Below are 54,879 nucleotides of genomic sequence, written 5' to 3' on the forward strand. Positions count from 1 at the left end.
GGGTCGTTCGTCCTTGGTGTCCTTCGCCGAAAACATCTACCTCGCCGCTTACCTGACCGGCGCGCCCGCCGGCACCGGCTGCTGCGGCCCCTGCGGACCCTGCGGCCGGGCCGAGACCTGCGGCAGCGGCACGGTCTGCAGCACCCGGGTGATGATGTGGTCGAGCGGGACCCCGTCGGCCAGCGCGTCGTAGGACAGCACCAGCCGGTGGCGCAGCACGTCCGGCACCACGTCGACCACGTCCTGCGGCAGCACGTAGTCACGGCCGCGGACCAGCGCGAGCGCCCGCGAAGCGGCGATGATGCCGAGGCTGGCGCGCGGGGAGGCGCCGTAGGACACCCAGCCCGCCACGTCGGTGAGGCCGTGCTCGGCCGGGGTGCGGGTGGTCAGCACCAGCCGCACCACGTAGTCGACCAGCGCGTGGTGCACGAAGACCTGCGAGGCCACGCCCTGCAGGCGGACCAGCTCGGCCGGGCTGAGCACCTCGTGCGGCTCCGGCGGGGTCACGCCCATCCGGTAGACGATCTCGCGCTCCTCCTCGGCCGTGGGGTACTCCACCACGATCTTGAACAGGAACCGGTCGCGCTGGGCCTCGGGCAGCGGGTAGACGCCCTCGTTCTCGATCGGGTTCTGGGTGGCCAGCACCAGGAACGGGTCGGGCATCGGGAAGGTCTTGCCGCCGATGGACACGTGCCGCTCGGCCATCACCTCGAGCATCGCCGACTGCACCTTGGCCGGCGCGCGGTTGATCTCGTCGGCGAGCACGAAGTTCGCCACCACCGGGCCGAGTTCGACGTCGAACCGCTCGGCGCCCTGGCGGTAGATGCGGGTGCCGAGGATGTCGGCGGGCACCAGGTCGGGGGTGAACTGCACGCGGGAGAAGGACCCGCCGACCACCCGCGCGAAGGTCTCCACGGCGAGCGTCTTCGCCACGCCCGGCACGCCTTCGAGCAGCAGGTGCCCCTTCGCCAGCAGGCCCACCAGCACGCGCTCGACCAGCCGGTCCTGCCCGACGATGATCCGCTTCACCTCGAACACGGTGCGCTCCAGCAACTGGGCGTCCCGCGCGGGGGTGCCGGGTTGCTGACCGGGCACGCCTTCGGCGTAGCCGGGATCGGTCACGGGTGCCTCCTCGACAAGGGTTCTTCTGCAGATGGTGCCGCCACCGTAGTCAACCGGCGTCCCGGTATGACGGCTGTGAAGACGCGATCACCGCGAGCGGCGCAGCCGGTCCAGGTCCTCGGGGGTGTCCACGTCGGCCGCCTCCCCCGCCACCGCGGGTACCTCCACAATGGACAAACCGGTCAGGGTCCGGCGCAGGGCGGCACCGGCGGGTTCGGGCGGGATCGCCGCCCGCAGCGCACCGGCGCGCCACACCCCGGTCAGCCATTGGCGGTGGCCGTCCGCGACCAGCAGGGCACCGTCCGCGTCACCACGGGCGCGGCGCAGGCGGTCCACTGTGGACGAGGTGAGCCCGGTCAGGTCCGCCGCCAGCAGGGCGATCTCGGTCGCCTCGGGCAGCAGGGCGAGCCCGGCGGCGAGCGCCGCCACGGGACCACCGCCCGGCGGTTGCTCCCTGGTCCAGCGCACGGCGGGCAGGCCGGGTCGAGGCGGGCCGACGACGACCGCGGCGGCCCCGCCGAGCGCGTCGAGCACACCCGCGAGCAGCGGCCTGCCACCCACCTCGAGCATGGGTTTGTCCACGCCCCCCAACCGCCGGGCTTCGCCACCGGCGAGCACTATTCCGGCGAACACCGGCTCAGGATGCCACGTACCGCTTCGGCGCGCGCCAGGCCCAGGCCCGCCCGGTCAGTTCCCGGAACCGTTCCGGGTCGACCCTGGCCAGGTCGACCTCGAGCAGCAGCCGCTGCTGCCGGACGAGTCCGCTGAACACCGACGGCTCCTCCTCGACCGCCGCGCGGACGTCGGCTTCCTTGAGGTGGAGCAGGGCGCGGGTGCCGTCGGCGACCACCGCGGCGAAGGTGCGGCGCCGGATCTGGAAGCTCAGTGCCGCCCCTTCGGCCACCTCGGTGACCTCGGGCAGCGCCAGGGCGATCCGGCGCACGTCTGCTGGTTCGAGCATGGTCCTCTCCGTCCGGACTCGGGGTTCTCACCCGAACGTCGAACGGGAAGGCGCCGAATCGACCTCAGCCGATGAGGCGGGTCGCGTAGGGCATGATGCCGCCGTAGCGCACCGGCGAGACCTTGACCACCGAGCCGGAGTGCGGTGCCTCGATCATCTGGCCGTTGCCCAGGTAGAGCGCCACGTGGTGGATCCGGCCGCCGCCGCGGCCCCAGAACAGCATGTCGCCGCGGCGCATCTGCGACAGCGGCACCTTCCGCCCGGCGTTGTACTGGTACCCGCTGTAGTGCGGCAGCCCCTTCACCCCGGCGAAGGCGTAGATCATCAGCCCCGAGCAGTCGAAACCGATCTTGCGGTAGTCGCCGTGCGCGTCGGCCACGCCGCCGTCGCGGATGCCGCGGGTGGGCCCGCTCTGGTTCCCGCCGCCCCAGGCGTAGACCACGCCCAGCTGCGACATCGCCCGCGCGATCACCGCCTCGACCGTGCGCCCGGCCGGTCCGGACGGCGCCGACGGCTTGCCCGCCGAGCCGTTGTCCTTGGTCCCGCCAGGGCTCGGCCGGGCCATCGCCGCCTGGCGTGCCTGCTCCTCTTCTTCGGCGCGCTTCTGCGCCTGCCAGTCCTCGTACCGCTGGCGCTGCCCCTCCAGCCCGCTGACCCGGGACTGCGCGTCGTAGAGCCGCCGCTCGACGTCCGCCTTCTCCGATTCGAGCCGTCCGTTGGCCGCCGCCTGGTCCTGCTGGGCCCGGACCGCTTCGTTCTGCGCGGCGTCGGCGGTGCCCTTCGCCCGCTCGGCAGCCTCCTGCTTCTCCCTGGCGACCTCGAGCTTCTTGCGCGCCTCGGCGTCCTTGTTGGATTTGCCGGTCTGCGCGCGCTGCATGCCCTCGAGCGCGTCGACCTGGCTGCCGCCGACCGCGTCGAGCAGCTGGGCGCGGGCGAGCAGGTCCTGGGGGCTGTCCGAACCGATGTACGCCGAGACCGAGCCGATCCGGCTGCCCTGCTGGTAGCTGGCGCCGACGAACCGGTCGAGGTCGGCACGTGCCCTCTCCACCTCGGACGCGGCGGCGTCGGCCTCGGCGCCCGCCGAGTCGGCGTCGCGCTGGGCCACGCTCGCCTCGTCCTGCGCTGTCTCCATGTCGACGCGAGCCTTGTTCGCGTCCTCCATCTTGAGCTCGACCTCGGCCTGCAGCTCGCCCAGCTCGGCCTCGGCCTCGGCGAGCTGGTTGGTCAGCCTGCCCACCTCGCCCGCCTTCGCGTCGGCGTCCTGACGGCTGCTGCCGATCTCGGAGTCGCTGGGGTTCGGCGGCGGTGGCGGCACGGCCACCGCGGTGCCGGTTCCGCCCAGCAGAAGGATCACGATGAGTGAGCCCACGGTGGCCCAGCCCGTCCGCACACGCTCGCCACGCCGCACCCGCCACCTCCGTCTGTCCTCAACCGACACCGGTTGACCTGCGACAACACCGGTCCTGGCCAGCACTGTGCCACCTGCACCCCATGATGACCACCAGTCACACGCCCAACACCGGCCTCGTTGACCACATTTCCCCCGATCCGGGGACGCGCGGCGGGCGAACCGAGCACCCCCGCCGCGCGTCCAAGCGGCACCGACCGCGAACCGAGGAGACGAAACCGTGCCGAACCGCCCGACGGCCACCCGCTCGATGGCCACCAAGGTGCTGGCCGCCTCCGCCGCCACGGGCCTCGTGCTCGCCGTGGTGGGCAGCTTCCTCAGCTGGTTCCGGTCGGGGTCGGTGAACCGCAGCAGCTACCAGCTGGTCGGCCTGATCGACCGCTTCGACCTCACCGGCAACCCGTTCGTCTTGCTCGCGCTGCGGGTGTGGATCGTGGTGCCGCTGCTGGCCGCCACCGCGATCGCCATGCTGGTGCTCGGGCTCACCCGCACCGGTGCCGCGCTGACCGTGGTGCTCGCGATATTCGTGGGAACCGCGGCGGGGTTCGCCGCCGTCCAAGGCGGTGATGAAGGCGGGCCCATCGGCGTAACACCATTGGGGCCCGTCACGACTACCATCGGCACGCTGGTCGCCGTTATCGGGGCGCTCGGCGCGGTCGCCGTGTCACTGCGATCGCGCGGGCACGACGGCCAGGCACAACGGAATCGAGGGGTCTCGTGACCAGTCCAGGACAGGGTGGCCAGTGGCCGCAGCAGGGTGGCGAAGGGCAGCAGGGCGGTCAGGAGTACCCGCAGCAGTACCCGCCGACGGCGCAGCAGTACTACCCGCACACCGGTGAGCAACAACAGCAGCAGTACGGCCAGCAGTACGCCCCGCAGACCGGGCCGCAGTACGCACAGCAGGGCCAGTACCAGCAGCAGTACTCCCAGGAGCAGCAGTACTACGCCCAGCAGCAGGGCACCGGCGGCTACCCGGTCCAGCCCGTCGGACCTGCCGGACCTGCCGGACCCGGCGCACCCAAGAGCCGCAAGGGCCTGATCCTCGGCCTGGTGATCGCGCTCGTGGTGGCCGTCGGCGGCGGGGTCACCTGGTTCGCGCTCTCGCAGAGCTCCTCCGGTGGCGCGGAGACGCCGACGCTGGCGGCGCAGAACCTGGCGAACACCATCGGCTCCGGTGACGTGGTCGGCCTGCTCAGCACGCTCGCCCCGGCCGAGGCCTCGTTGTTCACCGACCCGATCGAAGAGGTGGCCGCCGAGCTCAAGCGGCTGGAGATCGTCCGCCAGGAGGCCGACCCCCAGGCGCTGTCCGGCATGGAGATCAAGACCGAGGGCCTGGTCTTCGACGAGAGCCAGTCCCAGCAGGTCAACGACCACCTGACGATCACCAAGCTGACCGCGGGCAAGATCACCGTCACCGCGGACTTCTCCAAGATCCCGCTGACCAAGGAGTTCCTCGACGCCGCGCTGAGCTCGGACGACGTGCCCACCGGCCCGGAGACCGAGACCATCGACATCGCCGAAGAGGTCCGCAAGAACAAGGGCGAGCCGGTGCGGATCGCCACGGTCAAGGTCGACGACGCCTGGTACCCCAGCCTGCTCTACACGATCGCCGACTACGCGCTGCTGGAGGAGAAGACCGCGTGGCCCGCGCAGGGCATCGCGGCCAACGGCGCCGCCAGCTCGAACGACGCGGTCAAGGAACTGCTGCAGGCCGCGCTCGACGCCGACATCAAGCGGGTCATCGAACTGCTGCCGCCGGACGAGATGGGCGCGCTGCAGGACGCCGGCCCGGCGATCCTCGACGCGGCGGGCCGCGAAAAGCCCAGCGGGGCGAAGGTGCTCAAGCTGGAGACCGAGAGCAGCAGCGTCGGCGGGGGCACCCGCGCCACGCTCACCGCGCTCGAGATGCAGGGCCCCGACGGCGAGGACTTCAAGCTGAGCAAGGACGCCGACTGCTACTCGATGACCATGGAGGGCCGCACCGAGCGCATGTGCGCCTCGGAACTGGCCGACCTGGTCGAAAGCGAGTCGGACAGCTCCATGCCGCCCGCGGTCAGGCAGGCGCTGACCAGCCTCGGCACCGGCATCCTCAAGCAGGGCGTCGGCGTGATCACCACCGAGGTCTCCGGCAAGCACTACGTCAGCCCGATCCGCACGCTGAGCGAGCAGGGCATGACGGTCCTGCGCAGCCTGCAGCCGGGTGACATCAAGGCGCTGCTCGAACTGGCGAACTGAGACCTCCCGCGCGTCCGCGCCGAGAAGGCCCCCGCGAACTTTCGCGGGGGCCTTTTTCGCGCGCCACCGGCGTGGCGGCTTGAATCGAAAACAGGACAAGCGTACTGTTTGTCACGGGCACCGATGCCAGCCTGCTGCTGCGGACGCGGCGTCGGTGCGCAAGACTCGGCGGTGGTCCACCCGAACGACCGCACCGAACACACCGAACTGACCCGGGACGACTTTCCACAGGTCCGTCCATGCCCATGGAGTTAGACGTGACTGCACCAGCCAGCAAGGACAGCTTCGGCGCGCGTGACACGCTGAAGGTCGGCGACGCCTCGTACGAGATCTTCCGACTGGACAAGGTCGACGGCTCGAAGCGCCTGCCCTACAGCCTGAAGATCCTCCTGGAGAACCTGCTCCGCACCGAGGACGGCGCGAACATCACCGCCGACCACATCCGGGCGCTCGGCGGCTGGGACGCGAAGGCGGATCCGTCGACCGAGATCCAGTTCACCCCCGCCCGCGTGATCATGCAGGACTTCACCGGCGTGCCCTGCGTGGTCGACCTGGCCACCATGCGCGAGGCGGTCACCGACCTCGGCGGCGACCCGGACAAGGTCAACCCGCTCGCCCCCGCCGAGCTGGTGATCGACCACTCGGTGATCATCGACGTGTTCGGCACCGCCGACTCCTTCGAGCGCAACGTCGAGTTCGAGTACCAGCGCAACCGCGAGCGCTACCAGTTCCTGCGCTGGGGCCAGGGCGCCTTCGACGAGTTCAAGGTGGTGCCCCCGGGCACCGGCATCGTGCACCAGGTCAACATCGAGCACCTGGCGCGCACGGTGATGGCCCGCAACGGCCAGGCCTACCCCGACTCCTGCGTCGGCACCGACTCGCACACCACCATGGTCAACGGCCTCGGCGTGCTGGGCTGGGGCGTCGGCGGCATCGAGGCCGAGGCGGCCATGCTGGGCCAGTCGGTCTCCATGCTCATCCCGCGCGTGGTCGGCTTCAAGCTCACCGGTGAGATCCCGGCCGGGGTGACCGCCACCGACGTGGTGCTCACCATCACCGAGATGCTGCGCCGCCACGGCGTGGTCGGCAAGTTCGTCGAGTTCTACGGCCAGAGCGTGGCCGAGGTGCCGCTGGCCAACCGCGCCACCATCGGCAACATGAGCCCGGAGTTCGGCTCCACCGCGGCGATCTTCCCGATCGACGAAGAGACCGTGCGCTACCTCAAGCTGACCGGCCGCTCGGCCGAGCAGGTCGCGCTGGTCGAGGCCTACGCCAAGGAGCAGGGCCTCTGGCACGACCCGTCGCGCGAGGCGGAGTACTCCGAGTACATCGAGCTGGACCTGTCCACCGTGGTGCCCTCGATCGCCGGCCCGAAGCGCCCGCAGGACCGCATCGAGCTGACCGACGCGAAGTCCGCCTTCCGCAAGTCGGTGCACGACTACGTCAACGGCGAGATGGAGACCCCGCACACCAACGTCGACGAGGCGGTCGAAGAGTCCTTCCCGGCCAGCGACCCGGGCGCGCTGTCCTTCGCCGACGAGGACGCGGTGGACCTGCAGTCCGCGGCGGACGGCGCCACCGGGCGGCCGAGCAACCCGGTGCGGGTCAAGTCCGACGACCGCGGTGAGTTCGTGCTCGACCACGGCGCCGTGGTGATCGCCTCGATCACCTCCTGCACCAACACCTCCAACCCGTCGGTGATGCTGGGCGCGGCCCTGCTCGCCCGCAACGCGGTGGAGAAGGGCCTGACCGTCAAGCCGTGGGTCAAGACCTCGATGGCGCCCGGTTCCCAGGTCGTCACCGACTACTACGAGAAGGCCGGGCTCTGGCCGTACCTGGAGAAGCTCGGGTACCACCTGGTCGGCTACGGCTGCACCACCTGCATCGGCAACTCGGGCCCGCTGCCGGAGGACGTCTCCGCGGCGGTCAACGAGAACGACCTGACCGTGGTGTCGGTGCTCTCGGGCAACCGGAACTTCGAGGGCCGGATCAACCCGGACGTCAAGATGAACTACCTGGCCTCGCCGCCGCTGGTGATCGCCTACGCGCTGGCCGGCACGATGGACTTCGACTTCGAGTCGCAGCCGCTGGGCCAGGACGGCGACGGCAACGACGTGTTCCTCAAGGACATCTGGCCCTCCACGCAGGAGATCCAGCAGACCATCGACTCGGCGATCACCCAGGAGATGTTCACCAAGGACTACGCCGACGTGTTCGACGGCGGTGACCGGTGGAAGTCGCTGCCCACCCCGGAGGGCAAGACCTTCGACTGGGACGCGGAGTCCACCTACGTGCGGAAGCCGCCGTACTTCGACGGCATGACCGCCGAGCCCGCGCCGGTCACCGACATCTCCGGTGCGCGCGTGCTGGCGAAGCTGGGCGACTCGGTCACCACCGACCACATCTCCCCCGCCGGCGCGATCAAGCCGGGCACCCCGGCCGCGGAGTACCTCACCGAGCACGGCGTGGAGAAGAAGGACTTCAACTCCTACGGTTCCCGGCGCGGGAACCACGAGGTGATGATCCGCGGCACCTTCGCCAACATCCGGCTGCGCAACCAGCTGCTGGACGACGTGCAGGGCGGCTACACCCGCGACTTCACCCAGGAGGGCGCGCCGCAGGCGTTCATCTACGACGCGGCGCAGAACTACGCGGCGGCGGGCACCCCGCTGGTCGTGCTGGGCGGCAAGGAGTACGGCTCCGGCTCGTCGCGTGACTGGGCGGCCAAGGGCACCTCGCTGCTGGGCGTGCGCGCGGTGATCACCGAGTCGTTCGAGCGCATCCACCGGTCGAACCTGATCGGCATGGGCGTGATCCCGCTGCAGTTCCCCGAAGGCGAGTCGGCCTCCTCGCTCGGCCTCGACGGCACGGAGACCTTCGACATCGCGGGCATCACCAAGCTGAACGACGGTGAGACCCCGCGTACGGTCAAGGTCACCGCCACCAAGCAGGACGGCACGAAGGTGGAGTTCGACGCGGTCGTCCGCATCGACACCCCGGGTGAAGCCGACTACTACCGCAACGGCGGCATCCTGCAGTACGTGCTGCGCAAAATGACCGCCTGAGCCACTTCCTGACAAATGCCATGAGTGGGGCATTACTTGCATTCAACGCGAGTAATGCCCCACTCATGGCATTCAGGGGTGCTGCCCCGAGCCCGCAAATGTGGAACTTGCTGCGGGCACGTGGAACTCGGCTACCCGAGTGCGGAACTCGGCCGCTGGAAATGTGGGACTCGGCCGCCCGAACGTAGAACTCGGCCGCTGGAACGTGGATCTCAGCTGCCTGAATGCGGGGTTCGGCTATCTGGATGCGGGCTCAGCTACCTGAGCGTGGGACTCGCCTGCCCGAATGTGGAACTCGGCTGCGGGAACGTGGAACTCGGCTGCCTGAATGCGGAACTCGGCTGCCCGAATGCGGGGTTCGGCTACCTGAGTGTGGAACTCGGCTGTGTGAGTGTGGGGGTCGAGGGCACGAATGTGGCGGTGGGGTGGAGGGGGTCCCGAGGGCCACATTCGTGCCGGTGGGGGGGTCAGTCCGGGCGGCGGTCCATGGTGTGGCCCAGGGCTCGCAGGCCGACGTTGACCAGCACCACCACGGCGGCACCGGCGGCCGCGACCCCGTAGAGCCCGGCTCCGGCGAGCGCGCCCACCGCGGCCGAGCACCAGAGGGTGGCCGCGGTGTTGAGGCCGTGGACGTTCGCGCCGTCGCGCAGGATCACCCCGGCACCGAGGAACCCGATGCCGGAGACGATCTGCGCGGCGACCCTGGTCGGGTCGGCGTTGCCGAGCCCGTCGAACCCGTGTGCCGAGAGCAGCACGAACAACGTCGAGCCGACCGCGACCAGCGTGTTGGTCCGCAGCCCGGCCATCCTGGCGCGGAACTGGCGCTCGAACCCGATGGCCGCGCCGAGGCCGACCCCGGTGCCGATGCGCAGCAGTACTTCGAAGTAGGTCATCACGACCCGCCTTTCCGGCGTGCGCACACAAACCGGACAGGACGGGAAGGGCTACCGCCGTGTCGCGCAGCGGGTGGCGGCGGTGCCGATCCCGCCAGGACTGTCCTCGGGCATGTGCCGCTCACCTCGCTTCCGTTTCGTGGCCCCGGCCGCCGGACGCGGCCCTTTGATCAGGGCTGATCGACTCTACACCCGGCCATGGGGCTGTCCGAGGCGGTGAGCCGGACGACACACCTTCGCGCGTCGCCCGGCTCGACCGCGGTTAGCTCGCCGCCAGCACCGGATCGAACGGGGCCACGTCCGGCTGGAAGACCAGTCCGGGCGGCGGCGCCTTTAGGTCGATCAGGTAGTCGGCGGCGACGTCGTCCACGCCCTGCGAGTCACCGAGGATGCAGTGCCCGTGCGCGTCGACCGAGACCAGCCGCGCGTTGCCGAGCTGGCCGGCCATCCGCCGGGAGAACTCGTACTGGGTGGCCGGGTCGTAGTAGTTGCCGACCACCAGCACCGGTGTCTCGGTCTTGGCGTTCCACGGCCCGGTGTAGGGCTCTTCCTCGCCGGGCCACACCGGGCAGGCCGCCGCGTCGGCGAACGCCTGCGACCGGCCGAAGGTGCGCGACTCCTTCTCCCACCGCGCGGCGATCTCGGGCAGCTTGCCCTGCTTGTGCTTGAACGCCTTGTCCGAGCAGTTCACCGCGAAGTACGAATCGTCCGCGGTGTACGGGGTGTCCGGCCGCACGTCGTACCGGTGCCGCGTGCTCGGCGCGGTCAGCGTGGGCAGGTCGGCCGCCGCCACGGCCTTCGTGGCCGGCGGGTGCAGCACCTCATACACCGACTGCAGGTTCTCGCCGAGCTCCGAGAACTCGGAGAAGTTGTACAGCGCGCTGCCGACCCCACCGGTGAACTCGTGGATGGTCAGCAAGCCACCGGCGGGCAGCGGGATCGGCTGCTTGCGGAGGTGTTCGCGGATCTCGTCGAACTTCTGCCGCGGATCGCCGGGGCTGAACGCGCACTTCGGCCCGGCTTCCTTGCACTCGGTGAGGAAGGCGCTCAGTGAGATTTCGAAGCCGCGCGCGCGTTCCCGGTCGTACTGCAGGCCGTCGCTCGTGCGCAGTTCCGGATCCACGTTGCCGTCCAGCACCAGCGCACGGGTGGTTTCCGGGAACATGTTCGCGTAGGTGGCGCCGATCAGCGTGCCGTAGGAGAAGCCGATGTAGGTCAGCTTCCGGTCTCCGGCCGCGGCGCGCAGCAGGTCGAGGTCACGGACCACGTCCCGAGTGGACATGTGGTCAAGCAGGCTGCTCGCGTTGCGGTCGCAGAAGCCGGCGTAGTCGCGGTAGGCGGCGAGCGAGTCCGACATCTCGGTCCGGGTGATCGGCACGGACACCTGCTTGGCGAACACCTCGGCCTCGTCCTCGGCGGTGGTGAAGCAGCGCAGCGGGTTGCTGCCGCCGACCCCGCGCGGGTCGAAGCCGACGAGGTCGAACCGGTCCAGCAGCTCCGGTTCGAGGAAGCGGTCCGCGCTGATCGGCATGCGCAGGCCCGAGCCGCCGGGTCCGCCGGGGTTGAGGAAGAGCGAACCGATCTTCGCCGCGGGCTGGCGGGCGTGCCGTCGCAGCAGCGAGATGTCGATGGTGCCGAGTGCGGCGTTGTCGTGGTCGATCGGCACCCGGTAGTAGGCGCAGCTGAAGTTCTGGTGCTGGGCGGGCGGCACGCCGACCAGCGTCGAGGCCGGGCACGCCGTCCAGTTGACCGGCGCGGTGGCCCCCACCGTCGCCGGTTCCGGTGCCCGCACCGGCGCGGCCCCGGCTGTCGCGGGCAGCCCGGCCACCGCGAACGCCGCCACCACCGCACCGGCGAGCACCTGTCTGCGCACCGGCCCTCCCGTGGAGTGGAACACGAGTCCTCCCTTCGCCGTCACCAGCGAGCGGAGGATGCCACGGGAGGGACCGGCGTGGCGCCGTCCGAATCGGTTAACTCATTTCCTGTCGGCCGCGGCCAGCGTCAGGCTGAAGAGGCCTTCGGCGTCGGTCCACCGCTCCGCCACGTCGAACCCGGCGGCGGCCAGTTCGGCGGCCAGGCCTTCCGGCCGGAACTTCGCCGAGATCTCGGTGCGCACGTGCTCACCCGCGGCGAAGCGGACCTCCACGTCGGCCCCCGGGATCCGGACGACCTGCTCTTCGGTGGCACGCAACCACATTTCGATCCATTCGTCCTCGGCGTTCCAGTGCGACACGTGCTCGAAGGCGTCGACGTCGAAATCGGCGCCGAGCCGCTCGTTGATCACGCGCAGCACGTTGCGGTTGAACTCGGCGGTCACGCCCGCGGCGTCGTCGTAGGCGCGTTCCAGCCGCTCGGGCTCCTTCACCAGGTCGGCCCCGAGCAGCAGCCACTCCCCCGGCTCCAGCACGTCGCGCACCGAGCGCAGGAACTTCGCGCGTTCGGCGGGCAGGAAGTTGCCGATGGTGCCACCGAGGAAGGCCACCACCCGCGGGGACCCGCCCGGCAGCAGGTCCAGGTGCTCGGTGAAGTCGCCGACCACGCCGCGCACGGCGAGCTTCGGGTACTCGGCGGCGATCGCCTCGGTGGCTTCGGCCAGCGCCGCGCCGGAAACGTCCAGTGGCACGAACGTTTCCAGCGTGCCGTGCGCGGTCAGCGCGTCGAGCAGCAAGCGGGTCTTCTCACTCGACCCCGACCCCAGCTCCACCAGGGTGCGCGCGCCGGTGGCCCGCGCGATCGCCGGGGCCTGGCCGGCGAGGATCTCCCGCTCGGCCCTGGTCGGGTAGTACTCGGGCAGTGCGGTGATCCTCTCGAACAGCTCACTGCCCGCCGCGTCGTAGAACCACTTGGGCGGCAGCCACTTGCGGGGTGCGCTCAGCCCGGCGCGCACGTCGGCGCGCAGGGCTTCGGTGACGTCGACCGGGCTGTGGTGCTCGGTGAGATCGGGTTCGCTCATGGCGGGTTTTCGCTCCTCAGCAGGGAATCGGGATGATCTCGACCTGACGGCCGCGGACGGTGATCGCGTGCCGTTCGGGCACCGGGGTCCAGCCCGGCCGGTCGTCGCAGGGTTCGGAGGCGACCACCACCCCGGTCTCGGTCACCACATAGGACAGTGCGTGGGTCCACGCGGTACCGACCAGCAGTTCGCCGTCGGTCAGCAGCAGGTTCAGCCGGGACCCGGGCGCGGCCGCCTCGACCTCGCCGACCAGTCCGGTCACCGCGCCCACCGGCTCGGCCCCGTCGCGCAGGCGGGCGGAGAGCACCGCCCACAGCAGCACCGAGTCGGTCGGCGCGGGAAGCCGCAGCAGGTCGGCCACCGGCAGCTTCTCCGCCAGCGACACCACCGACTCCGGCCAGTTCCGGACCAGGCCGTTGTGGCTGAACAGCCACCGTCCGTCGCCGAACGGCGCACAGGCCGCCTCGCTCACCGGCATGCCGGCGGTGCCGTTGCGCACCGCCGCGAGGAACGCCGTGGTGCGCAGGGAAGCGGCCAGCGGGCGCAGCCCCTCATCTGTCCACAATGGAGTATGACGCCGGTGCCGGAGCGGCTCGGCGGCCGCCCCGTACCAGCCAAGGCCGAAGCCGTCCGCGTTCACCGTGCCGCCGCCCCGCATGTCCGCCGGGGCGTACGACTGGTGCAGCAGTGAATGCGGCGCCTCGAACAGCAGCTCCGCCGGCGAGCAGGGCTCGCCGACATAACCCACGTGTCGGCACATCGCGCTCAGGCCCGCTCGCCGGTGGTCAGGTCCCTGGCACACCGGAACCCGGAGAAGATCTGCCGCCGGATCGGGTAGTCCCAGTTGCGGAAGGTGCCGCGGATCGCCGCGGCGTCCGTGCCGAACGACCCACCCCGCAGCACCTTGTGCCCCGGCCCGAAGAACACCTCCGAGTACTCGCGGTACGGGAACGCGCGGAAGCCCGGATAGCCGTGGAAGTCGCTGCTCGTCCACTCCCAGACGTCCCCGATCAGCTGGTGCACGCCCAGTGGCGAGGCACCGGCCGGGTACGCGCCCACCGGGGCCGGGCGCAGGTGCCGCTGCCCGAGGTTCGCGTGCTCGGCCGTCGGCTCCTCGTCACCCCACGGGAACCGGCGCGACCGGCCCGACACCGGGTCGAACCGGGCGGCCTTCTCCCACTCGGCCTCGGTCGGCAGCCGCTTGCCCGCCCAGGCCGCGTACGCGGCGGCCTCGTGGAAGGAAACGTGCACCACCGGCTCGTCCTCCGGGATGCGTTCGTGCACCCCGAACCGGACGCGCCACCACTGTCCGCCTTCGCGGCGCCAGAAACGCGGGGCGGCGATGTCGTGCTCGTTGCGGTACGCCCAGCCCTCCTCGCTCCACCAGCGCGGGTCGGCGTACCCGCCGCCGTCGAGGAATTCCAGGTAGGCGCCGTTGGTGACCGGCGTGGTGTCGATGGCGAAAGCGTCCACCGGGGTCTCGTGCGCGGGACGTTCGTTGTCCAGCGCCCACGGCTCGGCCGTGGTGCCCATGACGAACGCACCGGCCGGAACCACCACTTCGGACGGCAGCGCACCGGCGCGGCGGGGTGGCGGCGGCGGGGCGTGCAGCACCGGCTCACCGCGGCGCAACTGGTGCGTGGCCAGCATGGTCTCGTCGTGCTGCTGCTCGTGCTGGGTGATCATGCCGAAGGCGAACGCGTTGCGCTGCAACGCGTTCCCGTCGTCGAGCGGCGCCCTCTCCAGCACGTCGAAGGATTTGTCGCGGACTTCGCGGACGTAGGCGCGGGTTTCGGCGGGGCCGAGCAGCGGCAGGCCGGGGCGGTCCGCTCGCGCGTGCATGAAGGCGTCGTAGATTTCGTCGAGGGCCGGGCGCAGCGGCTCGCGGCCGCCCACGTCACGGACGAGCCAGAGTTCCTCCTGGCTGCCGATGTGCGCGAGATCCCAGACCAGGGGCGACATCAGCTTGGAGTGCTGGCGCACCAGGTCCTCGTCGTCGACGGCATCGGTCAGTGCGGTGCTGCGGGCTCGTGCCCTGGTGAGGGCTTCGGCGGTGTGCGCGCGCAGGTCCTGCGGGCTCAGGTTCAGCAGCGGGTTGTTCTCCGCGGTCGAGGTAGCCACGGGGGTTCACGCCCTTTCCTCTGGGGTAGGCGAAGCTGAGGGGGATGCGGCTCGGTGTTGCACGGCGTCGGCGATCCGGTCGATCACCGGCGGTGCCAGCCCGGTTTCGCCGAGTGCGGCGCAACCGAGGTCGGCCACGGCCTTGGCGGCCGCGGCGATGGCCGGGTCGGCGAGGCCGCGGCCGGCCGCGGCCTCCCAGGCACCGGCGACGGGTTCGCAGAGTTCGCGGGCCTTGTCCACTGTGGAGGGCCGGGCGAGCAGGGCGGCGAGCAGCGCGGTGGCGTCGAGCCAGCCCTGCGCCGGCTGGGCGTCCAGGTACCGGATCTCCAGGTACCCCTGCGGGCGCACCGGGGTGAACAGGGTGGTGAGGTGGTAGTCCAGATCGGCCACCGTGGGCGGGCCGAACACCCCGGCCTCACCCCGGCCTTCGATCCAGTCGGCGAAGGTGAACCGCACCGGCGCGTCCCACGGACCGTCCCGCCGCGGCACCACCATCACCGGCGTGTCCAGCATCCGCCGCCCCCAGTCCGCCGCGGGGTCCGGCGAGGCGGTGGCCGTGAAGGTGCGGGCCCGTTCGGTGGCCATCACCGCGAGCCAGCGAGCCGAGGCGGAGCCGGTGTCCTTTCCCGCGTGCACGCGGGAATTGGCGAACAGGGCCAGCAGCACCGGGCCCAGTTCGTGGACCGCGGCCCAGCGCGCGGGCAGGTGCTCGGCCTCGCCGGTGTCCACGCAGACCTGCAGCCCGGCCGTGCTGCACATCATCGTGGCACCACCGGGACCGTCCGGCGCGAAACGGCGTTCCATGGCGGCGTAGCGGGGGGTCTGCAGGATCCGGCGGGGGGCGCGATGGGCGTCGATGCCCGTGGCGCCCAGTTCCAGCCCGGACCGGGCGAGCAGTTCGGTGAAATAGGCGAGATCGGCGTCGACGACGCCGGCGAGATCGGCGAGGGATTCACTGGGGAGGGCCGAAAGCTCCACTTGGCCGCCGGGTTCGAGACTGACCGGCGAACCGCCCGGCAGCGGCGTGGCCGGGCTGCCGGGATCGAGCGTCACCGGGGTGTGCGGGCCGAGTGCCGCGGCCAGTTCCCCGGGGTCGAGCGGGCGGGACGGGTCGTCCCGGTGGTGCAGGGTGTACTCGAGCTCCACCCCGAGCAGTCTCGGCGGACCGTGCTTGAAGCACACCGACGCGACGTAGGCCTCACCCTCCGCGCGGTCGGAAACCACCCGCGCGGCGAGGTTACCCGTTGCGGGAGAAGGAAAATCTCTGACCGTCGTCATGCCACCTCCGAACTCGATGTCTAGTGGGATCACCAAGATTCGGACGCTACACGCGGGGTCCGACAATCGCAGCCGCCCACGGTGGCGGCGAGGTGAACGCGGGGCGCCGCAGCCGGGCGAAACGGGCGCGGGATCCGCACCAAAACCCCGATTCCGGGCGTGATCGCTACGCCATTCGAGCGAATCTGGCCGGGGTGGCGGCCGGTCAGGGAAGCGTGGTCTCCGTGGCCAGTCCGAGTTCGGCGGCGGCGGCGCGCACGGCGTGGATCACCAGCTGCAACGAGGGCCGCCGCAGCGCGGTGGTGCGGTAGGCGATGGACACCGTCCGCATCAGCGGGCTGGCCAGCGCGACCGTGTCCACACCGGGCGGTCGCAGCATCAGGCCGAGATCGGAGACCAGGGTGACGCCGAGTCCTTTCGCCACCATCGCCATCGCGGTGGCCTGCTCCTCCACCTCGTGGTCGATCTTCGGCTCGAACCCGTGGCGCCGGCAGGCGATCCGGATGGCCCGGCCGAAGTGGCTCTTCGGACTGGCCAGGATCCACGGCTGGTCCGCCAGTTCGAGCAGCGAGATGCTGGCGGCGGGGACGGTACCGGCCGGCACCGCGGCGTGCAGCCGTTCCACCGCCACCACCGCGCGTTCCAGCCCGGGGTCCCACGGCATCGGCGCGTCCGAGTAGTCGATGACGAAGGAGAAGTCGAGCGAACCGTCGCGGACCGCGTCCGCGGTCTCCTCCGGTGCCAGCTCACGCGTGCGCACCTTGATGCCGGGGTGCTCGGCGGCCAGCGCGGTCAGCGCGTGCGGGAGCAGCCCGGAAGCCACCGACGCCCACACCCCCGCGGTGAGCCGGACCGTCACCGACTCCTGGGCCTCCTCGAGCGCCAGTGCCGCGCGCTCGACCGCGCCGAGGATCTCCTCGGCGTGGGAGGTGAGCAGCTTGCCCAGCTCGGTCAGCTGGACGCGCCTGCCGAGCCGTTCGAACAGCTTGGCGCCGACGTCCCGTTCGAGCTGGGCCAGCTGCTGCGAAACGGCCGACGCCGTGTAGTGCAGTGCTCCGGCGGCGGCGGTGACGGTTCCCCGCCGATCCAGCTCCCGGAGCATCCGCAGTCTCTGCAACGAAAACTCCATACACAAACCCTAAACAAAACCGTGCACGATCCTTAACTGGACGCCCGGGCGCCCGGGGCTCACTCTGGACCCGGTAACCCGGAATGCGGCAACGCCCCAGCGCCTTCCTCGTCGCACGACCTTCCAGAACCGAAGCCACACCGGTGGAGTACCGCACCCGAGGGTGGGTCCAAACCGGTGTGTTCGCCGTGCACGCCGGAACCACCTGGGCCCGCCCGCTCGAGAAACAGCTTGGAGGTGGGTCGAGTGAGCACCCAGAACAGCACCGAACCGTTGCTGAGGTTGACCTGGACGGACCCGGTGACCGGTACTCGAGGATTTCTCGTGGTGCACACGCTCGTCTCCGGGCTGGCCACCGGTGGCACGCGGATGCGCCCCGGCTGCACGATGACCGAGGTCGAGGACCTGGCCAGGGGCATGGCGAACAAGACGGCCACGTTCAACCTGCCGGTCGGCGGCGCCAAGGGCGGCATCGACTTCGACCCGAAGGACCCGCGTGCCTTCGACGTGCTCAGCCGGTTCTGCTCGGCGATGCGCCCGTGGCTCGACGCGCACTGGGTGACCGCTGAAGACCTCGGCGTGCCGCAGCACCTGATCGACGAGGTGTTCGCGAGCCTCGGCCTCGAGCAGTCCTACCACGCGGCCATCTCGCGGGCCGCGGATCCGGCGCGCACCCTGCGCCGCGTGCAGACCGGGCTGAACGCACCGGTGCCGGGCGGCCTGCTGCTCGGCGACGTGGTCGGCGGGTACGGCGTCGCGCAGTCCTGCCTCGGCGTCGCGTCGGCATGGGGCTGGGACGCGGCCGAGACCACGGTGGCCATCCAGGGCGTCGGCACCATGGGCGGGGGCGCGGCCTGGTACCTGCACGAAGCGGGCATGCGGGTGACCGCCGTCGCCGACGCGGCAGGCACCCTGTACCACCCCGCGGGCCTGGACGTCCCCGCGTTGCTGGAGTCGCGCGACGCCTACGGGGAGATCGACCGCAGCCAGGTGGCGCCGGACGTGCAGCGGCTGCCGCGCGACGCGGTGCTCGGCATCGAGGCCGACATCTTCGTGCCTGCGGCGATCTCGTACGCAATCACCGAGGACAATGTGGAGCAGGTCGCGGCGAAGGTGGTCGTGGAAGCCGCGAACGCCGCCACCACCGAGGCCGCCGAAGCCACCCTGGTGCTGGCGGGCATCCCGGTGATCCCCGACTTCGTCGCCAACGCCGGTGCCGCCGCCTGGGCGTGGTGGCTGCTGCTGGGCGAGGTCGGCGCGGACCCGGCGGACTCGTTCCTGCGGCTGCGCACCGAGATGCAGTCGAAGGTGGCGCTGCTGCTGGCGCAGTGGAACACCGACCGCCGCCCGCCGCGCGAGACCGGCTGGGAACTCGCGGCGGCGAACCGGGTGGAACGGGCCGCCACCGAGCACCTGACCCCCGTGCTCACCATCCCGTAGTTCTCGTCGGGTCGGGGTTCAGCTACCCGAGCGTGGAGTTCAGCTGCCTGAACGTGGGGTTCGGGTGCCTGAACGTGGGACTCGCCTGAACGCACCTTTCGGGCGAGTCCCACACTCAGGCAGCTGAGTTCCACACTCCTGCAGTTGAACTCCGCACTCCTGCAGTTGAACTCCACACTCGCCGCACGCGGCCCCACTCAGAGCGTCTGCCGGAGGGCGGGGGTGAGGGTGGAGGACAGGGAGCGGAGGGCGGTGGCCAGGGCGGCGGGGGTTGCCGGGGCCACGTGGATTTCGGCTTCCGGGCCGTCCCCGACGGTGTAGTTGAGGTACCGGCCCCAGTCCGTGTCGGCGTAGTGCAGCGGATGCTCGACCCGGGCGTAGCGGCCGACCTCGTCGCGTTTGCCCGCGTACAGCTCACCGGTGCCGTGCACCGGCCGCTGCACGACCTTCACCACGTCGGAGATCGCCTGCGGCGGCGTCCGGCCCTGCTCCTTGCCGCGCGCGGCGTCCTCGAAGTCACGCACCCGCACCGTCTGCGACCGCCCGCCGCCCGCGTACAGCTCGGGCAGTTCGGCGACCAGCGCTTCGGGCAGTTCGTGCTGGCCGACCTCACGGAGGGTGACCCAGGCACCCGAGCGCACGGCGAGCACCCCGAGCATGCCGCGCGAAGCCGCGAGCAGGCCGATGGTCTCGTCGCCGCGCGTCGCCCAGCCGTAGAACTCGATCGACGCCGAGGTCAGCAACGGCAGCAGGTCCAGGAACTCGACCTTGGTCCGGCCGGTGTGGTCGAGCAGCCCGGCCTCGGCGAGCGCCTCGTCGATCTGCCGGGACAGCTCGTCGCGATCGCGGTCGGGGTACCACATCGGCTGCGGTTGCAGGGTGATGTGCAGTTGCCCGGCCCGTTCCCGGCCGACCAGCGCGGCCAGCGCGGCGACCGGGACCACCGTCGGAGCGGTCACTCCCCGATCACCGGGGGCATGGTCCGCTCGTCCGTGCCGAACAGCGCGTCGGGGTCGGCTTCGACCAGCCAGCTCGGCCGCTGGTGCTCTTCGTCCTCGCCACCCTGACCGCGGGCACCGGGCGCGCCGCCCATCGGGCCGCCCGCGCTGCCACCACGGCCCGCGGCCGCCGCGCCACCGCGACCGCCGGCTTCGCCGCCGAGCAGGCCACCCGCACCGGCGCCGCGACCGGCGCCGAGCGAATTGCCCGCACCACGAGCCGCCGCCTCGCCCGCGCCCATGGCACCGCCGGGGCCACCGCCGAGCAGCCGGCCCGCGGCGCTGCCGCCCTGCCGTCCGCCATTGGTCGTGGCCGGATTGCCCGGCCCGGTCGGATTGCTGGTGGGATTGCCCGTCGGGTTGCTCGTGTTCGGGTTGTTGATTAGGCCGACCACCGGGTCACCGGAGCCGGGCTTGCCGGTCGGGACCTTCGGCGGCAGCTTGGTCGTGGTCCCGCCGCCGTCCTTGCCACCCTTGTCACCGCTGGTCGTGGTGCCGCCACCGGTCCCGCCGGTGTCCCCGCCGCCACCAGTGCCACCGGTCCCACCAGTGCCACCGGTTCCGCCAGTGCCCCCGGTCCCGCCGGTGCCACCCGTACCGCCGTTCCCGCCAGTGCCCCCGGTGCCCCCGGTGCCACTGCTGCCGGTCGAGTCGTCGATCTTGCCGGAGCCGGAGCCACCACCACCGCCGGAGCCGCCGCCGGTGTCGTCGCCGTTCTCCCCGTTGCCCTGCCACGGTTCCCGCCAGTTCGGCGGGGTGACCGGGCCGGGGCCGTCGGTCTTCAGCTTCACCGCGGCGCCGTCGGAGGTCAGCAGCTGGTAGTCGGTCGGCAGCGCCTGCTGGGTGCTCTTGCTGATGTCGCTGTACTGGTCCATCGCGCGAACGTTGTTCTCGTTCGCCTCGTTGTGGGCCTGCATGCCCTTCTGGTAGTCGTTGACCTCGTCGGCGGCCATGAAGGGCCCCGCGATCGGGATCGCCGACTTCAGCCCGAGGCTCCAGCCGCTCGGCTTCTCCGGCGCGGGCGGCACCGGCACCACCGCGTTGCTGGTGTGGTCGAACCCGGAAGCCTGCGCCTGCACCGACACCGCGGTGACGTCCAGCGGCACCGCGGTCTCGGCGAACGCGCGCTCCATCGGCCCCGCGCCGGCGTTGGCCGCGTTCGCCCCGTCCCCGGTCCAGGAGGCTTTCATCCGCTCCTGCAGCGACTTGATGCTCTGCGCCCGCTCCTCGAACGAGGAGGACAGCTTCTGCACGTTCTCCGCGGTCAACCGGAGGCGATCGCTGTCGCCGCCCTTGAAGTTGTCGTAGATCGCCTGACCGTCCATGCCGCTCACCTCAGGCGCCCCCTTTCAGCGTGTCGATCACGATCGCGGCGACCCCGGTCGAGTTGTCGCAGGAGTCCTGCGCGCCCTCGTACCCCAGGCTGGTCACCGTGAAGGTCAGGTCGTCGGCGATACCGACGGCGAGCGCGCAGGTGCCGGTGGCCCGGCGATCCGACTGGCCCGCGAAGAAGGCGGGATATCCGCCGATGCCCTCGGTCTGCTCGAGGAAACCCAGCTGGCGGCTCTCTTTGGCCTTCTCCAGCCCGGCGACCCCGCCGATCCCGGCGTCCCGGTTCCCGGTCTGCACCTGGACCGTCATGCCCACGCCCGGCTCGGTGCCACGCCAGTGGCAGCTCGGGCCCGCCAGCACCTTGGCGACGTCGTCCTCGGTCTTCGGCTCGCCCGGCTCGGTGTACCCGAGGCCGGAGAGCTTCGCCTGTGGCGTCAGTTCGCACGGGTTGCCGAGGAACGCGCTCGCGTCGAGCGGGTCCGGGATCGACGGCCCGTCCGGCGGCTGCCCGGTCGAAGAACCCTGGGGCGCGGCGGTTTCCACCGGCCGCGGCTTGCCCCCGGTCTCCCCGGAGCACGCGGCGAGCGAGGCCGCGGTGACCACCAGCAGGACCACAGCTTTCAGCTTGTTCACGCTTGCCCTATTCAGCCGTCTTGAGTGCCTGGGCCTTCGCTTCGTCGGCGGCCACCGTGGCTTCCTTGGCCGCCTTCAGCTTCTTCACGTACTCCTGGGCGTACTTGAGCATCGAGTCGTTCTGCGAGCGCAGCGCCTCGATCGAGTCGACGCCCGCGTTGACGTAGCCGACGCTCGCGTCGTCCGTGGCGGGCGGGGTGAAGCTCCAGGAGATGTCTTCGATGACCTGCGCGTCCTCGACCAGCTTGTCGAGCTCGGCTTCCCAGAGGCCGATGACCGCGTCGAGTTCCTCGGCGTCCATCTCGAAGGAACCGCCCGCTCCACCGGGTGCGGCGGCCGGGGCGCCGGCGGTGGGCAAAGTTCCCCAGACCTTCTGCACCGCGGCGCTGGCCGCACCACCCACGTCGAACATGCCCGCTCTCCCCAGTCCACGAAAATCCAGTCACGAAACCCGGCACGGTGATCATGCCTGTGACGCAGCAGACTAGTGCAGGGTTCCGCCGGGACGGGGGAAATTCGCCGATCCACCAGTCACCCGACAACACAGTACGTACGTACGGATTGCGAAGGCACTACCCCGGGTGACAGGATCGGACGATGCCACGTGTCAGTCAGGACCACCTCGACGCTCGCCGGCGGCAGATCCTTGACGGCGCTCGCGTGTGCTTCGCGCGCTACGGCTACGAGGGTGCCACGGTACGCCGCCTGGAGGAAGCCACCGGACTCTCGCGCGGCGCGATCTTCCACCACTTCCGCGACAAGGAGTCGCTGTTCCTGGCGCTGGCCGAGGACGACGCGGTCCGCATGGCGCAGGTGGTCGCCGACCAGGGCCTGGTGCAGGTGATGCGCGACCTGCTCTCCGAGGGCAGCGCGCACCCGGCGGACTGGCTGGGCACGCGGCTCGAACTGTCCCGCCGCCTGCGCACCGACCCGGAGTTCCGCGCGCGCTGGGCCGAGCGCTCCGACCAGCTCACCCGCGCCACCCGCCAGCGCCTGCTGCGCCAGCACGAAGCGGGCAAGCTGCGGGACGACGTGGACGTCGACGTGCTCACCGCCTTCCTCGAGCTGGTGCTCGAAGGGCTCGTCTCGCACCTCGCCATGGGCCTGCCCGCCGACCACCTCACCCCGGTGCTCGACCTGGTGGAGGAAACCGTGCGCGTGCACCACCGGAACCCTGCGGGTGCCGCGCGGCCGTGATGGACTCGGATCATGGATTTCCTCGACGCACACGCTGAAGCCCTGCGCGGGTTCGACGCCCTCGTCCACCGCATCGGCCGCGACCAGTGGGCCGATCCGACGCCGTGTACCGAGTGGACGGTCCGGGACCTGCTCGGGCACCTGGTGTACGAACAGCTCTGGGCCCCGGACCTGCTCGAAGGCGCCACCACCGAGCAGGTCGGCGACCGCTACGACGGCGACCAGCTCGGTGACCACCCGGTCCGGCGCTGGGAAATCGCGTCGAAGGCCGCGCGGCGGGCCTTCGAGCAGAGCCGCCGCCAGACGGTCCACGTCTCGTCCGGCGAGATCCCGCTCGAGGACTACGGCTGGCAGATGACCGGCGACCTCGCCGTGCACGGCTGGGACCTCGCGGTGGCCATCGGCGCGGAGTACCGCATCGACGACGGACTGGCCGAGGACCTGCTCGCCGAACTGGGCCCGCAGGTGTCCGGCTGGGAAGGCAGCGGCATCTTCGAGGCCCCCGTGGAAGCCGGTGCGGACGCCACGCCGTCGGACCGGCTGGTCGCCCTGCTCGGCCGCGATCCGGGACTCACCCGGGCGAAGCTGTGAGCAGGGACATCCGCCGAGCACTCGCACATTCGGCGGAACCGGCCGGTATCATCCACAAGACGTGACAACCCCTCCCGAGGAGAGATTCTTCCGTGCGCGACGCGCCGTCACCTGGTGACAGTACTAAGCCGGGTGGCAAACCCGGCTTCCCCGATCCCCCGCCCACCGGCCATCGATCCGGCCACCACCGGCAGGCCGGAGCCCGGTGATGGAAATCCTGCTGTCGATCCTCGGCGTGTTGTTCGTGGTGGTGCTGACCATCGGCACCGGCCTCGCCGTCGCCGCCGAATTCTCGCTCACCGCGCTCGAGCGCAGCACCGTCGAAGCCAATGTCCGCCAGGTCGGCGACAAGAAGTCGAAGACGCTGCTGGAAGCCCACCGGACGCTGTCCTTCCAGCTCTCCGGCGCGCAGGTGGCCATCACGCTGACCACGCTGATCACCGGGTACGTGGCCGAGCCGCTGATCGGTGACCTGATCGAGCCGCCGCTGATCGGGCTCGGTCTTTCGCCCGCGGTGGCCGCGGGCACCTCCGTGGTGCTGGCGCTGGTGATCGCCACCTCGCTGTCGATGGTGCTCGGCGAGATGATGCCGAAGAACCTGGCGATCGCCCGGCCACTGCAGACCGGCCGCGCGGTGGCCGGCTACCACTCGCGGTTCTCGAAGACCTTCAAGTGGCTCATCACGATGATGAACAACAGCGCGAACTGGGTGGTGCGCAAGTTCGGCGTCGAGCCGCAGGAGGAACTGCGCTCGGCCCGGTCGCCACAGGAATTGGGCTCGATCGTGCGGGCCAGCGCGGAGAGCGGCACGCTCGACACCGCCACCGCCGAACTGCTCGACAAGTCCCTGCGCTTCGGCGACCGCACCGCGGAGGAACTGATGACCCCGCGCGTGCAGGTCGAGTCGCTCACCGTGGACCAGGCGATCAACGACCTGATCGAGCTGTCCCAGCGCACCGGCTTCTCGCGGTTCCCGGTCTACAACGAGGACCTCGACGACGTCCAGGGCGCGGTGCACGTCAAGCAGGCGTTCACCGTCCGCCAGGCCGAGCGCGAGACCGTGCGGATCGGCTCGGTGATGCGCCCGGTGCCGACCGTGCCCGAGTCGCTGCCCGGTGACGCGCTGCTGAACCGCCTGCGCGACTCGCGCTACCAGCTCGCCATCGTGGTCGACGAGTACGGCGGCACGGCCGGGCTGGTGACCCTGGAGGACGTGGTCGAAGAGATCATCGGCGACGTCCTCGACGAGCACGACGACCGCGAGGAACCGTCGTCACGGCAGCTGGGCACCGACAGCTGGGTGGTTTCCGGGCAGCTGCGGGCCGACGAGGTCCGCGAGATCACCGGTTTCCGCATGCCGGAGGGCGACTACGAGACGATCGCGGGCCTGGTGCTCGAACGCCTCGGCCGCATCCCCGAACCCGGTGACTCCGCCGACGTCGACGACTGGAAGCTCACCGTGACCGCGATGGACCGGCTCCGCATCGCCGAGGTCAGCGTCCGGCCGAGCGTCCGCGAAATCGGCTCCGCCACCGCGGAACCGGCTGTCTCGCACCGGGTGGAGGTGTCCAGGTGAACGACTGGGTGGCCATCTCCCTGATCGGCCTGCTGTTGCTGGCCAACGCTTTCTTCGTGGGCGCGGAGTTCGCGCTCATCTCCTCCCGGCGCGACCGCCTGGAGGCGCTCGCCGAGCAGGGCACCGCACGCGCGCGGATCGTGATCAACGCCAGCAAGCACGTCTCGCAGATGCTGGCGGGCGCGCAGCTCGGCATCACCATCTGTTCCCTGCTGCTGCTCCAGTTCGGTGAGCCCGCGGTGGCCCACCAGCTGGAGGCGGCCTTCGGCGCGATCGGGCTGCCGCTGCCCGGGTACGTGATCCACCCGATCGCGTTCGCCTTCGCGCTGATTGTGATGACCGTCCTGCACGTGCTGATCGGCGAGATGGTGCCGAAGAACCTGGCCATCGCCGACCCGGAGCGGCTGGCGCTGTGGCTGGTGCCGGTGCACGTGGCGTGGGTGAAGCTGGCGAACCCGTTCATCTGGCTGCTGAACACCGTGGCCAACGCGGGGTTGCGGCTGCTCAAGGTGGAGCCGAAGGACGAACTGGAGACCGCCTACACCTCCGCCGAACTCGCCGAACTGCTCAGCGAATCACGCCGGGAGGGGCTGCTGGAGCAGTCCGAGCACCAGCGGCTGAGCCAGACGCTGTCCTCGGTCCGCAAGACCGTGGCGGACGTGCTCGTGCCGGTCGGCGACCTGACCACGCTGCCCGCCACGCCCACCGTCGGCGACGTCGAGCAGGCGGTGTCGAGCACCGGCTTCTCCCGTTTTCCGGTGCTGGACGCCGAAGGCAGGCTTTCGGGCTACATCCACGTCAAGGACATCCTGGACCTGGTCGGCGAACCGGCCGAGACGAAGCTGCCACCGTCGAAGACGCGGGCGCTGAGCCAGGTCTCGGCCGAGGCCAAGCTGGACAGCGCGCTGTCGGTGATGCGCCGCGAACGGGGGCACCTCGCCAGGGCGCTGGACGCGGATGGCACCGTGGTCGGCGTGGTGGCGCTGGAGGACCTGGTCGAGGAATACGTGGGCACCGTGCGGGACGGCACGCACGTGACGGCGTGAGCGAGCCCGTGGTCCTCGCCGAGCCCGAATGGCGGGCTCGCGAGGACGCCCACGTCGCGCGGATGCGGAAGTGGACCGTGCCGCACGCCGAACGCCGTTCCCGCGGTGAGAAGCACCCGGTGCTGGACTTCCTGTTCACCTACTACTCGCACCGGCCGTCGCACGTGGAGCGGTGGCAGCCAGGGTTCGGCGTGGTGCTCGCGGGCGAGGCCGCGAAGCGGTTCCTCGAGCGGCGCGGGTACCACGAGACCGAGGACGGCGTCACGGTCGACCCGGCCGCGTTCACCCCGGCGAGGGAGCGGACCGCGCGGTTCGTCTCCTCGCTGCTGGCGGCCACGGCGTCTCGGCCGGCGCGGCTCAACTGCTTCGGGCTGCACGAGTGGGCGATGGTCTACCGGCAACCGCACGACGAGGTCCGGCACGCCCAGCTGCCGCTGCGGCTGGGCGGTGCCGGGACCGACGAGGTGGTGGAATCACTGGAGGTGCGCTGCGGCCACTTCGACGCGTTCCGCTTCTTCACCCCCGAAGCCGTCCCGCACAACACCCTCTCCCCCGCACGCGACACGCAGCTCGAGTTCGAGCAGCCGGGGTGCCTGCACGCGAACATGGACCTGTTCAAATGGGCCTACAAACTGGGCCCCTTCGTCCCGGCCGAACTGCTCGGCGACTGTTTCGAACTGGCGGCCGACATCCGCGAGCTGGACATGCGCGCCAGTCCTTACGATTTGTCCCCGTTCGGTTACCCAGCGGTGCCGATCGAAACGCCGGCCGGACGGGCCGAATACGCCAGGGCGCAAGGGGCTTTCGCCCGGCGGGCGGCCCCCCTGCGCGCTCGCCTGATCGAGTGCAGCGACACACTATTGTCCGGTTGTACCGTTGCTGGCAGGCTGTGCGACAACTGAGCGTCATCGCATTTCCCGTCCAGATTACGTCTGTTAGAGTGATAACGTTTTGGTTGCATACTGAGAGCGTCTAGGCATCAGACCAGAAAGGCACACGATGGGGCGACACAGCTTGGTCGAGGACCCGGCTCCGGAACCCCCTCACGGCAGATCGTCCGGCTATCGTTCCCCCGCGACCCGGACGTCCGCTCCCCGGACCGCACCTCCTCGAAACGCACCACCCCGGCCCGCGGCACCCCGGCCTCCCCGCCGCGCACCGGAACCCCCGCCCTCCTTCACCCCCGCGCCGCCGCCCGAACAGGGCCCGGAGCGTGACGTCTCCACCACCGGCAGCCACAAGGCGATCAGCGCCACCGGCAGCCACCGCGCCATCGGCAAGCGCCGCCGCCGCGTGGCCACCTGGCCGATCGCCTGCCTGGTGCTGGTCGCGCTGCTCGGCCTCGGCTGGCTGGGCTGGGGCTGGGCCAGCGGCGAGCTGAACAGCCGCGCCGAGGCCCAGGCCGCCAGCTGCGCCGAAGGCGACGCGAGCCTGCGGGTGATCGTGACCCCGAGCGCGGAGGCGCCGGTCAAGGCCGCGGCCACCCGCTGGAACGACGCGAAGACCGTGGTGCACGGCCACTGCGTGAACATCACCGTGGACGCCATGGCCTCGCAGCGGGTGCTCGACGCGCTGCTCGGCCAGAGCGAGCTGACCTCCATCCGCGGCATGCCGGCGGCTTGGCTGCCGGAAACCTCCTGGTGGATCAGCGAGCTGACCACGAAGAAGCCCGAGATGATCGGCTCACCGGCGCAGTCGGTGGCCTCCGCGCGCTCGGCGGACTACCCGTACCTCGGGCTGTCCGGCAACGGCGTGGACGACGTGCAGAAGCGGGCGGCCCAGACCTTCCGCGGCTTCCTCACCGAGCCCGCGCAGCAGGCGGACTTCGCGGCCGCCGGGCTCACGGCCGCCTGAACTCAGGTGCCTTCGAGCTCGGCGATCACCGCGAGGTCGTCGTCGGCGAGTTCGAAGTCGAACACGCCGAGCTGCTCGGCGAGCAGGGTCCGCGGGCCGGGGCCGACCACCACGGCGTGACCCAGCTCGAGCTGCCAGCGCAGCACGAGCTGGGCCGGACTCTTGCCGTACTTGGCAGCCAGCCCGCGCAGCACGGCGGGCAGGTCGCCCGGCCCGAGCGGGTCGGCCGCGACGGTGACGATGCCGTGCCGCGAGTGCAGGGCCCGCAGTTCCGCTCGAGGCTCACGCGGGTGCAGCTCGAGCCGGTGCACCGCGGGTAACCCGATGGTGTCGATGAAGTGCCGCAACCCGTCGGCGGCGAGGCCCGCGGCACCGAGCGCACGGACCTGATCCTCGGCTTGGGCTCGCATCAGCTCGCGCCAGGCCTGCGCGGTCGGGCGTTCCAGCAGCACCAGGTCGATCCGCTCGGTGCCGAGCATACGCAGGGCCGAGGCGAGCGCGTCGCCGGTCCCGGTACCCGGCAGGGTCAGCGTGATGAACACGTCCTCGCGCGGCAGGTCGCGGATCGCCTCACCGGCACCGGACTCGCCCGACGGGCGCACCCCGATGGCGCGGTAGCCGGCGTCGAGTGCCTGGCGCACCGAACCGGCGACCGCGTCCGGCGGCAGGGCACCGGCGTCGAAGCTGATCAGCGGGAGCGGGACCTCGTTGTGCAGCGCGATGCTCACCAAGTTCTTCCTCACTGGCTCTCCGCCGGCGGGGCGATCCCGCTGCGAGAATCCTCTCACCTGGACCGCCGCGCGTGCCCGGCGGCGCGCGCGCTGCGACGATGATCGAGTGCCCGTCCCACGCCCGGCGACCACCGGACTGGCGCTGGTCGTCACCGCTTCGCTCGCCGTCCACCTGGTCACCTTCCTGATCCGGCCGGTGGCCTCCTACCGGGTGCTGGCGCTCGGCGGCGACGCCACCGCGGTCGGGCTGGTGGCCGCGGCCGGTGCGCTGCTGCCGGTGTTCCTCGCGCTGCCGATGGGCCGGGCCGCCGATCGCGGCGGCATGACCTGGCTGCTCGCCGGGGGCGGACTGGCGATGACCGCCGGCGCGCTCGGCCTGGCGTTCACCACCACGCTCCCGTTGATGGCCGCGGGCAACGTGGTGATCGGGGTCGGCCAGCTCGCGCTGATGCTCGCCTTCCAAGGGCTGGTGGCCGAGCTTTCCCCGCCGGAGCACCAGGATCGCAACTTCGGCTGGTTCACCGCGGCCGCCTCGATCGGCCAGCTGATCGGGCCGCTGACCGGTGGCTGGGTGATCGGCTCGGCCACGGCGGGCGCGATGGTCGCCGAGACGCGGGAAGCCTTCCTGCTGGCCACCACGGTCGGCGTGGTGATCACCCTGCTCTGCCTCGCGCTCGCCTGGACGCTGAAAGCGCTGGCGCGGAACAAGAAGAACGGCGACCACACCGTCCACAAGGGATCGACCAGGGCCCTGCTCGGCAACCGCAGGCTGCTCGTCGCGATCTTCACCAGCTTCGCCGTGATGTCCAGTGTGGACGTGATCACCGCGTACCTCCCGGTGCTGGGCGAGGATCGCGGCCTCAGTCCCGCCGTGGTCGGCGCGCTGCTGGCCGTGCGCGCCGGCTTCTCCTTCCTGTCCCGACTGCTGATCCCGTTGCTGGTGGGGCGCTTCGGCAGGCTCGCGGTGTTGTCCGTCAGCGGTGGGCTGGCCGGGATCTGCGTGACCGCGCTGGTGTTCACCAGTGGTTTCTGGCCGCTGGCCGCGCTGATGGCGGTGCTGGGCCTGGTGCTCGGGCTCGGTCAGCCGCTGACCATGACCTGGACCGTGCGCGAAGCACCGGACAACCTGCGCTCCACCGCGCTCGGCCTGCGGCTGACCGGCAACCGCGTGGCTCAGGCGGCGGCGCCTGCCGCGGCGGGCGCGGTGTCCGCGCTGGTCGGCGTCGCCGGGCCGTTCCTGCTGATCGCGCTGCTGTTGTTCGCCTCGACGGTGACCGTGCTACCCGGCTGGCGTGCCGAGCGGGGTTGAGCGGATCACCTCGGCGGTGTGCGCGTCCGCCGGGAAGAACGCCTCGATGGACAACTCGGCGAGCGTGACGTCCAGCGGTGTGCCGAAGGTGGCCACCGTGCTGAAGAACGTCAGCTCCGTGCCGCGGTGGCGCAGGCGCAGCGGCACCACGATGTCACCCGGGTTCGGCACCTCGACCTCGGGAACCACGTCGTCGCAGGGGTAGCCACGCAGTTCGGCGAGCAGTTCCGCCAGTTCCAGGTCCGCCGTGGCGGCCACCTCGCGCCGCAACCGGCCGAGCAGGTGCGCCCGCCACTCCCCCAGGTTCACGATCCGCGGCGCCATGCCGTCCGGGTGCAGCGTCGCGCGCAGCACGTTCACCGGCCCGTCCAGCAGTTCCGGTGCGACCCCCTCGACCAGCAGCGCCACGCTGGCGTTCGCGTCGACCATGGTCCAGCGCCGGTCGAGCACCACCGCCGGGTAAGGCTCGTGCGCGGTGAGCAGTTGCCGCACCGCGTCGCGGGCGGCGGTCATCTCCGGCGCGTTGAGCCCGCTTTCCCCGTACACCGGGGCGAATCCGGCGGCGAGCAGCAACTGGTTGCGCTCGCGCAGGGGCACGTCGAGGTGCTCGCCGAGGCGGAGCACCATGTCGCGGCTCGGGGAAGACCGGCCGGTTTCGACGAAGCTCAGGTGCCGCGTAGAGATGTCCGCGGAGATGGCCAGGTCGAGCTGGCTGATGCGGCGGCGGTCGCGCCATTCACGCAGGAGTTCGCCCACGGGACGGGAAGCGGTGGCTGTGGTCACGGACCCGACGTTACGGGCGGCCGGGCACCGCTGCCATTACTTCACGGGTAATCGACGGACCGCGCCGCGGCGGGAAAAGTTGTGCCCAGTCCACCGAACGAAGGAGCAACATTATGAGCGACTTCACCGCACTCGCCGAGCGCTACCTCGCCGCCTGGAACGCCACCGGCACCGACCGGCGCGCGCTGATCGACGAGCTGTTCACCGAGTCCGCCGGGTACACCGACCCGCTCGGCGCGGTGACCGGCCGGGACGACATCGAGAAGTTCTTCGCCACGGCGAGCGAGCAGTTCGCCGACCTGCGGTTCACCCTGCACGGCCCGGTCGACGGCCACCACGACATCGCGCGCTTCACCTGGCACCTCGGTGCCGAGGGAGCCGAGCCGCTGGTGATCGGGTTCGACGTGCTGGTGGTCGAGGACGACCGCGTCGCGCAGGTGCACGGCTTCCTCGACAAGGTTCCCGGCTGAGCCGTGCCCGGCGCTGGGCGGGGATGGATGTGGCCTCCCCCTCTGTCCCTGCCCGTTTCCGGGCGCCTGAGAGGTTCACCCGCGAGTCCACGGGCTTGCACCTTCGGCGGGGTCGTGCGGTGAGTGTCCGGCGACCCGCTTTCCAGAGGCGTCTCCCCCGCGCGGTCCTGGGTGCCTGAGAGGTTCCGGGGAGGAGTTGCTCCTTCGGCGCCGGGCGAGGCGATTGGCCGCCCGGTCTCTCCCGCGCAGGGTTTACGACTACGGGAACCAGGTTAGCAACTCACCCATGGGGGGTGATCACCCGGTCCGGCGGGCGTTGCGGCGCTGGGTCAGCTCGTCGGGGCGCATGGTCTCCACCACACCGCCGTCGGCCCGTTCGGCCGGGAACTCGTGGATGGTGCCGCTGATCTCCTGCATGGCCCCGCTGACCGCGATGCCGAACACGCCCTGGCCGCCCTGCAGCAGGTCGACGATCTCCTCGGGCGAGGTGCACTCGTAGACGGTGGTGCCGTCGGAGAACAGGGTCACCTTGGCCAGGTCGCGGACCCCGCGTTCACGCAGGTGCTCCACGGCGACCCGGATGTTCTGCAGCGAGACCCCGGTGTCCAGCAAGCGCTTGACGATCTTGAGGACCAGGATGTCCTTGAACGAGTACAACCGCTGCGAGCCGGAGCCGTGCGCGGTGCGGATGCTCGGCGCCACCAGCTTCGTCCTGGCCCAGTAGTCCAGCTGCCGGTAGGTGATGCCGGCGATCTGGCAGGCCGCCGGGCCGCGGTAGCCGACCAGTTCGTCGGGCAGGGACGCGTCGGGAAACAGCTCACCTTGCTCGCCGTCGGTCATCTCGAACGACCTTCCCTCGACCACCCATGCCTCCCCTCGCCCGGCCCTGTTCCGGACCGGCAAACACGACTTGGCGGATCTCAAACACTCCGATCGGCGTAATCACCGTCGAGATTCACCTCTTGTTGACGGTAAGCCGGGCCGGGGGGCCGGTCAACGCGACGCGCGGCCCACCGGGCCAAAGGTTCGGCCTTGCCGGATTTACTCGGCCGTGTTAATTTTTACTCATGCAGGTAAACGAAGACTCCCAGCCGGAACTGGGACTGACCGTGACCGAAGCGGCACGGCGCGCACAAATCATCCAGGCCACCATCGAGGTCATCGCCGAACTGGGCTTCGCGAAGGCGTCCTTCGCGCGGATCGTGGAGCACGCCGGGCTGAGCAGCACGCGGATGATCTCCTACCACTTCGCCTCGAAGGAGGAGCTGATGAGCGCGACGATCGGCACGATCTCGCAGCTCAAGGACGAGTTCATGGCCGAGCGGCTGGCCGGTGACACCACCCGGGCGGGCATGCTGCGCGGGTTCATCGAGTCGGAAGCGGCGTTCGCCGGCGCGCACCCGGCCTACCAGCGGGCGATGAACGAAATCCTGGGCCGGCTGTGGGGTGGCCAGGAGAGCGGTGGCCAGATGTTCCACGAGGCCGTCGTGCGGGACATGCAGGTCGGCCGCATCGAACGGCAGCTCACGCAGGGCCAGCGAGAGGGCGCCTTCGGGGAGTTCGACATCGAGGTGATGGCGCTGAGCATCCGGCAGGCACTGGACGGCCTGGCGAACCGCCTGGTCCGCGAGCCCGGCCTGGACGCCGAGCGCTACGGCCGCGAACTGGCCACCCTCTTCGAGAAGGCCACCCGTGCCTGATTGCTATGAGTGGGGCATTACTTGCGTTCAATGCAAGTAATGCCCCACTCATAGCGTTGGCTCTCATAGCCTGGGATCAGGTGTCGGCGCCGCGGAAGTCTTCCGGGGAGACGGAGTCGAGGAACTCGCGGAACTTCTCCACCTCGTCCTCCTGCTCGTCCGGGATGATCAGGCCCGCTTCTTCCAGCACCGAGGCCTCGGCGTGGATCGGCACGCCGACCCGCAGCGCCAGCGCCACCGAGTCGCTCGGCCGGGCCGAGACGCGGATGTCGCCGTCGAAGACCAGTTCGGCGAAGAAGGTGCCTTCGCGCAGATCGGTGATGACCACCTGCTCGAGTTCCCGGCCAAGTGCGCCGATGACCTCCTTGAGCAGGTCGTGGGTCAATGGCCGGGCCGGCCGCACACCCTGTTGCTCCAGGGCGATCGCGGTGGCCTCGACAGAGCCGATCCAGATCGGCAGGTACCGCTCTCCTTCGGTTTCCCGCAGCAACAAGATCGGCTGGTTCGCGGGCAGTTCGACCCGCACGCCGACGACGCGCATCTCGCTCATCGGGTTCGCCTCCCTAACCTGCACACGGGCCGCACGCTGTGCCAAGGATCCCGCATCGCCACCCTCGACGCTACCCGTCTTCCGGACGCTGTGCTCATTCTGTTCTCGCGCCCGCCTGGCGGGCTTCTCCAACCGTACGGCATGAGGGTCCCCGGGTTCAGCAACGGATTCGGCGCCGGGCGGTCCCGACACGTTCACCCGAAGGTGAACGCTTCCCGGATCAAGATCATTCCCGGCGCGCCGGATCAGCCGCCGGTCACCCCGCGGATACCCGCTTTGACCAGCAGCGTGTGCAGCGTGACCGACAACGCCGCCAGCTCGCGGACCACCTCGTCGGCCCTGGCCTTGGCGGCGGCGTCGCGTTGCCGGTAGACCGGCGTAACAATTTGCTCCAGGAGGCCGACTTCACGGTCCGCCGAAGCCCGGAAGGCCCGCAGGTGCCGGGGTTCGATGCCGTACTCGGTCATCGCGCGCACGGTTTTGGCGACCAGCACCGCATCGGGGTCGAAGAAGCCGGCCGCACCGGGCCGGACCAGGCCGTACTGCTGGAGTTCGGCCAGCATCGCGGCGTCGATCCCGGACTGCGCGAGCAGCTCCTCCTGGGTCACCCGGACCGGTCTGCCCTGCTCGAAGTCCTCCGGGGTGGGCAGCCCGTGGTCGCCGGCGGGCGCGCCGAGCGAGACCAGCTTGCGCGGTGGCCGCAGCGAAGGCACCGGGGGCTCGGCGCCGCGATCGGCGGCGTCGAGCTGCTCCTTGATGACCTTCAGCGGCAGGTAGTGGTCGCGCTGCGCGGACAGCACGAAGCGCAGCCGCTCGACGTCCGCCGCGGCGAACTGCCGATACCCGGACGGTGTCCGGCCGGGCTGCACCAGTCCCTCGGACTCGAGGAACCGGATCTTGGAGATGGTCACATCGGGGAAGTCGCCGCGCAGCTGCGCCAGCACCGCCCCGATGCTCAGACCATCACGCGGTTGCCGCCCGGCAGCCGTCACCGCGTCCCCTGGCCCCCGTGCCCCGGGCCGGTCAGGAAGACGAGGCGGAACTTGCCGATCTGGACCTCGTCCCCACCGGCGAGCACGGCCTGGTCGACCGGCTCACGGTTGACGTAGGTGCCGTTGAGGCTGCCCACGTCGATCACCACGAATTCACCGCCCTCGCGGCGGAACTCGGCGTGGCGGCGCGAGACCGTCACGTCGTCGAGGAAGATGTCGCTGTCCGGGTGCCGTCCCGCGCTGGTGGTGTCGCGGTCGAGCAGGAAGCGCGAGCCCGCGTTCGGGCCGCGCTTGACGACCAGCAGGGCCGAGCCGGACGGCAGTGCGTCGATGCCCGCGACCGGGGGCTCCGGCGCCTGGGCCTCCCGGCCCTCCACCTCGGCGAGGAAATCGGCCCGGAAGACGGAGGTCCGCTCCGGAGACTGCTCCGGGGGAACGCCGGGCCCGTCGTTCGTGCTCACCTGAGCTCTCCTTACGCACTGAAAGGGCTTTCGTCGGAACGTGTGCAGCCCAACGTACCGTGCCTGATCGATTCGGCCCCTGGTGGGCTCCCCCAACCGGCCGTGCCCGCGGGCACGGGGCTCAGCCCTTGGTCAGCCGCTGGTAGGCCTCGGCGTCGAGCAAGCTGTCGGTGGTGGCCGAACCGGTGAGTTCCAGCTCGATCAGCCAGCCCTCGCCGTAGGGGTCGCTGTTGATCAGTTCGGGCGAGTCGGCCACCGCGTCGTTGACCGCGACCACCTCGCCGTCCAGCGGCGCGAACAGCTCGGACACGCTCTTGGTGGACTCGACCTCGCCGAAGCTCTCCCCCGCGGTCAGCACCATGCCGACCTCGGGCAGGTCCACGAACACCACGTCACCGAGCTGATCCTGGGCGTACTCGGTGATGCCCACCCGTACGGAGGTCTCGCCACGGACGGCGACCCACTCGTGCTCCTCGGTGTAGTGCAACTCTTCCGGAGTGGTCAACTGGAGTTCCCCTTTCTCACCACTCGTCGAGAAAGCAGTCTTCCACTCAGACCGGCCTGGCGGCACCCCGCCCCGGCGATATCGCCCGCACGGTCTGGAGCACGTACAGCGCGCCGGACCACAGGTACAGCACGCCGCCCCAGGCGGTGAAGGCGTAGGCGATGGGCCGGGCGACCGCGGCCAGGTCGGAGCCGCCCTGGGTGAGCAGGAGGAAGGGGAAGGCGTACATCAGCACGAACGTGGCGCCCTTGCCGATGTAGGTCACCTCGGGCGGGGCGAACCCGCGGCGGCGCAGCACCAGGATGCAGCAGCCGACGACCAGTTCGCGCGCCACCAGCGGGACCACCACCCACCACGGCACGATGTCGCGCAGCAGGAAGGCGATCAGGGTGGCGACGATGTAGAGGCGATCGGCCGCCGGGTCGAGCAGCTGTCCGAGCCTGCTGGCCTGGTCGAGCCAGCGGGCGAGCTTGCCGTCGAGCCAGTCGGTGAAGCCGCCGAAGGCCAGCACCGCCAGCGCCCAGCCGTCCTCCTCGGGCCCGAGGAGCAGCCACAGGAACACCGGCACACCGGCCAGTCGCAGGATGGACAGCAGGTTCGGCACGGTCAGTGCCTGCCGGGCCAACGACGGTTCCGGCTCGGTGGTGCTGGGCAGGGGCTCGCTCACCCGCTCAGCCTAGGCATTGGTGAGCGGGTGGCTTCCTCCGGCTCAGCTGGCGCGGCGGTAGCTCCAGCCGCGGCGCTGCAGGTCCGCCCGGGTGAGCACCTGCGGGCGGCCACGCGGGTCGGCGCCGACCCAGCGCGCGTTGTTCTCGAGCACGTACGGACGTCCCAGGCTCCACACCACGCTGCACGGGGTGGTCGGCGGCGTGGTGACGGGCTGGGACTGGACTGTTCCGGGTTCTGCTGGGTTTTCCATCGCTCTCAGTGCTTTCAGGTTGTTCGGGGTTCGGGGTGATGCCGGACGCACCGCGCGGGGTTCGCGATACCTCCTGACATACCTGTCGGTCGGCAGCGGCGGTTCGTTAACGGCTCGCGCCGAACTTTCACCCGATTTTCCATCTGCCGAGACGGGAATGACGCGCTGTTACCGTCCACTTAGGACAGCCGGTATCGGCGGCGGGCAGAGTTCCCGGCCGCGTGCGGCGGCCTCGGCGAGAACGGGCGGAGCACGTTTCTCGCCGGAGGCGCCGTCTTGATCGCCACTACCACCGTACGCCTCCTCGCCGCCGCCGTCGCGCCGGTGGTGTGCGCGGGTCAGCCCTTCAGCGTCGGGAAGTCCTCTTCGCGGAACTCGCCCGCCGGGCGCTCCTGCGCGGTGTCCTCACGGCCACGCAGTTCGACCCGCCGGATCTTGCCGGAGATCGTCTTGGGCAGCTCGGTGAACTCGAGACGCCGGATTCGCTTGTACGGCGCCAAGTGCTCGCGGCAGTAGGCCAGGATCGCCAGCGCGGTGTCGGCGGTCGGCTCGTGCCCGTTGGCCAGCACCACGTACGCCTTGGGCACCGCCAGCCGGATCGGGTCCGGCGCGGGCACCACCGCGGCCTCGGCCACCGCCGGGTGCTCGATCAGCACGCTTTCCAGTTCGAACGGCGAAATCCGGTAGTCCGAAGCCTTGAACACGTCGTCGGTGCGGCCGACGTAGGTGATGTAGCCGTCTTCGTCGATCGAGCCGACGTCCCCGGTGTGGTAGTAGCCGTTCGCGAAGGCCGCCTCGGTGCGCTCGGCGTCGTCGGCGTACCCGGTCATCAGGCCGACCGGCCGCTTCGCCAGGTCCAGGCAGATCTCGCCCTCGGTGGCGCGCTCGCCGGTCACCGGGTCGACCAGCGCCACGGTGAACCCGGGCAGCGGGCGGCCCATCGAGCCCGGCCGCACTTCCTGGCCCGGCGTGTTCGCGATCTGCACGCTGCTCTCGGTCTGCCCGAAGCCGTCGCGGATGGTCACGCCCCACGACTGGCGGACCTGCTCGATGACCTCCGGGTTCAGCGGCTCGCCGGCGCCGACCACCTTGCGCGGCGGGGTCTTCAGCGCGCTGAGGTCGGCCTGGATGAGCATGCGCCACACCGTCGGCGGCGCGCAGAAACTGGTGACACCGCAGCGATCCATCTGCGCCATCAGCGCGACGGCGTCGAAACGCGTGTAGTTGTACAGGAACACCGTCGCTTCGGCGTTCCACGGCGCGAACAGGTTGCTCCAGGCGTGCTTCGCCCAGCCGGGTGAGGAGATGTTCAGGTGGACGTCCCCCGGCTCCAGGCCGATCCAGTACATCGTGGACAGGTGCCCGACCGGGTAGGAGACCTGGGTGTGCCGCACCAGTTTCGGCTGCGCGGTGGTGCCGGAGGTGAAGTACAGCAGCAGTTCGTCGTCGGCGCGGCTGGTGCCGTCCGGGGTGAACTCGGCGGATTCGGCGTAGGCCGTGCCGAACTCGTGCCAGCCCTCGGCGGGCTCGCCCACCGCGATGCGGGTGTAGTCACCGGGCACGTCCGCGAACTTCGCGATGTCCGCCGAGCGGACGACCACGTGCTTCGCGCCGCCGCGGTCGACCCGATCACGCAGGTCGGCCGGGCCGAGCAGGGTGGACGCCGGGATGATCACCGCGCCCAGCTTGATCGCGGCGAGGATGGTCTCCCACAGCTCGCCCTGGTTGCCCAGCATCAGGATCAGCCGGTCGCCCCGGCGCACGCCGAGCCCGCGCAGCCAGTTGGCCACCTGGTCCGACCGGCGGGCCATCTCCGGGAAGGTCCAGCGGTTCTCCGTGCCGTCCTCTTCCACGATCCAGAGCGCGTACCGCCCGGCGTTCGCCGGATCGCGCGCGATCACGTCGAACCAGTCCAGCGCCCAGTTGAACTCGCCGAACTCCGGCCAGGCGAAGCCCTCGTCCGCGGCCGCGTAGTCCTCCCGGTGCGCGAGCAGGAAGTCGCGCGCCGTCCGGAACCGCTGAGAAGCTTCGTCGCCCACCTTGGTCACTCCCTGCCCGTCCGTGCCGTCATTCGCCGTTGAACTCGGGTGCGCGCCGCTCGAGGAACGCCTGGGCCGCCTCCGCGAGGTCCTTGCTCGGCAGGAACGCGGAGTTCCAGGTGGCCACGTAGCGCAGGCCGTCGGTGACCTGGCGTTCGGTGTTCACCGAGAGCACGTCCTTCGTACCCTGCACCACCAGCGGCGGGTTCGCAGCGATTTCCCCGGCGAGTTCGCGCGCCGCGGCCAGCACCGCCTCCTGGTCCGGGTAGACGTCGTTGACCAGGCCGATGCGCTCGGCCCTGGCGGCGTCGATGTCCTTGCCGGTCAGCGCCAGTTCCCGCAGGTGACCCTCGCCGATGATCGAGGCGAGGCGCTGCAGGCTGCCCAGGTCGGCGACGATGGCCACCTTGACCTCGCGCACGCTGAACTTGGCCTCCGCGCTGGCCAGCCGGACGTCGGCGGCGCTGATCACGTCCACCCCGCCGCCGATGCACCAGCCGGACACCGCGGCGATCACCGGCTTGCGGCAGCGGGCCACCGCGGTCACGCTCTCCTGGAGGGTGCGGATCTCGTCGAGGAAGGCGGTGCGTGGCTTGGCCAGCGCGTCCCCGGCCAGCAGCGGGGCCCAGCTCGGCATCATCGCGGGCAGGTCGAGGCCGTAGGAGAAGTGCTTGCCGCTGCCGGTCAGCACCACGGCCCTGACCTCGGGGTCGGCGTCGAGGGCGCGGAAGACCCGCGGCAGCTCGCGCCAGAAGTCCGGGCCCATCGCGTTGCCCTTGCCGGGGCCGAGCAGGGTCACCTCGGCGACGTGGCCGGATCGGTCCACCTTGAGCGAAACGAAATCGGCGTAGGCAGCTTCGGGGGCGACAGCGTCAGTCATGGCGGTCATCATTACTCATGAGTACGGGCGCGGGCCAGCGACCGGCCGGTGACTGGTTGGCGGGGTGCCAACCAGACCGGGTAGATGGTTTCCTAGTGGGTGCGGGCGTTACGGGAGAGACGGTGACGGGATGAGTGCGAACAGCGCGGCGGTGGTACTGGACGAGCCCGGCGAACCGAGGCGGGCGAGCAGGCCGATCGAGCTGGCAGGCTCGTTCGTGCACGACGGACACCGGCTGGCCTACACCGAATACGGGGCCGGGGACCGGGTGGTGGTGCTCACCCACGGCATCATGTTCACCCGCCGGATGCACGCGCCGCTGGCCAGGCGGCTGGCGAGCGAGGGCTACCGGGTGGTCACGCTCGACCTGCTGGGGCACGGCGAGTCCGCGCGCCCGGCCGACTCCTGGCTGTATTCGATGCCCGCCTTCGCCGAGCAGACCGTGGCGCTGCTCGACCACCTCGAGGTGGAGCGCGCGGTGATCGGCGGCACCTCGCTCGGCGCGAACGTCTCGCTCGAGGTCGCGGTCTCCGCGCCCGAACGGATGCACTCGCTGATCGCCGAGATGCCGGTGCTGGACAACGCGATCGTGGCCGGGTTGCTGACCTTCGCCCCGCTGCTGTTCGCGGCGCGGTTCGTGCCGGTGACCGTGCGCGGGGTGGCCGCGGTGGCCGGGCTGGTGCCGCACGGCAACCAGTGGGTCGACGTGGTCACCGACACGCTGGACCAGCAGCCGGCCGGGATGGCCGCGCTGCTGCACGGCGTGCTGTTCGGCCGGATCGCACCGCCGAAGTCGGTGCGGCGGCAGATCAAGGTGCCCACGCTGGTCATCGGCCACCAGCGCGACCCGATCCACCCCTTCGGCGACGCGGACACCCTGGCCATGGACCTGCCCGACGCGGAGTTCATCCAGGCACGCAGCCCGATCGAGTTCCGGCTCGACCCGAGCAGGCTCACCGACGCGGTGCTGGACTTCCTGGACCGCTCCTTCGTCCGCTAGGCAGCTGAGCCACACGCCGCTGCGAGCGCTGTGGGGCCCCAGCTTGCGCCCCTGAATGTGGAACTCGGCGTCCTGAATGCGGGGTTCGGCTACCCGAACGTGGGGTTCGGTTGCAGGAACGTGGGGTTCGCTAGGAAGCTGAGCTGAACGCTATGAATGGGGCATTACTTGCAATGAATGCAAGTAATGCCCCACTCATAGCACTCAGGCGGGGGTGGTGGGGTTGCTGAGGGCTGCGACCGGGCCGATGACGATGATGGCGGGTGGGCGTACGCCGGCGGCCGCGGCTTCCTCGGCCACGTTGGCCAGGGTGGAGCGCAGGACCCGCTGGGTGCGCATGGTCCCGTCTTCGATGATCGCCACCGGGGTGTCACCGGGGCGGCCGCCATCGAGCAGGGCTCCGGCGAACCGCGGCAGCCGTTCCACGCCCATCATCAGCACGATCGTGCCGCGCAGCCGGGCCAGTGCGGACCAGTCGGTCAGCGACTGCGGATGCCCCGGCGGCACGTGCCCGGAGACCACCACGACCTCGTGGGTGACCCCGCGGTGGGTCACCGGCACGTCGGCCATCGCGGGCACGGCGAAGGCGCTGGTGATCCCGGGGACCACGGTGACGGGGATGCCCGCGTCGGCGCAGGCGAGGACCTCTTCGAAGCCGCGGCCGAAGACGTAGGGGTCGCCGCCCTTGAGGCGGACCACGAACTTGCCCGCCTTCGCCTGCTCGATCAGCGTGGAGTTGATCACGTCCTGGCTGGCGGCGCGGCCGTACGGGATCTTCGCCGCGTCGATCACCTCGACCTCGGGGGGCAGCTCGTCGAGCAGCTCACGCGGGCCGAGCCGGTCGACCACCACCACGTCGGCGCGGGCGAGCAGCCGCCTGCCGCGCACGGTGATCAGTTCCGGATCGCCGGGACCGCCCCCGACCAGCGCCACGCCGGGCAGTTCGCCGCCAGGGGTGCGGTACTCGGCGGCCACCGTGCCCGCCCGCAGGCCGTCCAGGATGGAGTCGCGCACGGCGGCCGAGCGCAACGGCTCCCCACCGGAGAGCACACCGACCAGCACTCCCCCGTGCCGCCCGCTCGCCGGGGTGACCGCGCTGCCCTCGGTACCGGCGTCGGCGCGGACGCAGAACACCCGCGCGCGCTCGGCCTCGGCGCAGACCGCGGCGTTGACCTCGGGCCGGTCGGTGCAGGCCAGCGCGTACCAGGCATCGGTGAGGTCCCCGTCGGCGTACGCGCGCCGGTGCCAGCGCAGCTCGCCGACCTCGGCCATGGCTTCGACCGAGGGCGTGACGTGCGGGGCGATCACCTCGACCTCGGCGCCGGCGCCCACCAGGCGCGGCAACCGCCGTTGGGCGACCATGCCACCGCCGACCATCACCACCCGTTTCCCGGAGAGGTCGAGGCCGGACAGGTAGTGGGGATCTTCTGGCATGCGTAGAAGCATGCCTGGCCGGGTGGGCGCGGGCGCGTCAGGGTTCCAGGATTGTGAGCATCGCGGCATTGCCGAACACGCGCGCGGTCTCCAGCGCGGACGGCTGCCCAGCCTCGGGGTCCGCGCCACCCTTGAGCAGTGCCTTGACCACCTCGGGCTCGGCCTTGAACACCGCACCGGCCAGCGGGCTCTGACCGCGGTCGTTGATCCGGTTCGGGTCGGCCCCGCGCTCGATCAGCGCGGTGACGGTCTCGGCGTGCCCGTGGTAGGCGGCGAGCATGACCAGCGTGTCCCCGCGGTCGTTGGTCAGGTTCGCCGGGATGCCGGCGTCCACGTAGGCCGCCAGCTCCGCGGTCTGCCCGCCCCTGGCGAAACCGAAGACCTTGGCCCACAGTTCGAGCAGCTCGGGATCGGGTTCGGGATCCGTCATGGACCCAGCATCTCACGCGGGGACGCGGCCGACCGCCACCAGCGAACCGCAGTCGAGCGAGGTGAGGCCCGCTTCGGCGAGACCGGCCAGGTAGCGCTCCTTCACCCGCGCCACGGCCGCTTCGTCCATCCCGGTGATGAAGGCCCGCATGGCCGCGCCGAGGTAGAGCGTCCACGCGTCCTCGGGGTGCAGCGGCTGGACGAACCCGATCTCCTCGACCTCGATGTCGACCAGGCCCAGGTCGGTCAGCCAGGTCGTCAGCTTCTCCGGTGTGTCGATCCGGCCCTGCGAACCGACGCGGCCGACCGACTCGGTCAGTTCCGGGCGCTCGGCCGCCGCGGCGGCCTGGCCGATCGGCACGATCCGGGCCATGCCGTCGCGGCGCCAGGTGGTCACCGCGAACCGGCCGCCGGGGCGCAGCAGGCTGATCAGCCGCCGCGCACCGGCGTCCATGTCCGGGAAGAAGAACACCCCGTACACGCACTGGACCAGGTCGTACGGGCCGCCGTCCCAGGTGAGCACGTCGTGCTGGGTGAACACGAGCTGGCCGAGGCCCGCCGCGGTGGCGCGGCCCTGGTCGAGCAGGCCGTCGGCCATGTCCACCGCGTCGACGTGCCCGGACGGGCCGACGGCGATCGCGGCGGGCACGGCCGAGGCACCCGAGCCGCAGCAGGCGTCGAGCACCCGGTCGCCCGGTGACGGCCGGGTGACGGCCACGGTGAGCTCGCCGAGGGGCCGCCACAGCCGGGCGTACCAGGAGGCGAACTGGGAGCCGGCGGCGGTGAACACCCCGCCGGCGAACTCCGGGTTCACCGGGCGAGCCGCTGGAAGTGGCCGATCAGCCGCCGCGGCACCAGTTGCCGCTGCCCGTCGACCACGATCGGCACCAGGTCGGGCGCGGCGGCCTTCCACTGGGCGCGGCGGTGGCGGGTGTTGCTGCGCGAGGTCCTGCGCTTGGGAACGGCCATCACTTACCGGCCTTTCGCTGTCCGTAGCGGCGGTGGAACTTCTCGACCTGCCCGGCGGTGTCCATGATGCGGCGCGCGCCGGTCCAGAACGGGTGGGAGGCGGAGCTGATGTCCACCAGCACCAGAGGATAGGTGTTCCCGTCGGTCCACTCGACGGTTTTCTCCGAGGTCATCGTGGACCGGGTGAGGAAGGCGTCGCCGGTGGCGTTGTCCTTGAACACCACGGGGTGGTAGTCGGGGTGGATTCCCGGTTTCATCGCTGCTCGTCCTTCCGGTCGGCCGCCGAGACCTCGTGTCCCGGGGCGTCTGCCTTGTCGTCGTCGCAGGGTTCTTCGTGCCATTCGCCGAACGGGTCCGGGTAGCGCCGCCACGCGTCCGGCCCGGCGGCGAGTTCGGCGTCGGTGAGCAGCGCCGCGTCCAGCGCCGCTTCGACCTCCTGCGGGGTCGCCTGGTGGGTGAGCACCACCAGTTCCTGCGCGCGGTCACCGAATTCGGGGTGCCAGCGAAGTGACGCCAGGGTACGGCGTTCCGGGCTGACGTCCGTCCAATCAGGACCGTCATCGGCGGCGAGCCAGGCACCGGCGTGCCCGATGCCGAGCCCGCCCCCCGCGGACTCGACCCACAGTGCCATGCCGGGCTGGCTCGCCACCCACACCCGGCCGCGCGTGCGCACCACGCCGTCGAGCAGGACGTCGATGGCTTCGTGCAGGCGTTCCGGGTGGAACGGCCGGGTGCGCGTGTAGGTCAGCAGCGCGATCCCGCAGTCGGCGGCCAGTGGTGGCTGACCGCGCAGGAGCGGGCCGTGCATGTCGGTGACCTCGCCGCGGCGGGCATCGGCGGGCACCGCGTCACGCACGTCGGTCACCTCGGACAGTTCGAGGCGGGCCGCGGTCGGTGCCAGGCGGTCGAGCACCGCGGTGGTTTTCGCGGCACTCCACGCGTCGGGCGCGTCCCCGTCGAGCACGAGCACGTCGGCGAATTCGGCCTGCGCGATGCCGACCTGGGCGAGCGTGCGCTCGTCTTCGGGGCTGGCCCGCAGGCCGCGTTCGGCGAGCGTGTCGTCACCGGTCACGTCGGTGAGCCAGGTATCGCGGTCGAGCACCGCGACCACGGCTTCGACGCGGACGTCCTCGAGCACCGGCCGGTCGCCGACGAGCGTGTGCTCCAGCGCCCAGCACACCGGCTCCGGTTCCATCGCCTCGTCGAGCCGGACCACGATCCGGCGCACCTCGGGCAGCCGGGAAAGCTTGCGCAGCAGGGGAAGCAGGTCCTGGCGCAGGGTGCACGAGACACAGCCGTGGGCCAGCTCGAGCCCGGTGAGCTGGTCACGCGGGCCGAGCTGGAGCCTGCGGGTGACCACGCCCTCGTGGATCCGGCGCAGGTTGTGGTGCACCACCGCGGTGCCGGGCTCGCCGGCTCGCAGGCGGTCGGCCAGCGCGGCACTGGCCCCGGCGGCCAGGCTGCCGATCAGGGTGAGGGGAATGCGGGGGTCTTCGGTCACGGGTGTGTATTGTAGATGAAAATGACTATCAATACCAACTGAGGAGGACTGGTGTCGGCTGTGTGCCAGGTCACCGGGCGGCGGCCCGGGTTCGGCAAGCAGGTCTCGCACTCGCACAGGCGGACCTCGCGCCGCTGGGACCCCAACCTGCAGACGCGGCGCTACTGGGTGCCGAGCGAGGGCCGGTGGATCCGGCTTCGGGTGTCGGTCAAGGGCATGAAGACCATCGACAAGCGCGGGATCGACTCGGTGGTCGCTTCCCTGCGGGCCCGAGGGGAGAAGTTCTGATGGCGCGCAACGAGATCCGGCCGATCGTGAAGCTGCGGTCCACGGCGGGCACCGGCTTCACCTACGTCACGAGGAAGAACCGCCGCAACGACCCGGACCGGCTGGTGCTGCGCAAGTACGACCCGGTCATCCGGCGGCACGTCGAGTTCAAGGAGGACCGCTGATGGCGAAGAAGTCGAAGATCGCCCGCGACGCGCAGCGACGGGTGATCGTGGCCAGGCACGCGGAACGGCGGGCGGAGCTGAAGGAAATCGTGCGCTCGCCCGGTTCCTCGCCCGAGGAGAAGGCGGCGGCGGTGTCGGCCCTCCAGGCCCTGCCGCGCGATTCGAGCCCGACGCGCCTGCGCAACCGGGACGTCGCCGACGGCAGGCCGCGGGGGCACCTGCGCAAGTTCGGCCTGTCGCGGGTGCGGTTCCGGCAGATGGCGCACAACGGTGAACTGCCCGGCGTGACGAAGTCGAGTTGGTGAGCACGGGTGAAACGTGAGCTGAAGAAGCGGCGCAACCTGCTCGCCGCGGAGAAGGTGTCCGAAGTGGACTGGAAGGACGTGGCGCTGCTGCGGAAGTTCATCTCGGACCGGGGCAAGATCCGCGCCCGCCGGGTGACGGGCCTGACGCCGCAGCAGCAGCGCCAGGTGGCGACGGCGATCAGGAACGCCCGCGAAATGGCCCTGCTCCCCTACCCGGCGGGAGGCCGCTGAGGGGCGCGGGCCACTGTCACGAATGTGGATTTGGGGGCGGATTCCGCTCCGAAAGCCACATTCGTGTCCCCCTCAGCCGACGAGGTGGCGGGCGGTGGCCAGGCGGTCCACCTGGGTTCGCCAGTCGCCGCCGCTGATGCCGAGGACGAGGTGGTCCACCCCGGCGGCGGCGTACTCGGCGAACCGGTCGGCCGCGTCGTCCGGGGTGCCGGTGATCGGCACCTTCCTGGCCCGCTCGATCGGCATGCCGTAGCCGCCGGCGATCTGGTCCGCGATCTCCCCGGCCGGGGTGCCGCCGAACGAGACCACCCCGCCGACGGTCACCGTGGGCAGCGGGCGTTCGTACTCCCCCGCCAGTTCGGCCAGGTGCCCGCGCCCGCGGACCACCTCGTCCACCGGGATGAGCGACGGGAACCAGCCGTCGCCGAAGCGGGCCGCCCGCCGCCGGGCCACCGCCGAGTCGTTGCCGACCCAGATCAGCGGGGTCCGGACCGCGGGCGCCAGTTCGACCACCGGCTCCCCCGGCGCGTCCACCAGCCGCACCGGTTTGCCCGCCAGCAGGTCGGGCAGCAGTTCCAGCGCCACGTCGGTCCGCCTGCCCCGCTCGGCGAACGGCACCCCCGCCGCCGCCCACTGCGCCGCTCCGCCGCCCGACCCGACCCCCAGGACGAGTCGGCCGCCGGAGAGGTACTGCAGGCTGGCGAGCTGCTTGGCCGCCCAGGCCAGCGGCCGGATGGCCGGCACGAACACGCTCGCCCCGATCCGCACCCGCTCGGTGACCGCGGCGGCGGTGGCCAGCCCGGCCACGCAGTCCAGAGTGGACATACCGGTGGCCAGGTGGTCGCCCATCCAGACCCCGTCCAGCCCGGCCGCCTCCGCGTGCCGCGCCGCCGCCCGCAGGTCGAGCCCCTGCTCGCGCTGGGCGGTCACCGACGGCAGGATCACCCCGATCTCCATCATGGGGACCATCCTGGGACCTCGACCATGCTGGAGGTCAAGGGTCAGTGGTGCATCTGCCCCAGGAATTCGAGCAACAACCGCTCCCGCAGGCGTGCCGGAGCGGCGGCAAGCAGCGTGTTGACCTCGGCCATCCGCGCGGGCACGGCGCCGCCTTCGCCCAATCCGGCCGCCCCGAGCAGCCCGGCGAACTGGTCGGAAGTCAGCTGGTCCGGATCCAGCGCGGCGACGAATCCGGCGATCCGAGGATCCACCGTGACCGGCCCGGCGGCACGAGCCGAGGAGACGGCCGCCTCCAGGTCGGCGAGGAATTCCGGCTCGTGCCCGCGGTTGGCCGCCGACAAGGTCAGGTGCAGGTTCTCCGGCGAGAGGCCGTGGGCGAACTGCGGCTGCACGTACCACTTCCGCGCGGACATCTCGTCGGCCACGGTGAACAGGTCGAACCCGGGCGCGCCGTCCAGCGCGAAGGCGACCAGCGTCGAGTCCGGCGAGCCGAGCACCCGCAGGCCGTCGATCTTGCCGATCCCGGCGGCGATCTCCTCCGCCGCCGCGCGGGCTTCGAGCGCCAGGCGCCGGTAGCCGTCGGGACCGATGTGCCGGATCACCGCCCACGCCGCGGCCAGCGGACCCCCCGAGCGCGTGGACTGCACGGTGGAGTTGAGCATCGTGTACCCGGGCCAGTCGGCGCTGGCGAAGTAGTGGCCGCGGCGCAGTTCGGCGTTGGCGTGCAACAACACCGAGACACCCTTGGGGCAGTACGCGTACTTGTGCAGGTCGACCGAAACGCTGGTCACGCCCGGCACCCCGAAGCCGAACTCCGGCGCGCCGAGGTGTGGCAGCACCCAGCCGCCGATGCAGGCGTCGACGTGCATGCGGATGCCCTTGGCCGACGCGGCGGCCGCGATCTCGGCGATCGGGTCGACGACCCCGTGCGCGTAGGACGGCGCGCTCGCCACCACCAGCACGGTGTGCTCGTCCATCGCCGCCGCCATCGCCGCCGGGTCGGCGCGGAAGGTCACCGGGTCCACCGGCACCGGCACGGCCCGCACGCCGAAGAAGTGCGCCGCCTTCTGGAAGGCCGCGTGCGCGGTCTCCGGCAGCACCATCGCGGGCTCGCGCACCTCCGGCGCGCCGGTCCGCGCGGCGAGCACCGCGAGCAGGCAGGACTCGGTACCGCCGGAGGTGACCGCGCCGACGGTGTCTTCGGTGGCGCCGACCAGTTCCGCGGTCGCGGCCACCAGGTCGTTCTCCAGGCGCAGCAGGCTGGGGAACGCGGTGGGGTCGAGGCCGTTGGCGTGCGCGGCCAGCGCGTGCGCCCCGGCGGCGAGTTCGTCCACTCCGGACAGTCCGCTGTCGTAGACGTAGGCCAGCGTGCGCGCGCCGTGCGTGGGCAGGTCCCCGGCCCGCAGCGCCCGGAGTTCGGCGAGCACGTCCTCGGCGGAGGTCATCGGCTCGGTTCCAGGATCTTCTTGCGCAGCAACGGTATCGCCAGCGCGACGAGGATCGCGGGCAGCAGCGAGAAGCCGAAGAGGATCGCGGTGACCGCGCTCTCCGGCTGCGCGGCCGACGAGTCCACAGAGGACACGTAGCCCCCGAGCTGCAGGATCAGGCCGAACAACCCGGGCCCCAGCGCCAGGCCGAGGGTTTCGCCCGCGGTCCACACCCCGGCCGCCACCCCGGCACGCGCGGCGCCGGTGCGCTCCTCCTCCGCGGTGATCAGGTCCGGCAGGATCGCCAGCGGGAACACCTGGATGCCCGCGTAGCCGACCCCGGCCAGCGCGACGAACACGAAGACCGCCGGCACCGGCAGCACGCGCGAAGCGAGCATGCCCAGCAGCGCGACGGCGAACACCGCGGTGAACACCCGGAGCCCGGTGACCTTGCCCCACCGCCGTCCCAGCGCCATGCACAACGGCATCACCAGCAGCGCGGGCCCGACGAAGCCGACGAAGAGCAGCGTCTGCAGGCCCGGGTCGCCGAGCACGTACCTGGCCACGTAGCTGACCCCGGCGAGCAGGGTGCCGATGCCCAGCGACTGGATGAAGTAGACCCCGAGCAGCCAGCGGAACGGGCGCCAGGACTTCATCGTGGCGAGCAGATCGCGCCAGCTGGTGGTGGGCTCGCGGATCTCGGCGACCGGGGCGTGGCGGATGCTGAAGTACACGCCGAGCGCGCCGGCCAGGATGACCAGGCCGATCACCACGCCCATCGCCTGGTAGCCGGGCACGCCCCCGAAGATGTCCACGATGGCCGGGGCACCGCCGCCGGAGACCAGGATCGCCAGCGCCAGCACGCCGATCCGCCAGCTGTTCAGCCGGGTGCGTTCCTCGTAGCCCGGCGTCAGTTCGGCGGGCAGCGCGTTGAACGGCACCTGGAAGAAGGCGAAGGCGGTGGCGCACAGGAAGAACACGGCCACCACGTACGCGGCGTCGAGCCAGGTCTTGCCGAAGCCGGGGTGGGCGAACAACGCGGCGAAGAGCACCGCCACGCCGATGCCGCCGAAGAGCAGGAACTTCGCCCGGCTGCCGTCCTTGGCCAGCCGTGCGTCGGAGATCCGGCCGGCCACCGGGTTGAACAGCACGTCCCACGCCTTGGGCACCAGCACGATGGCCCCGGCGATCGCGCCGGGCACGGCCATGGTGTCGGTGAGGTAGGGCAGCAGCAGCAACCCGGGCACCGTGCCGAAGGCCCCGGTGACGAACGAGCCGACCGAGTAGCCGAGCCGTGTCCGGAGCGGGAGCCCGGCCATGATCCTCCTAGATAACCGGCCTGTGCGGCGACGATCCGGTGCCGACACTAATACTCGATCTTCGCCGAAACCGGGTAGTGGTCGGAAGGAATCGTGTCACCTCCGAAATGCGAGACCGACACCGGCCCGATCACCGGGCGGGGGCGGCCGCCGTGGTGGAAGGCGCCGAGGTAGTCGAGCACGTCGCGGTAGCCGGGCGGGGTGGCGAGCGGGTTGGCCACCGCGTCGTAGGTCCAGGTCGGGGCGGCGTGGAGGGCGGCTCCGAGCACGCGTTCGGCCTCGGCTTTGCGCGCCAGCCCGACGTTGAGGTCCCCGGCGATGACCACCGGTTCACCTGCGGGCACGGCGCGCTCGACGAGCCGCCGGATCGCGGTCAGCTGGCGGGTGCGGACGGCGTGGGCGCGACGCGGGGTCCAGGCGTCGGCCTGCAGGTGCGTGCCGACGACCCACACTCCGGCCACCCGGACCAGTGCGGCGCCTTTGGCGGCGAAGCGGTCGCTGGTGCCCAGGCAATGGTCGGTGAACACCACCTGGTGGCGCGCGGTGATCGGGGACCGGCTCAGCACGAGCACCCCGCCGCTGACGGTGAACCAGCGGGCGTGCCGCCCGACCACGGGCGTGCGGTGCGGCCAGTCGTCGGCGAGCGAGCGCACCATGTCCATCGCCTCGGCGCTGAACGCTTCGTTGAGCACCAGCACATCCGGCCCGACCTCGCGGATCACCGCCTCGGCCGCACGGGCGCGCGCGGCCTTGTCCCGGTGCGAACGCTGGACCGGCCACGGCAGTTGCAGCAGGTTGAAGCTCATGAGCCGCACGGGTCAGGCGATGACGAAGGCGCGCGAGGTGCCGCTGAAGGCGGTGATCGCGCCGGTCAGGCCGTGCTTCCAGTCGCCGTGGTGCACCAGGCGGTACTTGCCCAGCGGGGCGTTCGCCGGGATGTCCCAGGTGAGCACCGCCTTCGACTCGCCGAGCACGGTGCGGACCCAGCGGTACTTCGTCGCCCAGTCGCCGTCGTCGGCGTGGCGCACCCAGGTGCCGTCGACCAGCCGCTGCACCTCGAGGAAGGTGCCGCCGCGGCGCAGGTTGTTCTTCGGGTGCCCGGTGACGAACTCGGCCAGCACCTGCTCACCCCGCCGGTAGCTGCTCTTCGCCTCGGTCAGCACGTCGCCGAAGCTCTTGAACAGCGGCGCGCTGTCGAAGACGACACCCGGCTGGAAGTTCAGCTGCTCGCCGGTCAGATCGCGCGGCCGCGGGCCCGGGTCGACCGGCAGGCCCGCACGCATCGCGGCCGCCAGGCGCGCGAACTCCTGCTGGTAGGCGGGCAGGGTGTACCGGCCGAACAAGGTCGACGCGCCCTCGTACTGCTGCGAGTCGTACTCCTCGGGCGTGGTCACGTACTGGCTGTAGGCGTTGGCGTAGCCCTGCACCAGCACGTTCTCCAGCGGCACGCCCAGTTCGGCGGCCACCGTGCGGCGCAGGCGCAACCCGGCCACGATGGTGAACTCGGCGGGCCCGGCGACCAGGTAGAGCGAGCCGACGCGGACCAGTTGCAGCGGCAGGACTTCCGGCGCCCACGGGTACGGCTTCATCGCGCCGAACGGCACCGCGACCACCTTCGGCGCCTGCGCGTCGGCCAGCGCCTGCGGCACCGGCGCGTCCATGCCGCCGAGCGCGTCGAGGAACGGGTTGCGGATGCCCTCGGGCAGCGGGAGCCCAGGACCGTCTTCGGTGCTGCCCGCCAGCATCGACGCGCCGATGGCGGCCGTGCAGGTGCGGCGCGGGCGGCCGTCCGGGGTGAACCGGCCGTCGACGTCCACTCGGGACATGTCCACGAAGGACATCCGGAAGTCGATGGCACCGCTGACCGGCGTGCTCGCGTCATAGGCGCGGCGGGCCGCGTGGTACTGGCGTTCGCCGATGATCCTGGTGTTCTCGAACTCGTCCTCGGTCGGCCCGGAGCCCGGCTCGAGGTTCAGGTTCGGCGACATGTCCCCGGAATTGGTCTGCGGGAAGCTGGCCACGAACCCGGGTTTGCCGTCCAGGTAACGGACTCCGGCCTTCTCGTGCTCCCAGTGGTAGGCGGCGTAGCCCTTGTTGTCGCCGCTGATCAGCTGGTTGGCGTTGGTCATCGAGGTGCCATGGGTGGCGAACCAGCAGATCGCGCCGGTGTCGCGGCCCTGCTGGGCCAGCCGCAGCACGGTCATCGCCGGATCGACCGACAGCGGGAAGAAGGCCTTGTCCGCGGCCGGGTTCAGCTCGAACGCGGTGCGGGAGCGGTTGGCGCTGGCGTCGGTCAGCTCGGTGCGGCCGAGGCTGAGCGTGCCGGGCCGCAGGTCCTCGTGCGCGGCTTTGATCGCTTCGACGATGCCGCGGACCACGGCGTCGAAGGTCTGTTCCTGGAAGCCGAGGATCGACAGGTTGTACGCGGCGTAGTGCGAGTAACCACCGCAGGCCGCGTGCGTGTGCGTGGCGTTGAGCAGGACGTTCTGCTCGGTGTAGAGCTGCCCGTACGCGCGGGCGAGTTCGGCGAGCACGGCCTGGTGCACCGACTGGAAGATGGCGCCGAGATCGGCGTTGACGAAGACGATCCGCTTCGAGCCCTCGGCGATGATGTACGCCCTGGCGCGGGTGCGCTGGTGGATGCCGGCGGTCTGCTGCTGCGGCATGGAGTAGCCCATCATGCCGTTCTCCGCGGCGGGCCCGGTGACGTCGGCGATCCCGATGCCGACGAGGTACCCGCCTTGGGCCGCGGTGGCGGTAGCGCTCAGCGCACCCGCCGCCAGCGGGACCGCGGCGGCACCCGCCAAAACCTGCCTCCGGCTGACCGGCATGCCGCCTCCGTCTCGGAATGTGAATGCGCTTCACGTTCAATCGAGGAGGTTACGTGACCGGGCTCACCTTGCCAAGAGGTGCCGTGAAGGTGGCTTTCACGGCGGAATGTGCCGTGAAAGCCACCTTCACGGCACCGGCTAGGACAACACGTCGGCGATGCGGCGGAGCGAGGCGGCATCGCCGCGCACCAGCAGCGTGGTGACCACGGTCTTCTCCCACTCCGCCACTTCCTCGCGGATCTTCGACGGCGGGCCGATCAGCGAGATGTCCTCCACCAGCGCGGTCGGGATCGCGGCGGCAGCCTCCTGCTTGCGGCCGTCCAGGTACAGCTCCTGCACCTTGGCCGCCACGTCCTCGTAGCCCATGCGCACGAACACGTCGAGGTGGAAGTTGGCGTCCTTGGCGCCCATGCCGCCGATGTAGAGCGCGAGCGAGGGCTTGATCAGCGCCGCCGCCTCTTCGACGTCGTCGTGCACGATCACCGGCACGGAGGCCGGCACCTCGAAGTCCGCGAGGCTGCGACGAGCGCCGGGGCGGGCGAAGCCCTCTTCGAGCGCGGCCCGGTAGAAGGCGTCGCTCTTCGGGGAGAAGAACAGCGGCAGCCAGCCGTCGCAGATTTCCGCCGAGAGCGCGACGTTCTTCGGCCCTTCGGCAGCCAGGTAGATCGGCAGGTCCCGCCGGAGCGGGTGCACGGTCGGCTTCAGCGGCTTGCCCAGCTTCGCGCCACCGGGGTACGGCAGCTGGTAGAACTCGCCGTCGAAGGTCACCGGCGCTTCGCGCGCCAGCACCCGCCGCACGATCTCCACGTACTCACGGGTGCGCGCCAGCGGTTTCGGGTACGGCTGCCCATACCACCCCTCCACCACCTGCGGCCCGGACGCGCCGAGGCCGAGCACGAACCGGCCGCCGGAGAGGTGGTCCATGGTCAACGCACTCATCGCGGTCGCGGTCGGGGTGCGCGCAGACATCTGCACGATGTTCGTGCCCAGCTTGACCCGCTCGGCCGCCGACCCCCACCAGGCCAGCGGGGTGAACGCGTCGGAGCCGTAGGCCTCGGCGCTCCACACCGAGTCGAAGCCGAGCCGGTCCGCCTCGGTGATCGCCTCCAGCGCCCCCGGCGTCGGGCCGGAACCCCAGTAACCGACGTGGTAACCCAGCTTCATGCGTGCTCCTTCTGGTTCGGGACCCGGGGTGCATAGTGCGTCGGGCTGTCGCGTTCGTCCAGCGGCGGCAGGTTGCGGGCGGGGGTTTCCACCAGCGGCGCGTCCACCGGCGCCCGGCCGAGTGCGCGCCGCCAGCCCGCCCGCGCCCGCGGGTGGTAGCGCCGTTCGAACGGCACGAGCTTGAACGCCGCGTTGATCAGCTTGCCGGTCAGCCGGTGCAGCCGCGCGTCGCGGGCGGTCCAGGTGTAGCCGAGCTTCTCGCGGATCGGCGGGTCGTACATGCCGACGGTCAGCCAGACGAAGTTGCGCGCGACCAGCCCGCGCACCAGGTTCCACACCGGCGACGGCAGCCAGGGCAGCGCGGCGGGCTTCGCGATCTCCCGGATGTCGAGCACGTCGCGGGTGGCCTTGTTGTCCTCCAGCACCTCGGTGCACATGCGGTGCCAGTACTCCTGGAACTCCTCCCAGGTCCCGGGCACCGGCCGCATGCTCATGCCGTACATCCGGTACCACTGGACGTGCTCGTCGAACATCCTGCGCTGCTGCGCCGCGGTGAGCCCGCCCATGAAGTTCTCCGCGATGAGCAGCGCGCTGACGAAGAAGGTGGCGTGCGCCCAGTAGAAGGTGCCCGGGTTCAGCGCGTGGTACGGGCGGCCCTTCGAGTCGATCCCCTTGATCGTGTCGTGGTACCCGCGGACCTGCTTGGCGGTCTCGTGCGCGCGGGGGCCGTCGTAGATGACTCCCCCGATCGGGTAGAGCGAGCGGAACAGCCGCTGCCAGCGCTCCCTGAAGAACCGGGAGTGCTCCTCCACGCCCGCGCCCAGCTCGGGGTGCATGTTCTGCATGGACCCGGCCCACAACGCGATCAGCAAGCCGCGCCAGTCGCCGAAGTATTTCCAGGTCAGCGAGTCCGGGCCGAGCGGTTCCGGCTGCTCCGACATGTGCGCTCCTCAATGTGACTACGACCGTTGTCAGGTTAGGATTGACAACGGTCGTAGTCAACTGCGAGGTCGCGTCGTTCATCGGACTGCGGCGCGTCGGGCCGCCCAGCGGCACGGCGTGCCTCAGTCCGGTGAACGACCTCAAAGCGACCTCGCCGCCGTGCCGGATGCGCGGCCGGAAGAACGAGTAGGTACGCACGCATGACTGGCCGGACCTGGGGTGGCACCACGCTGACCGATCGCAAGGCCGCGCGGCGCGCGCAGCTGATCGAGGCGGGGATCGACCTGCTCGGCGCGGAGGCGGGCCCGGCGATCAGCGTGCGGGCGGTCTGCCGCCACGCCAAGCTCACCGAGCGGTACTTCTACGAAAGCTTCGCCGATCGCGACGAGGTGGTGCTGGCGGTCTACGAGCACGTCGGCCAGGCCGCACGGCAGGTGCTGATCGACGCGGTCGAGGCCAGTTCCCCCGAACCGGAGGAACGCGCCCGCGCCGCGGTGACCGCCTTCGTCGAGCTGATCATCGACGATCCACGCCAGGGCCGGGTGCTGTTGCTGGCCCCGCTGAGCGACCCCGCGCTGTCCAGCCGCGGGGTCGAGCTGCTGCCCGCGTTCGCCGCGCTGGTCCGCGGGCAGCTGCCGCCCGGCTCGGCCGAGGTGGACCGCGACATGACCGCCATCGGGCTGGTCGGCGCCCTCGCGAACCTGTTCATCGCCTACCTCGGCGGGCTGCTCGAGGTGTCGCGGG

60 protein-coding genes and 2 riboswitches (2 of these 62 cut by a window edge) are annotated in these 54,879 nt (G+C 71.0%); of the genes, 20 read left to right on the forward strand and 40 right to left on the reverse strand.

Going from position 1 to position 54,879, the window contains the following annotated elements; all coding sequences use genetic code 11:
* The 5 genes from L3Q67_RS37370 to L3Q67_RS37390 all read right to left on the reverse strand — a co-directional run.
* On the reverse strand, positions 1 to 36 hold the 5' portion of the coding sequence (locus L3Q67_RS37370; protein ID WP_499186128.1) for a DUF58 domain-containing protein. The gene continues 915 nt to the left of window position 1, outside the view; only the first 36 of its 951 coding nucleotides appear in the window; it begins with the start codon at positions 34 to 36; its stop codon lies off the left edge, out of view.
* Positions 37 to 48: 12 nt separating this feature from the next.
* Positions 49 to 1,122 (reverse strand): AAA family ATPase, encoded by a 1,074-nt coding sequence (locus L3Q67_RS37375; protein WP_499186129.1) that lies wholly within the window; start codon positions 1,120 to 1,122, stop codon positions 49 to 51.
* An 87-nt stretch (positions 1,123 to 1,209) separates the two neighbouring features.
* A complete protein-coding gene (gene mobA, locus L3Q67_RS37380; protein ID WP_499191736.1) occupies positions 1,210 to 1,692 on the reverse strand; it encodes a molybdenum cofactor guanylyltransferase in 483 nt (160 codons plus the stop codon).
* Between the two features lie 67 nt (positions 1,693 to 1,759).
* Positions 1,760 to 2,083, reverse strand: coding sequence for an MmcQ/YjbR family DNA-binding protein (locus L3Q67_RS37385; RefSeq protein WP_499186130.1), 324 nt, complete (start codon positions 2,081 to 2,083; stop codon positions 1,760 to 1,762).
* A gap of 64 nt (positions 2,084 to 2,147) precedes the next feature.
* Positions 2,148 to 3,437, reverse strand: coding sequence for an NlpC/P60 family protein (locus L3Q67_RS37390; protein WP_499186131.1), 1,290 nt, complete (start codon positions 3,435 to 3,437; stop codon positions 2,148 to 2,150).
* 274 nt (positions 3,438 to 3,711) lie between these two features.
* Here L3Q67_RS37390 and L3Q67_RS37395 point away from each other — a divergent pair, with 274 nt between their 5' ends.
* From L3Q67_RS37395 to acnA, 3 genes are all read left to right on the forward strand, one after another.
* On the forward strand, positions 3,712 to 4,212 hold the full coding sequence (locus tag L3Q67_RS37395; RefSeq protein WP_499186132.1) for a hypothetical protein: 501 nt from the start codon (positions 3,712 to 3,714) through the stop codon (positions 4,210 to 4,212).
* Positions 4,209 to 5,726, forward strand: coding sequence for a flagellar basal body-associated FliL family protein (locus L3Q67_RS37400; protein ID WP_499186133.1), 1,518 nt, complete (start codon positions 4,209 to 4,211; stop codon positions 5,724 to 5,726). Before L3Q67_RS37395 ends, L3Q67_RS37400 begins: the two co-directional genes overlap by 4 nt.
* A gap of 245 nt (positions 5,727 to 5,971) precedes the next feature.
* Positions 5,972 to 8,791: an aconitate hydratase gene (gene acnA / locus L3Q67_RS37405; RefSeq protein WP_499191737.1), complete on the forward strand. Its 2,820-nt coding sequence runs from the start codon at positions 5,972 to 5,974 to the stop codon at positions 8,789 to 8,791.
* A gap of 467 nt (positions 8,792 to 9,258) precedes the next feature.
* Here acnA and L3Q67_RS37410 read toward each other — a convergent pair whose 3' ends face one another.
* The 7 genes from L3Q67_RS37410 to L3Q67_RS37440 all read right to left on the reverse strand — a co-directional run bounded on the left by L3Q67_RS37410 (position 9,259) and on the right by L3Q67_RS37440 (position 17,165).
* Entirely contained in the window at positions 9,259 to 9,684 is a 426-nt protein-coding gene (locus L3Q67_RS37410) for an MgtC/SapB family protein (RefSeq protein WP_499186134.1), read from the reverse strand.
* A gap of 262 nt (positions 9,685 to 9,946) precedes the next feature.
* Entirely contained in the window at positions 9,947 to 11,557 is a 1,611-nt protein-coding gene (locus L3Q67_RS37415; RefSeq protein ID WP_499186135.1) for an alpha/beta hydrolase, read from the reverse strand.
* A gap of 102 nt (positions 11,558 to 11,659) precedes the next feature.
* Positions 11,660 to 12,637, reverse strand: coding sequence for an L-histidine N(alpha)-methyltransferase (gene egtD / locus L3Q67_RS37420; protein WP_499186136.1), 978 nt, complete (start codon positions 12,635 to 12,637; stop codon positions 11,660 to 11,662).
* A 16-nt stretch (positions 12,638 to 12,653) separates the two neighbouring features.
* Positions 12,654 to 13,397, reverse strand: coding sequence for a class II glutamine amidotransferase domain-containing protein (gene egtC, locus L3Q67_RS37425; RefSeq protein WP_499186137.1), 744 nt, complete (start codon positions 13,395 to 13,397; stop codon positions 12,654 to 12,656).
* A gap of 5 nt (positions 13,398 to 13,402) precedes the next feature.
* Complete coding sequence (gene egtB, locus L3Q67_RS37430) at positions 13,403 to 14,758, reverse strand: ergothioneine biosynthesis protein EgtB (protein WP_499186138.1); 1,356 nt, start codon at positions 14,756 to 14,758, stop codon at positions 13,403 to 13,405.
* A 6-nt stretch (positions 14,759 to 14,764) separates the two neighbouring features.
* Entirely contained in the window at positions 14,765 to 16,036 is a 1,272-nt protein-coding gene (locus L3Q67_RS37435) for a glutamate--cysteine ligase family protein (RefSeq protein ID WP_499186139.1), read from the reverse strand.
* A 205-nt stretch (positions 16,037 to 16,241) separates the two neighbouring features.
* A complete protein-coding gene (locus tag L3Q67_RS37440; protein ID WP_499186140.1) occupies positions 16,242 to 17,165 on the reverse strand; it encodes a LysR family transcriptional regulator in 924 nt (307 codons plus the stop codon).
* Positions 17,166 to 17,411: 246 nt separating this feature from the next.
* On the opposite strand from L3Q67_RS37440, the gene L3Q67_RS37445 reads away from it, so the two are divergent.
* Positions 17,412 to 18,605, forward strand: coding sequence for a Glu/Leu/Phe/Val dehydrogenase (locus L3Q67_RS37445; protein WP_499186141.1), 1,194 nt, complete (start codon positions 17,412 to 17,414; stop codon positions 18,603 to 18,605).
* Positions 18,606 to 18,802: 197 nt separating this feature from the next.
* On the opposite strand, the gene L3Q67_RS37450 is transcribed toward L3Q67_RS37445, so the two are convergent.
* Genes L3Q67_RS37450 through L3Q67_RS37465 form a run of 4 tightly spaced genes read right to left on the reverse strand, consistent with a single transcriptional unit; the run spans position 18,803 to position 21,980 of the window.
* On the reverse strand, positions 18,803 to 19,564 hold the full coding sequence (locus L3Q67_RS37450; protein ID WP_499186142.1) for an ESX secretion-associated protein EspG: 762 nt from the start codon (positions 19,562 to 19,564) through the stop codon (positions 18,803 to 18,805).
* On the reverse strand, positions 19,561 to 20,928 hold the full coding sequence (locus L3Q67_RS37455) for a hypothetical protein (protein WP_499186143.1): 1,368 nt from the start codon (positions 20,926 to 20,928) through the stop codon (positions 19,561 to 19,563). Before L3Q67_RS37455 ends, L3Q67_RS37450 begins: the two co-directional genes overlap by 4 nt.
* Positions 20,929 to 20,938: 10 nt before the next feature.
* Positions 20,939 to 21,568 carry a DUF3558 domain-containing protein gene (locus tag L3Q67_RS37460; RefSeq protein WP_499186144.1) on the reverse strand — a complete coding sequence of 210 codons (630 nt, stop codon included), beginning with the start codon at positions 21,566 to 21,568 and terminating at the stop codon, positions 20,939 to 20,941.
* 7 nt (positions 21,569 to 21,575) lie between these two features.
* The gene (locus L3Q67_RS37465; RefSeq protein ID WP_499186145.1) at positions 21,576 to 21,980 is read right to left on the reverse strand and encodes a hypothetical protein; all 405 of its coding nucleotides are present in this window, start codon (positions 21,978 to 21,980) and stop codon (positions 21,576 to 21,578) included.
* Between the two features lie 185 nt (positions 21,981 to 22,165).
* Between L3Q67_RS37465 and L3Q67_RS37470 the strand changes: the two genes are divergently transcribed.
* The 6 genes from L3Q67_RS37470 (at position 22,166) to L3Q67_RS37495 (ending at position 27,832) form a co-directional block, all read left to right on the forward strand.
* Positions 22,166 to 22,765: a TetR/AcrR family transcriptional regulator gene (locus tag L3Q67_RS37470; RefSeq protein WP_209666376.1), complete on the forward strand. Its 600-nt coding sequence runs from the start codon at positions 22,166 to 22,168 to the stop codon at positions 22,763 to 22,765.
* 12 nt (positions 22,766 to 22,777) lie between these two features.
* Positions 22,778 to 23,356 (forward strand): DinB family protein, encoded by a 579-nt coding sequence (locus L3Q67_RS37475; RefSeq protein ID WP_499186146.1) that lies wholly within the window; start codon positions 22,778 to 22,780, stop codon positions 23,354 to 23,356.
* A 208-nt stretch (positions 23,357 to 23,564) separates the two neighbouring features.
* Positions 23,565 to 24,932 carry a hemolysin family protein gene (locus L3Q67_RS37480; RefSeq protein ID WP_499186147.1) on the forward strand — a complete coding sequence of 456 codons (1,368 nt, stop codon included), beginning with the start codon at positions 23,565 to 23,567 and terminating at the stop codon, positions 24,930 to 24,932.
* Positions 24,929 to 25,978, forward strand: coding sequence for a hemolysin family protein (locus L3Q67_RS37485; protein WP_499186148.1), 1,050 nt, complete (start codon positions 24,929 to 24,931; stop codon positions 25,976 to 25,978). Before L3Q67_RS37480 ends, L3Q67_RS37485 begins: the two co-directional genes overlap by 4 nt.
* Positions 25,975 to 26,880, forward strand: a complete 906-nt coding sequence (locus L3Q67_RS37490) for a 3-methyladenine DNA glycosylase (protein WP_499186149.1) — start codon at positions 25,975 to 25,977, stop codon at positions 26,878 to 26,880. Before L3Q67_RS37485 ends, L3Q67_RS37490 begins: the two co-directional genes overlap by 4 nt.
* Positions 26,881 to 26,977: 97 nt before the next feature.
* Positions 26,978 to 27,832 (forward strand): hypothetical protein, encoded by an 855-nt coding sequence (locus L3Q67_RS37495; RefSeq protein WP_499186150.1) that lies wholly within the window; start codon positions 26,978 to 26,980, stop codon positions 27,830 to 27,832.
* Between the two features lie 2 nt (positions 27,833 to 27,834).
* Here L3Q67_RS37495 and L3Q67_RS37500 read toward each other — a convergent pair whose 3' ends face one another.
* Positions 27,835 to 28,575, reverse strand: a complete 741-nt coding sequence (locus L3Q67_RS37500) for an aldo-keto reductase family protein (protein ID WP_499186151.1) — start codon at positions 28,573 to 28,575, stop codon at positions 27,835 to 27,837.
* A 94-nt stretch (positions 28,576 to 28,669) separates the two neighbouring features.
* On the opposite strand from L3Q67_RS37500, the gene L3Q67_RS37505 reads away from it, so the two are divergent.
* Positions 28,670 to 29,872, forward strand: coding sequence for an MFS transporter (locus tag L3Q67_RS37505; RefSeq protein ID WP_499186152.1), 1,203 nt, complete (start codon positions 28,670 to 28,672; stop codon positions 29,870 to 29,872).
* On the opposite strand, the gene L3Q67_RS37510 is transcribed toward L3Q67_RS37505, so the two are convergent.
* Positions 29,843 to 30,655 (reverse strand): helix-turn-helix domain-containing protein, encoded by an 813-nt coding sequence (locus L3Q67_RS37510; RefSeq protein WP_499186153.1) that lies wholly within the window; start codon positions 30,653 to 30,655, stop codon positions 29,843 to 29,845. The genes L3Q67_RS37505 and L3Q67_RS37510 overlap by 30 nt on opposite strands.
* A gap of 113 nt (positions 30,656 to 30,768) precedes the next feature.
* On the opposite strand from L3Q67_RS37510, the gene L3Q67_RS37515 reads away from it, so the two are divergent.
* A complete protein-coding gene (locus tag L3Q67_RS37515; protein ID WP_499186154.1) occupies positions 30,769 to 31,125 on the forward strand; it encodes a nuclear transport factor 2 family protein in 357 nt (118 codons plus the stop codon).
* Between the two features lie 32 nt (positions 31,126 to 31,157).
* Positions 31,158 to 31,277: riboswitch (glycine riboswitch) on the reverse strand.
* Positions 31,278 to 31,379, reverse strand: a riboswitch (glycine riboswitch).
* A gap of 43 nt (positions 31,380 to 31,422) precedes the next feature.
* Here the strand turns inward: L3Q67_RS37515 and L3Q67_RS37520 are convergent.
* A complete protein-coding gene (locus L3Q67_RS37520) occupies positions 31,423 to 31,965 on the reverse strand; it encodes a MerR family transcriptional regulator (RefSeq protein ID WP_499191738.1) in 543 nt (180 codons plus the stop codon).
* Between the two features lie 227 nt (positions 31,966 to 32,192).
* Here L3Q67_RS37520 and L3Q67_RS37525 point away from each other — a divergent pair, with 227 nt between their 5' ends.
* On the forward strand, positions 32,193 to 32,825 hold the full coding sequence (locus L3Q67_RS37525; protein WP_499186155.1) for a TetR/AcrR family transcriptional regulator: 633 nt from the start codon (positions 32,193 to 32,195) through the stop codon (positions 32,823 to 32,825).
* Positions 32,826 to 32,901: 76 nt separating this feature from the next.
* Here the strand turns inward: L3Q67_RS37525 and L3Q67_RS37530 are convergent, their stop codons facing one another.
* The 8 genes from L3Q67_RS37530 to L3Q67_RS37565 form a co-directional block, all read right to left on the reverse strand.
* Positions 32,902 to 33,375 (reverse strand): bifunctional nuclease family protein, encoded by a 474-nt coding sequence (locus L3Q67_RS37530; protein WP_499186156.1) that lies wholly within the window; start codon positions 33,373 to 33,375, stop codon positions 32,902 to 32,904.
* Between the two features lie 245 nt (positions 33,376 to 33,620).
* Positions 33,621 to 34,367, reverse strand: coding sequence for a MerR family transcriptional regulator (gene ftsR, locus L3Q67_RS37535; RefSeq protein ID WP_499186157.1), 747 nt, complete (start codon positions 34,365 to 34,367; stop codon positions 33,621 to 33,623).
* Entirely contained in the window at positions 34,364 to 34,828 is a 465-nt protein-coding gene (gene garA / locus L3Q67_RS37540; protein WP_499186158.1) for an FHA domain-containing protein, read from the reverse strand. Before garA ends, ftsR begins: the two co-directional genes overlap by 4 nt.
* Before the next feature lie 121 nt (positions 34,829 to 34,949).
* Positions 34,950 to 35,333, reverse strand: a complete 384-nt coding sequence (gene gcvH / locus L3Q67_RS37545) for a glycine cleavage system protein H (RefSeq protein WP_499186159.1) — start codon at positions 35,331 to 35,333, stop codon at positions 34,950 to 34,952.
* A gap of 46 nt (positions 35,334 to 35,379) precedes the next feature.
* A complete protein-coding gene (gene clsA, locus L3Q67_RS37550; RefSeq protein WP_499186160.1) occupies positions 35,380 to 36,000 on the reverse strand; it encodes a CDP-alcohol phosphatidyltransferase family protein in 621 nt (206 codons plus the stop codon).
* Positions 36,001 to 36,042: 42 nt separating this feature from the next.
* A complete protein-coding gene (locus tag L3Q67_RS37555) occupies positions 36,043 to 36,252 on the reverse strand; it encodes a hypothetical protein (RefSeq protein WP_499186161.1) in 210 nt (69 codons plus the stop codon).
* 338 nt (positions 36,253 to 36,590) lie between these two features.
* A complete protein-coding gene (locus L3Q67_RS37560) occupies positions 36,591 to 38,291 on the reverse strand; it encodes an acyl-CoA synthetase family protein (protein WP_499186162.1) in 1,701 nt (566 codons plus the stop codon).
* Positions 38,292 to 38,319: 28 nt separating this feature from the next.
* Positions 38,320 to 39,171, reverse strand: a complete 852-nt coding sequence (locus L3Q67_RS37565; protein WP_499186163.1) for a crotonase/enoyl-CoA hydratase family protein — start codon at positions 39,169 to 39,171, stop codon at positions 38,320 to 38,322.
* Positions 39,172 to 39,301: 130 nt separating this feature from the next.
* Here L3Q67_RS37565 and L3Q67_RS37570 point away from each other — a divergent pair, with 130 nt between their 5' ends.
* A complete protein-coding gene (locus L3Q67_RS37570) occupies positions 39,302 to 40,171 on the forward strand; it encodes an alpha/beta fold hydrolase (protein WP_499186164.1) in 870 nt (289 codons plus the stop codon).
* Between the two features lie 204 nt (positions 40,172 to 40,375).
* On the opposite strand, the gene cobA is transcribed toward L3Q67_RS37570, so the two are convergent.
* Genes cobA through mrf form a run of 6 tightly spaced genes read right to left on the reverse strand, consistent with a single transcriptional unit; the run spans position 40,376 to position 44,504 of the window.
* The gene (cobA, locus tag L3Q67_RS37575) at positions 40,376 to 41,605 is read right to left on the reverse strand and encodes a siroheme synthase family protein (protein WP_499186165.1); all 1,230 of its coding nucleotides are present in this window, start codon (positions 41,603 to 41,605) and stop codon (positions 40,376 to 40,378) included.
* Positions 41,606 to 41,642: 37 nt separating this feature from the next.
* Positions 41,643 to 42,035 carry an ankyrin repeat domain-containing protein gene (locus L3Q67_RS37580; protein ID WP_499186166.1) on the reverse strand — a complete coding sequence of 131 codons (393 nt, stop codon included), beginning with the start codon at positions 42,033 to 42,035 and terminating at the stop codon, positions 41,643 to 41,645.
* A 12-nt stretch (positions 42,036 to 42,047) separates the two neighbouring features.
* On the reverse strand, positions 42,048 to 42,848 hold the full coding sequence (locus L3Q67_RS37585) for a class I SAM-dependent methyltransferase (protein ID WP_499186167.1): 801 nt from the start codon (positions 42,846 to 42,848) through the stop codon (positions 42,048 to 42,050).
* Positions 42,845 to 43,003, reverse strand: coding sequence for a 50S ribosomal protein L32 (gene rpmF / locus L3Q67_RS37590; RefSeq protein ID WP_209666353.1), 159 nt, complete (start codon positions 43,001 to 43,003; stop codon positions 42,845 to 42,847). Before rpmF ends, L3Q67_RS37585 begins: the two co-directional genes overlap by 4 nt.
* Positions 43,003 to 43,260, reverse strand: coding sequence for a 50S ribosomal protein L31 (locus L3Q67_RS37595; protein ID WP_499186168.1), 258 nt, complete (start codon positions 43,258 to 43,260; stop codon positions 43,003 to 43,005). Before L3Q67_RS37595 ends, rpmF begins: the two co-directional genes overlap by 1 nt.
* A complete protein-coding gene (gene mrf / locus L3Q67_RS37600) occupies positions 43,257 to 44,504 on the reverse strand; it encodes a CobW family GTP-binding protein (RefSeq protein WP_499186169.1) in 1,248 nt (415 codons plus the stop codon). The genes L3Q67_RS37595 and mrf overlap by 4 nt, the downstream gene beginning before the upstream one ends.
* A gap of 51 nt (positions 44,505 to 44,555) precedes the next feature.
* Between mrf and rpmB the strand changes: the two genes are divergently transcribed.
* From rpmB to rpsR, 4 genes are read left to right on the forward strand one after another with little or no spacing between them, the layout of a single operon-like run.
* Complete coding sequence (gene rpmB / locus L3Q67_RS37605; protein ID WP_499186170.1) at positions 44,556 to 44,792, forward strand: large ribosomal subunit protein bL28; 237 nt, start codon at positions 44,556 to 44,558, stop codon at positions 44,790 to 44,792.
* Entirely contained in the window at positions 44,792 to 44,956 is a 165-nt protein-coding gene (gene rpmG / locus L3Q67_RS37610) for a 50S ribosomal protein L33 (RefSeq protein WP_395899696.1), read from the forward strand. Before rpmB ends, rpmG begins: the two co-directional genes overlap by 1 nt.
* Complete coding sequence (rpsN, locus tag L3Q67_RS37615) at positions 44,956 to 45,261, forward strand: uS14 family ribosomal protein (protein WP_499186171.1); 306 nt, start codon at positions 44,956 to 44,958, stop codon at positions 45,259 to 45,261. Before rpmG ends, rpsN begins: the two co-directional genes overlap by 1 nt.
* A gap of 6 nt (positions 45,262 to 45,267) precedes the next feature.
* Entirely contained in the window at positions 45,268 to 45,492 is a 225-nt protein-coding gene (gene rpsR, locus L3Q67_RS37620) for a small ribosomal subunit protein bS18 (RefSeq protein WP_499186172.1), read from the forward strand.
* 72 nt (positions 45,493 to 45,564) lie between these two features.
* Here the strand turns inward: rpsR and L3Q67_RS37625 are convergent, their stop codons facing one another.
* From L3Q67_RS37625 to L3Q67_RS37655, 7 genes are all read right to left on the reverse strand, one after another.
* Positions 45,565 to 46,452 (reverse strand): LLM class flavin-dependent oxidoreductase, encoded by an 888-nt coding sequence (locus tag L3Q67_RS37625; protein ID WP_499186173.1) that lies wholly within the window; start codon positions 46,450 to 46,452, stop codon positions 45,565 to 45,567.
* A gap of 41 nt (positions 46,453 to 46,493) precedes the next feature.
* A complete protein-coding gene (locus L3Q67_RS37630; RefSeq protein WP_499186174.1) occupies positions 46,494 to 47,897 on the reverse strand; it encodes a pyridoxal phosphate-dependent decarboxylase family protein in 1,404 nt (467 codons plus the stop codon).
* Positions 47,894 to 49,198, reverse strand: coding sequence for an MFS transporter (locus tag L3Q67_RS37635; protein ID WP_499186175.1), 1,305 nt, complete (start codon positions 49,196 to 49,198; stop codon positions 47,894 to 47,896). The genes L3Q67_RS37630 and L3Q67_RS37635 overlap by 4 nt, the downstream gene beginning before the upstream one ends.
* Positions 49,199 to 49,245: 47 nt before the next feature.
* On the reverse strand, positions 49,246 to 50,004 hold the full coding sequence (locus tag L3Q67_RS37640) for a sphingomyelin phosphodiesterase (protein WP_499186176.1): 759 nt from the start codon (positions 50,002 to 50,004) through the stop codon (positions 49,246 to 49,248).
* Positions 50,005 to 50,016: 12 nt separating this feature from the next.
* Positions 50,017 to 52,029 carry a neutral/alkaline ceramidase gene (locus L3Q67_RS37645; RefSeq protein WP_499186177.1) on the reverse strand — a complete coding sequence of 671 codons (2,013 nt, stop codon included), beginning with the start codon at positions 52,027 to 52,029 and terminating at the stop codon, positions 50,017 to 50,019.
* Between the two features lie 138 nt (positions 52,030 to 52,167).
* On the reverse strand, positions 52,168 to 53,193 hold the full coding sequence (locus L3Q67_RS37650; RefSeq protein WP_499186178.1) for an LLM class F420-dependent oxidoreductase: 1,026 nt from the start codon (positions 53,191 to 53,193) through the stop codon (positions 52,168 to 52,170).
* Positions 53,190 to 54,134 carry an oxygenase MpaB family protein gene (locus L3Q67_RS37655; protein WP_499186179.1) on the reverse strand — a complete coding sequence of 315 codons (945 nt, stop codon included), beginning with the start codon at positions 54,132 to 54,134 and terminating at the stop codon, positions 53,190 to 53,192. The genes L3Q67_RS37650 and L3Q67_RS37655 overlap by 4 nt, the downstream gene beginning before the upstream one ends.
* 41 nt (positions 54,135 to 54,175) lie before the next feature.
* Here L3Q67_RS37655 and L3Q67_RS37660 point away from each other — a divergent pair, with 41 nt between their 5' ends.
* Positions 54,176 to 54,325 (forward strand): hypothetical protein, encoded by a 150-nt coding sequence (locus L3Q67_RS37660; protein WP_499186180.1) that lies wholly within the window; start codon positions 54,176 to 54,178, stop codon positions 54,323 to 54,325.
* Between the two features lie 10 nt (positions 54,326 to 54,335).
* Positions 54,336 to 54,879, forward strand: the 5' portion of a protein-coding gene (locus L3Q67_RS37665) for a TetR/AcrR family transcriptional regulator (protein WP_499186181.1). Its footprint extends 44 nt past the window's final position; 544 of the gene's 588 nt are visible here — the first part of the coding sequence; the start codon lies at positions 54,336 to 54,338; the stop codon falls past the right edge of the window.

The sequence above is a fragment of the Saccharothrix sp. AJ9571 genome (genome assembly GCF_021725495.1).
In the GTDB taxonomy this organism is placed as follows: Bacteria; Actinomycetota; Actinomycetes; order Mycobacteriales; family Pseudonocardiaceae; genus Amycolatopsis; species Amycolatopsis magusensis.

Coding starts and splice junctions, on each gene's coding strand:
- mobA (WP_499191736.1), bottom strand. CDS start 1,692: ATGCTCGAGGTGGGTGGCAGGCCGCTGCTCGCGGGTGTGCTCGACGCG.
- L3Q67_RS37385 (WP_499186130.1), bottom strand. CDS start 2,083: ATGCTCGAACCAGCAGACGTGCGCCGGATCGCCCTGGCGCTGCCCGAG.
- acnA (WP_499191737.1), top strand. CDS start 5,972: ATGGAGTTAGACGTGACTGCACCAGCCAGCAAGGACAGCTTCGGCGCG.
- L3Q67_RS37410 (WP_499186134.1), bottom strand. CDS start 9,684: ATGACCTACTTCGAAGTACTGCTGCGCATCGGCACCGGGGTCGGCCTC.
- egtD (WP_499186136.1), bottom strand. CDS start 12,637: ATGAGCGAACCCGATCTCACCGAGCACCACAGCCCGGTCGACGTCACC.
- egtC (WP_499186137.1), bottom strand. CDS start 13,397: ATGTGCCGACACGTGGGTTATGTCGGCGAGCCCTGCTCGCCGGCGGAG.
- L3Q67_RS37435 (WP_499186139.1), bottom strand. CDS start 16,036: ATGACGACGGTCAGAGATTTTCCTTCTCCCGCAACGGGTAACCTCGCC.
- L3Q67_RS37440 (WP_499186140.1), bottom strand. CDS start 17,165: ATGGAGTTTTCGTTGCAGAGACTGCGGATGCTCCGGGAGCTGGATCGG.
- L3Q67_RS37455 (WP_499186143.1), bottom strand. CDS start 20,928: ATGGACGGTCAGGCGATCTACGACAACTTCAAGGGCGGCGACAGCGAT.
- L3Q67_RS37465 (WP_499186145.1), bottom strand. CDS start 21,980: ATGTTCGACGTGGGTGGTGCGGCCAGCGCCGCGGTGCAGAAGGTCTGG.
- L3Q67_RS37470 (WP_209666376.1), top strand. CDS start 22,166: ATGCCACGTGTCAGTCAGGACCACCTCGACGCTCGCCGGCGGCAGATC.
- L3Q67_RS37475 (WP_499186146.1), top strand. CDS start 22,778: ATGGATTTCCTCGACGCACACGCTGAAGCCCTGCGCGGGTTCGACGCC.
- L3Q67_RS37480 (WP_499186147.1), top strand. CDS start 23,565: ATGGAAATCCTGCTGTCGATCCTCGGCGTGTTGTTCGTGGTGGTGCTG.
- L3Q67_RS37495 (WP_499186150.1), top strand. CDS start 26,978: ATGGGGCGACACAGCTTGGTCGAGGACCCGGCTCCGGAACCCCCTCAC.
- L3Q67_RS37515 (WP_499186154.1), top strand. CDS start 30,769: ATGAGCGACTTCACCGCACTCGCCGAGCGCTACCTCGCCGCCTGGAAC.
- L3Q67_RS37520 (WP_499191738.1), bottom strand. CDS start 31,965: ATGACCGACGGCGAGCAAGGTGAGCTGTTTCCCGACGCGTCCCTGCCC.
- L3Q67_RS37525 (WP_499186155.1), top strand. CDS start 32,193: ATGCAGGTAAACGAAGACTCCCAGCCGGAACTGGGACTGACCGTGACC.
- L3Q67_RS37530 (WP_499186156.1), bottom strand. CDS start 33,375: ATGAGCGAGATGCGCGTCGTCGGCGTGCGGGTCGAACTGCCCGCGAAC.
- L3Q67_RS37555 (WP_499186161.1), bottom strand. CDS start 36,252: ATGGAAAACCCAGCAGAACCCGGAACAGTCCAGTCCCAGCCCGTCACC.
- L3Q67_RS37565 (WP_499186163.1), bottom strand. CDS start 39,171: ATGACTGACGCTGTCGCCCCCGAAGCTGCCTACGCCGATTTCGTTTCG.
- L3Q67_RS37570 (WP_499186164.1), top strand. CDS start 39,302: ATGAGTGCGAACAGCGCGGCGGTGGTACTGGACGAGCCCGGCGAACCG.
- cobA (WP_499186165.1), bottom strand. CDS start 41,605: ATGCCAGAAGATCCCCACTACCTGTCCGGCCTCGACCTCTCCGGGAAA.
- L3Q67_RS37580 (WP_499186166.1), bottom strand. CDS start 42,035: ATGACGGATCCCGAACCCGATCCCGAGCTGCTCGAACTGTGGGCCAAG.
- rpmF (WP_209666353.1), bottom strand. CDS start 43,003: ATGGCCGTTCCCAAGCGCAGGACCTCGCGCAGCAACACCCGCCACCGC.
- L3Q67_RS37595 (WP_499186168.1), bottom strand. CDS start 43,260: ATGAAACCGGGAATCCACCCCGACTACCACCCCGTGGTGTTCAAGGAC.
- rpmG (WP_395899696.1), top strand. CDS start 44,792: ATGGCGCGCAACGAGATCCGGCCGATCGTGAAGCTGCGGTCCACGGCG.
- rpsN (WP_499186171.1), top strand. CDS start 44,956: ATGGCGAAGAAGTCGAAGATCGCCCGCGACGCGCAGCGACGGGTGATC.
- L3Q67_RS37625 (WP_499186173.1), bottom strand. CDS start 46,452: ATGATGGAGATCGGGGTGATCCTGCCGTCGGTGACCGCCCAGCGCGAG.
- L3Q67_RS37630 (WP_499186174.1), bottom strand. CDS start 47,897: ATGACCTCCGCCGAGGACGTGCTCGCCGAACTCCGGGCGCTGCGGGCC.
- L3Q67_RS37635 (WP_499186175.1), bottom strand. CDS start 49,198: ATGGCCGGGCTCCCGCTCCGGACACGGCTCGGCTACTCGGTCGGCTCG.
- L3Q67_RS37640 (WP_499186176.1), bottom strand. CDS start 50,004: ATGAGCTTCAACCTGCTGCAACTGCCGTGGCCGGTCCAGCGTTCGCAC.
- L3Q67_RS37645 (WP_499186177.1), bottom strand. CDS start 52,029: ATGCCGGTCAGCCGGAGGCAGGTTTTGGCGGGTGCCGCCGCGGTCCCG.
- L3Q67_RS37650 (WP_499186178.1), bottom strand. CDS start 53,193: ATGAAGCTGGGTTACCACGTCGGTTACTGGGGTTCCGGCCCGACGCCG.
- L3Q67_RS37655 (WP_499186179.1), bottom strand. CDS start 54,134: ATGTCGGAGCAGCCGGAACCGCTCGGCCCGGACTCGCTGACCTGGAAA.